Origin of the sequence: Burkholderia sp. BCC1640, assembly GCF_902833125.1 — a bacterium.
GTDB lineage: Bacteria > Pseudomonadota > Gammaproteobacteria > Burkholderiales > Burkholderiaceae > Burkholderia > Burkholderia diffusa.
The window spans coordinates 1-55631 of sequence record NZ_CADFEF010000025.1; the positions used below are offsets into that span (position 1 = coordinate 1).

Annotated in this window: 53 protein-coding genes and 3 riboswitches (1 of these 56 running past the window's edge); of the genes, 34 read left to right on the forward strand and 19 right to left on the reverse strand. The window is 70.1% G+C overall.

Annotated elements, in window-relative coordinates:
- The first annotated feature begins 225 nt into the window (after positions 1–225).
- Positions 226–765, forward strand: a complete 540-nt coding sequence (gene bamE, locus HWX25_RS24135; RefSeq protein ID WP_059818213.1) for an outer membrane protein assembly factor BamE — start codon at positions 226–228, stop codon at positions 763–765.
- Between the two features lie 33 nt (positions 766–798).
- Here the strand turns inward: bamE and HWX25_RS24140 are convergent, their stop codons facing one another.
- The 4 genes from HWX25_RS24140 to cobA are packed head-to-tail and all read right to left on the reverse strand — an operon-like array spanning position 799 to position 3867.
- Positions 799–2103 carry a cobyrinate a,c-diamide synthase gene (locus tag HWX25_RS24140; protein WP_175910935.1) on the reverse strand — a complete coding sequence of 435 codons (1305 nt, stop codon included), beginning with the start codon at positions 2101–2103 and terminating at the stop codon, positions 799–801.
- 3 nt (positions 2104–2106) lie between these two features.
- Positions 2107–2709, reverse strand: a complete 603-nt coding sequence (gene cobO, locus HWX25_RS24145) for a cob(I)yrinic acid a,c-diamide adenosyltransferase (RefSeq protein WP_175910937.1) — start codon at positions 2707–2709, stop codon at positions 2107–2109.
- A 34-nt stretch (positions 2710–2743) separates the two neighbouring features.
- A complete protein-coding gene (locus tag HWX25_RS24150) occupies positions 2744–3121 on the reverse strand; it encodes a cobalamin biosynthesis protein (RefSeq protein WP_175910939.1) in 378 nt (125 codons plus the stop codon).
- Positions 3118–3867: a uroporphyrinogen-III C-methyltransferase gene (gene cobA / locus HWX25_RS24155; RefSeq protein WP_175910941.1), complete on the reverse strand. Its 750-nt coding sequence runs from the start codon at positions 3865–3867 to the stop codon at positions 3118–3120. Before cobA ends, HWX25_RS24150 begins: the two co-directional genes overlap by 4 nt.
- A 169-nt stretch (positions 3868–4036) precedes the next feature.
- A riboswitch (cobalamin riboswitch) is annotated at positions 4037–4273 on the reverse strand.
- Positions 4274–4398: 125 nt separating this feature from the next.
- A riboswitch (cobalamin riboswitch) is annotated at positions 4399–4662 on the forward strand.
- A gap of 184 nt (positions 4663–4846) precedes the next feature.
- Here cobA and HWX25_RS24160 point away from each other — a divergent pair.
- The 8 genes from HWX25_RS24160 (at position 4847) to HWX25_RS24195 (ending at position 14188) form a co-directional block, all read left to right on the forward strand.
- Positions 4847–5905, forward strand: a complete 1059-nt coding sequence (locus HWX25_RS24160; RefSeq protein ID WP_175910943.1) for a HoxN/HupN/NixA family nickel/cobalt transporter — start codon at positions 4847–4849, stop codon at positions 5903–5905.
- A 25-nt stretch (positions 5906–5930) separates the two neighbouring features.
- Positions 5931–7019: a cobalamin biosynthesis protein CobW gene (gene cobW, locus HWX25_RS24165; RefSeq protein WP_059691721.1), complete on the forward strand. Its 1089-nt coding sequence runs from the start codon at positions 5931–5933 to the stop codon at positions 7017–7019.
- Positions 7020–7025: 6 nt separating this feature from the next.
- Positions 7026–10841 carry a cobaltochelatase subunit CobN gene (gene cobN, locus HWX25_RS24170; RefSeq protein ID WP_175910945.1) on the forward strand — a complete coding sequence of 1272 codons (3816 nt, stop codon included), beginning with the start codon at positions 7026–7028 and terminating at the stop codon, positions 10839–10841.
- Positions 10838–11926, forward strand: a complete 1089-nt coding sequence (locus HWX25_RS24175; protein WP_175910947.1) for an ATP-binding protein — start codon at positions 10838–10840, stop codon at positions 11924–11926. Before cobN ends, HWX25_RS24175 begins: the two co-directional genes overlap by 4 nt.
- Positions 11927–11994: 68 nt before the next feature.
- Positions 11995–12603, forward strand: coding sequence for a VWA domain-containing protein (locus HWX25_RS24180; protein ID WP_175910949.1), 609 nt, complete (start codon positions 11995–11997; stop codon positions 12601–12603).
- Between the two features lie 76 nt (positions 12604–12679).
- Positions 12680–13132, forward strand: coding sequence for a YaiI/YqxD family protein (locus tag HWX25_RS24185; protein ID WP_059524379.1), 453 nt, complete (start codon positions 12680–12682; stop codon positions 13130–13132).
- Between the two features lie 120 nt (positions 13133–13252).
- Positions 13253–13825 carry a DUF1993 domain-containing protein gene (locus tag HWX25_RS24190; RefSeq protein WP_175910951.1) on the forward strand — a complete coding sequence of 191 codons (573 nt, stop codon included), beginning with the start codon at positions 13253–13255 and terminating at the stop codon, positions 13823–13825.
- Between the two features lie 36 nt (positions 13826–13861).
- Positions 13862–14188 (forward strand): low molecular weight protein tyrosine phosphatase family protein, encoded by a 327-nt coding sequence (locus tag HWX25_RS24195; RefSeq protein WP_175910953.1) that lies wholly within the window; start codon positions 13862–13864, stop codon positions 14186–14188.
- Positions 14189–14203: 15 nt separating this feature from the next.
- Here HWX25_RS24195 and HWX25_RS24200 read toward each other — a convergent pair whose 3' ends face one another.
- Both HWX25_RS24200 and HWX25_RS24205 read right to left on the reverse strand, forming a co-directional pair.
- The gene (locus HWX25_RS24200; protein ID WP_175910955.1) at positions 14204–14638 is read right to left on the reverse strand and encodes an NUDIX domain-containing protein; all 435 of its coding nucleotides are present in this window, start codon (positions 14636–14638) and stop codon (positions 14204–14206) included.
- Between the two features lie 170 nt (positions 14639–14808).
- The gene (locus HWX25_RS24205) at positions 14809–15054 is read right to left on the reverse strand and encodes a hypothetical protein (RefSeq protein WP_175910957.1); all 246 of its coding nucleotides are present in this window, start codon (positions 15052–15054) and stop codon (positions 14809–14811) included.
- Positions 15055–15326: 272 nt separating this feature from the next.
- On the opposite strand from HWX25_RS24205, the gene HWX25_RS24210 reads away from it, so the two are divergent.
- The 3 genes from HWX25_RS24210 (at position 15327) to HWX25_RS24220 (ending at position 18588) form a co-directional block, all read left to right on the forward strand.
- Positions 15327–16493 (forward strand): CoA transferase, encoded by a 1167-nt coding sequence (locus tag HWX25_RS24210; RefSeq protein ID WP_175910959.1) that lies wholly within the window; start codon positions 15327–15329, stop codon positions 16491–16493.
- Positions 16494–16624: 131 nt separating this feature from the next.
- Positions 16625–17791 carry an acyl-CoA dehydrogenase family protein gene (locus HWX25_RS24215; protein ID WP_175910961.1) on the forward strand — a complete coding sequence of 389 codons (1167 nt, stop codon included), beginning with the start codon at positions 16625–16627 and terminating at the stop codon, positions 17789–17791.
- A gap of 53 nt (positions 17792–17844) precedes the next feature.
- Complete coding sequence (locus HWX25_RS24220) at positions 17845–18588, forward strand: IclR family transcriptional regulator (protein WP_175910963.1); 744 nt, start codon at positions 17845–17847, stop codon at positions 18586–18588.
- 107 nt (positions 18589–18695) lie between these two features.
- On the opposite strand, the gene HWX25_RS24225 is transcribed toward HWX25_RS24220, so the two are convergent.
- The 5 genes from HWX25_RS24225 to cobG form a co-directional block, all read right to left on the reverse strand.
- On the reverse strand, positions 18696–20051 hold the full coding sequence (locus HWX25_RS24225) for a chitinase (protein WP_175910965.1): 1356 nt from the start codon (positions 20049–20051) through the stop codon (positions 18696–18698).
- 252 nt (positions 20052–20303) lie between these two features.
- Positions 20304–22019, reverse strand: a complete 1716-nt coding sequence (cobJ, locus tag HWX25_RS24230; protein ID WP_175910967.1) for a precorrin-3B C(17)-methyltransferase — start codon at positions 22017–22019, stop codon at positions 20304–20306.
- Complete coding sequence (locus tag HWX25_RS24235) at positions 22016–22750, reverse strand: precorrin-2 C(20)-methyltransferase (RefSeq protein ID WP_059502040.1); 735 nt, start codon at positions 22748–22750, stop codon at positions 22016–22018. Before HWX25_RS24235 ends, cobJ begins: the two co-directional genes overlap by 4 nt.
- Positions 22747–23373, reverse strand: a complete 627-nt coding sequence (locus tag HWX25_RS24240; RefSeq protein ID WP_059537435.1) for a precorrin-8X methylmutase — start codon at positions 23371–23373, stop codon at positions 22747–22749. The genes HWX25_RS24235 and HWX25_RS24240 overlap by 4 nt, the downstream gene beginning before the upstream one ends.
- The gene (cobG, locus tag HWX25_RS24245) at positions 23366–24721 is read right to left on the reverse strand and encodes a precorrin-3B synthase (protein WP_175911057.1); all 1356 of its coding nucleotides are present in this window, start codon (positions 24719–24721) and stop codon (positions 23366–23368) included. The genes HWX25_RS24240 and cobG overlap by 8 nt, the downstream gene beginning before the upstream one ends.
- Positions 24722–24827: 106 nt before the next feature.
- A riboswitch (cobalamin riboswitch) is annotated at positions 24828–25019 on the reverse strand.
- Between the two features lie 203 nt (positions 25020–25222).
- Here cobG and cbiE point away from each other — a divergent pair.
- The 4 genes from cbiE to cobM are packed head-to-tail and all read left to right on the forward strand — an operon-like array spanning position 25223 to position 29045.
- Entirely contained in the window at positions 25223–26458 is a 1236-nt protein-coding gene (cbiE, locus tag HWX25_RS24250) for a precorrin-6y C5,15-methyltransferase (decarboxylating) subunit CbiE (RefSeq protein ID WP_175910969.1), read from the forward strand.
- Complete coding sequence (locus HWX25_RS24255; RefSeq protein WP_175910971.1) at positions 26458–27546, forward strand: cobalt-precorrin-5B (C(1))-methyltransferase; 1089 nt, start codon at positions 26458–26460, stop codon at positions 27544–27546. The genes cbiE and HWX25_RS24255 overlap by 1 nt, the downstream gene beginning before the upstream one ends.
- Positions 27543–28274, forward strand: coding sequence for a cobalt-precorrin-6A reductase (locus HWX25_RS24260; protein WP_175910973.1), 732 nt, complete (start codon positions 27543–27545; stop codon positions 28272–28274). Before HWX25_RS24255 ends, HWX25_RS24260 begins: the two co-directional genes overlap by 4 nt.
- Before the next feature lie 42 nt (positions 28275–28316).
- Positions 28317–29045 carry a precorrin-4 C(11)-methyltransferase gene (cobM, locus tag HWX25_RS24265; RefSeq protein WP_059818239.1) on the forward strand — a complete coding sequence of 243 codons (729 nt, stop codon included), beginning with the start codon at positions 28317–28319 and terminating at the stop codon, positions 29043–29045.
- Between the two features lie 36 nt (positions 29046–29081).
- Here the strand turns inward: cobM and HWX25_RS24270 are convergent, their stop codons facing one another.
- Positions 29082–30266, reverse strand: coding sequence for an MFS transporter (locus HWX25_RS24270; RefSeq protein ID WP_175910975.1), 1185 nt, complete (start codon positions 30264–30266; stop codon positions 29082–29084).
- Between the two features lie 132 nt (positions 30267–30398).
- Here HWX25_RS24270 and HWX25_RS24275 point away from each other — a divergent pair, with 132 nt between their 5' ends.
- The gene (locus HWX25_RS24275; protein WP_059818240.1) at positions 30399–30911 is read left to right on the forward strand and encodes a MarR family transcriptional regulator; all 513 of its coding nucleotides are present in this window, start codon (positions 30399–30401) and stop codon (positions 30909–30911) included.
- A 135-nt stretch (positions 30912–31046) separates the two neighbouring features.
- Here the strand turns inward: HWX25_RS24275 and HWX25_RS24280 are convergent, their stop codons facing one another.
- From HWX25_RS24280 to HWX25_RS24290, 3 genes are all read right to left on the reverse strand, one after another.
- Positions 31047–31751, reverse strand: a complete 705-nt coding sequence (locus tag HWX25_RS24280) for a glutathione S-transferase N-terminal domain-containing protein (RefSeq protein ID WP_175910977.1) — start codon at positions 31749–31751, stop codon at positions 31047–31049.
- A 231-nt stretch (positions 31752–31982) separates the two neighbouring features.
- Positions 31983–33107, reverse strand: a complete 1125-nt coding sequence (locus tag HWX25_RS24285) for a porin (RefSeq protein ID WP_059449705.1) — start codon at positions 33105–33107, stop codon at positions 31983–31985.
- 249 nt (positions 33108–33356) lie between these two features.
- Entirely contained in the window at positions 33357–36050 is a 2694-nt protein-coding gene (locus tag HWX25_RS24290) for a LuxR C-terminal-related transcriptional regulator (protein ID WP_175910978.1), read from the reverse strand.
- A gap of 254 nt (positions 36051–36304) precedes the next feature.
- Between HWX25_RS24290 and HWX25_RS24295 the strand changes: the two genes are divergently transcribed.
- The 12 genes from HWX25_RS24295 to HWX25_RS24350 all read left to right on the forward strand — a co-directional run bounded on the left by HWX25_RS24295 (position 36305) and on the right by HWX25_RS24350 (position 47846).
- The gene (locus HWX25_RS24295; RefSeq protein WP_175910980.1) at positions 36305–37237 is read left to right on the forward strand and encodes a universal stress protein; all 933 of its coding nucleotides are present in this window, start codon (positions 36305–36307) and stop codon (positions 37235–37237) included.
- A 33-nt stretch (positions 37238–37270) separates the two neighbouring features.
- Positions 37271–38251, forward strand: a complete 981-nt coding sequence (locus tag HWX25_RS24300) for a quinone oxidoreductase (RefSeq protein ID WP_175910982.1) — start codon at positions 37271–37273, stop codon at positions 38249–38251.
- Between the two features lie 10 nt (positions 38252–38261).
- Positions 38262–39110 carry a TauD/TfdA family dioxygenase gene (locus HWX25_RS24305; RefSeq protein ID WP_175910984.1) on the forward strand — a complete coding sequence of 283 codons (849 nt, stop codon included), beginning with the start codon at positions 38262–38264 and terminating at the stop codon, positions 39108–39110.
- A gap of 125 nt (positions 39111–39235) precedes the next feature.
- Complete coding sequence (locus HWX25_RS24310; protein ID WP_059524336.1) at positions 39236–40291, forward strand: 3-keto-5-aminohexanoate cleavage protein; 1056 nt, start codon at positions 39236–39238, stop codon at positions 40289–40291.
- A 156-nt stretch (positions 40292–40447) separates the two neighbouring features.
- Complete coding sequence (locus tag HWX25_RS24315; protein WP_175910986.1) at positions 40448–41776, forward strand: MFS transporter; 1329 nt, start codon at positions 40448–40450, stop codon at positions 41774–41776.
- Between the two features lie 22 nt (positions 41777–41798).
- The gene (locus tag HWX25_RS24320; RefSeq protein WP_175910988.1) at positions 41799–42374 is read left to right on the forward strand and encodes an alpha/beta hydrolase; all 576 of its coding nucleotides are present in this window, start codon (positions 41799–41801) and stop codon (positions 42372–42374) included.
- 263 nt (positions 42375–42637) lie between these two features.
- Positions 42638–43804, forward strand: a complete 1167-nt coding sequence (locus HWX25_RS24325) for an extracellular solute-binding protein (protein ID WP_059524330.1) — start codon at positions 42638–42640, stop codon at positions 43802–43804.
- 49 nt (positions 43805–43853) lie between these two features.
- On the forward strand, positions 43854–44933 hold the full coding sequence (locus HWX25_RS24330) for an ABC transporter ATP-binding protein (RefSeq protein ID WP_175910990.1): 1080 nt from the start codon (positions 43854–43856) through the stop codon (positions 44931–44933).
- Positions 44934–44967: 34 nt separating this feature from the next.
- Positions 44968–45840: a sugar ABC transporter permease gene (locus tag HWX25_RS24335; protein ID WP_040144198.1), complete on the forward strand. Its 873-nt coding sequence runs from the start codon at positions 44968–44970 to the stop codon at positions 45838–45840.
- Complete coding sequence (locus tag HWX25_RS24340; protein WP_175910992.1) at positions 45840–46763, forward strand: ABC transporter permease; 924 nt, start codon at positions 45840–45842, stop codon at positions 46761–46763. Before HWX25_RS24335 ends, HWX25_RS24340 begins: the two co-directional genes overlap by 1 nt.
- Before the next feature lie 182 nt (positions 46764–46945).
- A complete protein-coding gene (locus tag HWX25_RS24345; protein WP_059449716.1) occupies positions 46946–47383 on the forward strand; it encodes a hypothetical protein in 438 nt (145 codons plus the stop codon).
- 250 nt (positions 47384–47633) lie between these two features.
- Positions 47634–47846 (forward strand): hypothetical protein, encoded by a 213-nt coding sequence (locus HWX25_RS24350; RefSeq protein ID WP_059467484.1) that lies wholly within the window; start codon positions 47634–47636, stop codon positions 47844–47846.
- A 205-nt stretch (positions 47847–48051) separates the two neighbouring features.
- On the opposite strand, the gene HWX25_RS24355 is transcribed toward HWX25_RS24350, so the two are convergent.
- Positions 48052–48189, reverse strand: coding sequence for a hypothetical protein (locus HWX25_RS24355; protein ID WP_156441322.1), 138 nt, complete (start codon positions 48187–48189; stop codon positions 48052–48054).
- On the opposite strand from HWX25_RS24355, the gene HWX25_RS24360 reads away from it, so the two are divergent.
- From HWX25_RS24360 to HWX25_RS24380, 5 genes are all read left to right on the forward strand, one after another.
- The gene (locus tag HWX25_RS24360) at positions 48188–49378 is read left to right on the forward strand and encodes a CaiB/BaiF CoA-transferase family protein (RefSeq protein ID WP_175910993.1); all 1191 of its coding nucleotides are present in this window, start codon (positions 48188–48190) and stop codon (positions 49376–49378) included. The two genes, HWX25_RS24355 and HWX25_RS24360, sit on opposite strands and share 2 nt — an antisense overlap.
- 29 nt (positions 49379–49407) lie before the next feature.
- Positions 49408–50370 carry a hydroxymethylglutaryl-CoA lyase gene (locus HWX25_RS24365; protein WP_175910995.1) on the forward strand — a complete coding sequence of 321 codons (963 nt, stop codon included), beginning with the start codon at positions 49408–49410 and terminating at the stop codon, positions 50368–50370.
- A 25-nt stretch (positions 50371–50395) separates the two neighbouring features.
- Entirely contained in the window at positions 50396–50779 is a 384-nt protein-coding gene (locus HWX25_RS24370; RefSeq protein WP_059524323.1) for a VOC family protein, read from the forward strand.
- A 263-nt stretch (positions 50780–51042) separates the two neighbouring features.
- A complete protein-coding gene (locus tag HWX25_RS24375) occupies positions 51043–51870 on the forward strand; it encodes an alpha/beta hydrolase (RefSeq protein ID WP_175910997.1) in 828 nt (275 codons plus the stop codon).
- Between the two features lie 119 nt (positions 51871–51989).
- Positions 51990–52883: a LysR family transcriptional regulator gene (locus tag HWX25_RS24380; protein WP_175910999.1), complete on the forward strand. Its 894-nt coding sequence runs from the start codon at positions 51990–51992 to the stop codon at positions 52881–52883.
- Between the two features lie 71 nt (positions 52884–52954).
- Here HWX25_RS24380 and HWX25_RS24385 read toward each other — a convergent pair whose 3' ends face one another.
- The 3 genes from HWX25_RS24385 to HWX25_RS24395 form a co-directional block, all read right to left on the reverse strand.
- A complete protein-coding gene (locus tag HWX25_RS24385) occupies positions 52955–54412 on the reverse strand; it encodes an MFS transporter (protein ID WP_175911001.1) in 1458 nt (485 codons plus the stop codon).
- On the reverse strand, positions 54409–54696 hold the full coding sequence (locus tag HWX25_RS24390) for a hypothetical protein (protein WP_175911002.1): 288 nt from the start codon (positions 54694–54696) through the stop codon (positions 54409–54411). Before HWX25_RS24390 ends, HWX25_RS24385 begins: the two co-directional genes overlap by 4 nt.
- 164 nt (positions 54697–54860) lie before the next feature.
- A protein-coding gene (locus tag HWX25_RS24395) for a hypothetical protein (RefSeq protein WP_175911004.1) crosses the window boundary here: on the reverse strand, positions 54861–55631 show its 3' portion. The gene runs 405 nt beyond the window's last position; 771 of the gene's 1176 nt are visible here — the last part of the coding sequence; its start codon lies off the right edge, out of view; its stop codon occupies positions 54861–54863.

Here is a 55631-nt window from a genome sequence, read left to right on the forward strand (position 1 = left end):
CGGTGTCGGTCAACTCGCGCGTGTCGGGCCAACAACAGGCTCTTTTGCATTGGAAACGCGCCGAAAGCGCTACGCAAGAGCCAGTGCAGACCCTCGTCCAGGCTCCTGTTCCATTGGAAAGCGCTGATGCGCGCGAATTTGACGCTCCTTGACATCGACGGGACGAGCCGCGTGCTACGCTGCGCGCGACGCCGGATCGGCTCGATGAATACAGGTGTGGATGACATGCGAAAACAGTTTCTGACCGTGCTGACGGCCTGCGCGGTCGGCGTTCTGGTGGCCGGTTGCGACGACCAGAAGGTGGCTGACGCGGTGAATGCGATCAAGCCCGATCCGATGGCGTTCGGCAATCTGCAGCCGGGCGTCTCGACGACCGAGGACGTGCTGCGCCAGGCCGGCAAGCCCGAGATGGTGAGGCAGGGCGAGGACGGCTCGCAGCGCTTCGAGTATCCGCGCGGCCCGTACGGCACGAGCACGTACATGCTCGATTTCGGGCCGGACGGCCGGCTCGTGTCGATCACGCAGGCCCTGACGGCGGCAAACATCGCGAAGGTCGTGCCTGGAATGTCGAAGGACGACGTGCGGCAACTGCTCGGCAAGCCGACCGAGGTCGCGCAATACGCATTGAGTCATGAAGAAGTGTGGAGCTGGCACTGGGCCGAGGGCGGCGTATCGGGCGACGCGATGTTCAACGCGCATTTCTCGCCCGACGGCACCGTGATCCGGACTTCACGCTCGGAAGCGCCGGGCCGCGAAAAGCACTGACATCGCGACCTCGCGGCGTCCCGCAGTTTTTCGTCAGAATGCCGTGCCGCCGAACAGCGCGGCCGCCAGCTCCGGATTCGACGGCCAGTACATATGCATGTACGTCGCGACGATCGGGCCCGCGCGATAAACGGCTTCGCCACTGCCGGGCGCGCCGTCGGGCCGCGCGGCGGTCGCCAGCGGCGCCAGCGGCGTATCGAGCCGCGAATAATGAAACGTATGACCGCGCATCGGCCCGGTGCGCGTGTCCAGCTGCTGCATCCCGAGCGCCGCAAACCGGCGCTGCATCGTCGCATGGCCCGCCAGCAGCCCGAGCATCGGCGTCGTCGCGCCGTCCACGTCGGTCAGCGATTCGCACAGATACACCATCCCCCCGCATTCCGCGACGATCGGCCGGCCGGCCGCCGCGTGCGCGCGAATCGTCCGCGCGGTCACGGCATTCGCCGCAAGCGTCGCCGCATGCAGTTCCGGATAGCCGCCCGGCAGGAACAGCGCATCGCAATCGGCGGGCACGGGTTCGTCGGCCAGCGGCGAAAAGAACCGAAGCTGCGCGCCGAGCGCATCGAGCAGCGCCAGATTCGCCGGATAAATGAACGAGAACGCCGCATCGCGCGCGATCGCGATCCGCGTGCCGGCGAGCGCACGCGGCAGCGGGGCGCGGACATCCGGCGCCGCGAACGAAACGGCGGGCGGCAATTCGGCGAGCGCCGTCTGCGCGAGCACGTCGGCCGCGCGCTCGAGCCGCGCATCGAGGTCGTCGATGTCGGCGGGCTGGTGCAGGCCGAGATGCCGCTCCGGTAGCGCGATGCCCGCATCGGCCGGCACGTGGCCGAGCCAGCGCAAGTCGTCGGGTAACGCCTGCCGCAGCAATTCCGCGTGCCGCGGCGACCCGACGCGATTCGCCAGCACACCGTGAAACGGCACCTCGGGGCGGAACCGCGCGAGCCCGAATGCGATTGCCGCGAACGTCTGCGCCATCGACTTCGCGGCAATCACCGCGACGACCGGCACGCCGAACGCGACCGCGAGATCGGCGCTGCTCGGCGTGCCGTCGAACAATCCCATCACGCCTTCGATCAGGATCAGGTCCGCGTCGCGTGCGGCATCGGCGAGCAGCGCACGGCAGCCGGCTTCCCCGACCATGCCGAGGTCGAGCGCATGCACGGGGGCGCCGCTCGCGCGTTCGAGCAACATCGGATCGAGAAAATCCGGCCCGGTCTTGAACACGCGCACGCGCCGGCCGAGCCGCCGGTGCAGCCGCGCGAGGCCGGCCGTCACCGACGTCTTGCCCTGGCCGGACGCGGGCGCGCTGACGAACAGCGCGGGGCAGGCCGGCATCGCTCAGAACTCCACGCCGGGCTGCGCCTTCACGCCTTGCTCCTTGTACGGATGCTTGACGAGCCGCATTTCGGTGACGAGGTCGGCCGCATCGATCAGGGCATCGGGCGCATGCCGGCCCGTGACGACGACGTGCACCGAATCCGGCCGCCCGGCGAGCGTCGCGAGCACTTCGTCGAGCGGCAGATATTCGTACTTCAGCACGGTGTTCAGCTCGTCGAGGATCACCATCCGGTACTCGCCGCTTTCGATCATCCGGCGCGCCTCGTCCCAGCCCTTGCGGGCGGTCGCGATGTCGGCGTCGCGATTCTGCGTGTTCCACGTATAGCCGTCGCCCATCGTCACGAAGTCGCATTGCGCGACCGCGCCGAGGAAATCGCGCTCGGACGTGTGCAGCGCGCCCTTGATGAACTGCACGACGCCGAGCCGCATGCCGTGGCCGAGCACGCGCACGGCCATGCCGAACGCGGCCGTGCTCTTGCCCTTGCCGTTGCCGGTGTTGACGATCAGCAGGCCCTTTTCCTGGGTGGCGGCGGCCTGCTTCTTTTCATGGCCGGCGCGGCGGCGTTCGGTCATCCGCTGATGGGATTCGGCATCGGTCTTCATCGGGAATCGTCCTGTCGAAAGCGAAACAAAGGGTTCAGAGCGGGCCGGCGAGCGCGACCGTCACGCAGCCCAGGATGGATTTGGGGCCGAGCAGCCGGCCCCGCGGTGCCGCGAGCCGCGCGCACGGCTCGGCCACGCCCGCGACGCCGAAACGCGCGAGCGCGGCCGCCGACGGGCCGCTCAATGGCGGTTCGGGGCACTGCGCGAGTTGCGCCGCGTCGAACGCGACGAGCGGCCAGCCGCGGCGTGCGCACAGCATGCGCAGCGGCCGGGCGCGCGCCTTGTCGGCGAGCGTCGCGACGACGGCCGGCTCGGCATCAGGGTAGTGCTTCAGCGCCGCGCGGATCGCGGCATCGAGTTGCGCGGCCGTCACGTCCGCGCGAAACCCGACGCCGAGCGCGACGCGCATCATGCGCGGCCGCCGAGCGCCGCGCGCACGGCCGGATCGTCGGCGAGCGCCGCGACGCGGCCGATCACGACGATCGCGGGCGAACCGATACCGGTCGCGCCCACGCGTTCGACGATGGTGTCGAGCGTCGCGAGCACGTGCCGCTGCCCGTCGCGCGTCGCGTTCTCGATCGCCGCGCACGGCATGTCGCCGGGCACGCCGCCGTCGCGCAGCGCGGCCACGATCGCGTCGAGCCGGCGTATGCCCATGTAGATCACGATCGTCATGCGCGTCGCGGCCAGCGCGCGCCAGTCGGGCTCGTCGGCACCCGCGCCGTGGCCCGTGACGAAGATCACGCCCTGCGCGTCGCCGCGATGCGTGACCGGAATGCCGAGCGCGGCCGGAGCCGCGATACCGGCCGTGATGCCGTTCACGACCTCGACCGGGAAACCCGCCGCGCCGAGCGCGAGCAGCTCCTCGCCGCCGCGGCCGAACACGAACGGATCGCCGCCCTTGAGCCGCGCGACGCTGCGGCCCGCGCGCAGGTGCGCGAGCATCGCGGCGACGATCGCCTCCTGCGGCGTCGATGCATGGCCGCCGCGCTTGCCGACGTGCTCGATGCGCGCGTCGGCGCGCGCATGGCGCAATACGTCGGGGTTCACGAGGTCGTCGACGAGCAGCACGTCGGCCGTGGCGATCGCGCGCACGGCCTTCAGCGTCAGCAGATCGGCGTCGCCGGGGCCGGCGCCGACGAGCCAGGCGCGGCTCATCGGACGCGGCACGGCGCACACCGTGTCGTGGCAGTGGAAAGGGGACGGCGAGCGGCACATCGGCGGCCGGCGGACAGGCAAGGCATGATGGATCGGGCGAAGCCCGCGCGAACGCGGGCGGGAAGCGCACCCCATCCGTCCCCCGCGGATCGGGCGTTCGGCGAGCAGCGGGCTCGCCCCTTGCGTCGGCCGGTATCCGGGCTGGCCGCTTGCCAGGCCGCAGCCTTCCCGCCCGCTGAAGGGCAGTGGCATCGCGGGCGGCCTGGGCGCGTGCGGGGGGAACCGCGGCGCGCGGGCGGCGTACCGTTGCGGGGACAGCACAGGCCGGGCGGACTTCCGCCTCCTGTTTCCCGTTTAACTGCGTGCGCGGAATGCGCATGCGAGCACCGAACGCGGCGCATACGATAGCACAGCGATCGGCCCGCGCGAACCCGCCCCGCGGGCGCCGCGAGCGCCCCCGGCGCGATGCCGCGGCCGTGCCAACCGCGCCGCGTCGGCCCGTTCCGCCTTGACGCTCCCCGCACCGCCGCCTACACTCGCACGCGTTTTGGTGCTCGCGCGCGCTCCTCCGGCGCGCGCAGTTAAACGGGAAACAGGGAGCCTGGCTGCACCGCAGTCGAGCCAACCTGTGCTGCCCCCGCAACGGTAAGCGAACGCATCGCGCCCAGCGCGATGCAGCGCCGCTTCGCCGCATGCCTGCCGCATGCGGACGACCGCCACTGGATGCCGTGCATCCGGGAAGGCGAAGCGGCGTGTTCGTCAGCCCGGATACCGGCCAGAACGTGGGGTTCAGCGCCGCGGGGAGGCGGCGCATCGTCCACGGCCGCAGCACGCCCGACGCCCGAACGCTGCCCGCTTCCTTTGCCGACCCGTCAGCCGCATCGCGCGCGGGCCGGGGCGAAGAACGGCCAGCGGCGCGGGCGGGGCCGACGACGGCCGTGTTGGCATTCATCATGTCGACCGTTCGCAAAGGAGCATCATGCTCGACTCGTTCTTCCGTCTGTTCAACGACAGCTCATCCGGGCTGCGCGGCAAAATCGTCGCGATCTATTCATTGCTCGTCGCCTTCAACATCGGCGCGTGGATCTGGGCCTTCGTCGCGTTTCGCGACCAGCCCGTGCTGCTGGGTACCGCGCTGCTGGCCTACGTGTTCGGCCTGCGCCACGCGGTCGACGCCGACCACATCGCCGCGATCGACAACGTCACGCGCAAGCTGATGCAGGAGGGCCGCAGCCCGCTCGGCGCGGGCCTGTTCTTCTCGCTCGGCCATTCGACGGTGGTGATCGTGATGTCGGTGGTGGTCGCGCTGACCGCGGCGTCGCTCGCGCGCTTCGAGAGCATGAAGACCTGGGGCGGCGTGATCAGCACGAGCGTGTCGGCGTTCTTCCTGCTGGTGCTCGCGGCCGCCAACCTGCTGATCCTGATCTCCGTCCACCGGACGTTTCGCGCGGCCCGCCGCGGCGAGGCGATCGTCGACGCCGACCTCGACATGCTGATGAACCAGCGCGGCGTGCTGGCCCGCCTGTTCCGGCCGCTGTTCCGCCTCGTGTCGCGCAGCTGGCACCTGTATCCGGTCGGCTTCCTGTTCGGCTTCGGCTTCGACACCGCGACCGAAATCGCGCTGTTCGGCATTTCGGCCACGCAGGTGCAGGGCGGCCTGTCGTTCTGGTCGGTGATGGTGCTGCCGGTGCTGTTCACCGCGGGCATGACGCTCGTCGACACGACCGACGGCATCCTGATGATGGGCGCGTACCGCTGGGCGTACGTGCGGCCGATCCGCAAGATCTACTACAACATGACGATCACGTTCGTGTCGGTGCTGGTCGCCGCGCTGATCGGCGGCATCGAGGTGCTCGCGCTGCTCGCGGATAAACTGTCGCTGCAGGGGCCCGTGTGGGATTTCTCGACGATGGTCGCATCGCATTTCGGGATGCTCGGCTACGTCGTGATCGGCCTGTTCCTCGCGTGCTGGATCGTGTCGGCCGCGATCTACCGCCTCAAACGCTACGACGAGATCGACGTGACGCTCTCGGCCTGACTCCCTTTTCGACACAGGATCCACCATGACCTTACGCAAGCTTCCCGTCACGATCGTCACGGGCTTTCTCGGCAGCGGCAAGACCACGCTGATGCGCCACATCCTGCAGCACGCCGAAGGCCGCCGCATCGCGGTGATCGTCAACGAATTCGGCGAGCTCGGCATCGACGGCGAAATCCTCAAGGGCTGCGGCATCGGCTGCGAGGACGCGGACGGCGCGCAGGGCGAAGCGTCGGGCCAGCTGTACGAACTCGCGAATGGCTGCCTGTGCTGCACCGTGCAGGAGGAGTTCTATCCGGTGATGGAAGCGCTCGTCGAGCGCCGCGCCGACATCGATCACGTGCTGATCGAGACGTCGGGCCTCGCGCTGCCGAAGCCGCTCGTGCAGGCCTTCAACTGGCCGACGATCCGCAACAGCTTCACGGTCGACGCGGTCGTGACCGTCGTCGACGGTCCGGCCGCCGCGAGCGGCCAGTTCGCCGAGAACCCGCAGGCCGTCGACGCGCAGCGCCGCGCCGATCCGAACCTCGACCACGAATCGCCGCTGCACGAGCTGTTCGCCGATCAGCTGTCGTCCGCCGACCTCGTGATCGTGAACAAGGCCGACCTCGTCGCCGACGCGCGGTTCGCCGAGGTCGAAGCCGCGATCCGCGAGGAAATCCCGCCGCAGGTGAAGATCGTGCGCGCGACGCGTGGCGAACTGGACGTCGCGATGCTGCTCGGGCTCGAATCGGCGTCGGAGGAAACCATCCACCTGCGGCACGACCATCACGGCTCGGCCGACGACGGCGATCACGACCATCATCACGACGATTTCGATTCGGTGGTGGTGTCGGGCGATGCGGGCACGCGCGAGGCGACGATCGCCGCGCTGCAGCGTGTCGTCGAGACGCATACGATCTACCGCGCGAAAGGCTTCGCCGCGCTGCCCGATGCACCGATGCGGCTCGTGATCCAGGGCGTCGGTCGCCGTTTCGACAGCTACTTCGACCGTCGCTGGCAGGACGGCGAAACGCGTGCGAGCCGCTTCGTGCTGATCGGCGAGGATCTCGACGCGGCCGCGCTGCAGCGCGCGTTCGACGCCGCGTGCGCGGCCGACCTGCAACAGGCGTAACGCGCGATGCATCTGCTGCGCACCACGCCGGGCGGCTTCGTCGACGATACGCAGGGCGTCGTGCGGATCGACCAGCAGCCGGCCGACATCGTGATCCTGAGCTCGGCCGACACGACGCTGTCGCTGCTGGCCAGCGTCGTGCCGAAACTTCCCGCCGGCTTTCCGAGCGTGCGGCTCGCGAACGTCACGTTCCTGCGTCAGCCGGCGTCGGTCGATTTCTACGTCGACGACGTGCTGCGTCACGCGAAGACGGTCGTGATCGATCATCTGGGCGGCGAAGCATACTGGCCGTACGGGATCGAGCAGGCCGTGTCGCTCGCGTCGAAACGCAAGCAGCAGCTCGCGATGTTCTCGGGCGACCTGCAGGAAGACCCGAACCTCGTCGCGAAGAGCACGGTCGCGCCCGACCTGTGCCGGATGTGGTGGCGCTATCTGCGCGAAGGCGGCATGCACAACGCCGAAGCGTTGCTGCGCAGCATCGCGTTCCATACGCTCGGTTTCGGTGACGAACCCGAGCTGCCGCGCCCGCTGCCGGCCGCCGCGCTGTATCACCCGGCGCGCGACCCGGCGAGCGTCGACGACTGGCGTGCGCGCTGGACGCCCGGCGCGCCCGTCGTCGCGATCCTGTTCTATCGCGCGCACTGGCAGGCCGCGAACACCGCCGTGTTCGACGCGCTGGCCGATGCGCTCGTGCGCGAGGGGCTCAATCCGCTGCCGATCGCGGTCACGTCATTGAAGGATGCGGTGAGCCGCGAGGTCATCACGCAGCTGTGCGACACGCATGGCGTCGCGCTCGTGCTGAACACCACCGCCTTCGCGGCCGGCGCGATCGACAGCCCCGAGCCCGACGTGCTCGCCGGCGATGCGCCGGTGCTGCAGGTGATCCTGTCCGGCGGCAACCGCGACGCGTGGGTGGCCGACAACCAGGGGCTGCATGCGCGCGACATCGCGATGCACATTGCGTTGCCCGAGGTCGACGGGCGCATCGTCACGCGTGCGGTGAGCTTCAAGGGGCTGGCGTATCGTTGTCCGCACACCGAAGTCGACGTCGTGCGCTACCAGCCGGACGCCGAACGCGTCGCGTTCGTCGCGGCGCTCGCGCGCGGCTGGTGCCGGCTGCGCACGCTCGACAACGCTGACAAGCGCATCGCGCTGATCCTCGCGAACTATCCGCAAAGCGAAGGGCGGATCGGCAACGGCGTCGGGCTCGACACGCCGGCGTCCGCACTGCGCGTGCTGGCGGCGCTGCGCGATGCGGGCTATGCCGTGGCCGACCTGCCGGCCGATGGCGACGCGCTGATCGCGCGACTCACCGAAGGCGTGACCAACGACCCGGCCGTGCGCGCCTTGCGCCCCGCGTTCCAGAGCTTCGCGCTGGCCGATTACGTCGCGCATTTCGCGCGGCTGCCGGCCGCGGTGCGCGACGCGCTGAACGCGCGCTGGGGCCTGCCCGAAGCGGACCCGACGCTGCGTCAGGGGCGCTTCACGATCGCCGGCTGGCGAGCGGGCAACGTGTTCGTCGGCATCCAGCCGTCGCGCTCGCGCGGCGAGAACGACTATGCGAGCTACCACGATGCGGATCTCGTGCCGCCGCACGCGTATCTCGCGTTCTATTTCTGGCTGCGCGATGCGTTCGGCATCGACGCGGTCATCCACCTCGGCAAGCACGGCAACCTCGAATGGCTGCCGGGCAAGAGCGTCGCGCTGTCCGACGCGTGCTGGCCCGACTTGACGCTCGGGCCGCTGCCGCATCTGTATCCGTTCATCGTCAACGATCCGGGCGAGGGCAGCCAGGCGAAGCGCCGCGCGCAGGCGGTGATCGTCGATCACCTGATGCCGCCGCTCACGCGCGCGGAAAACTACGGCCCGCTGCAGGATCTCGAACGGCAGGTCGACGAATACTACGAGGCGCTGATGGTCGATGCGCGGCGCGCGAAGCTGCTGCGCAAGACGATTCTCGCGACGATCGCCGAACACCGTCTGCACGACGAACTGAGCGTGTCGCCGCCGCGCGATGCGGGCGACGAGGATGCGCTGCTGACGCGCGTCGACGCGTGGCTGTGCGAACTGAAGGAAGCGCAGATTCGCGACGGGCTGCACGTATTCGGCGTGTCGCCCGCCGACCGTCAGCGACGCGACACGCTGCTCGCGCTCGCGCGTTTTCCGGTCGGCGACGGCAAGGGCGAACGCGCGGGACTGATCGGCGCGCTCGCGCGCGATCTCGCGCTCGGCGACGATTTCGATCCGCTCGCGGCCGACTGGGCCGCGCCGTGGACGGGCCCGCGGCCGGCCGTTCTGCAAGCGCTCGACGCGTCGCCGTGGCGCCATGCCGGCGACACGCGCGAGCGGCTCGAACGGCTCGCGCAGCATTGGCTCGACGGGCTGTGCGCGGCTGTTTCCGGCGAGACCGGCGCGGATGCCGCCCCCACGCCGCCCGGCGACTGGCCGAGCACGCTCGCCGTGCTCGAACGCGTGCGCTCGACGCTGCTGCCCGCCCTCGACGCATGCGGCGGCGAGGAACTGCGCCAGCTGCTGCGCGGGCTCGACGGCCGCTTCGTGCCGCCGGGGCCGAGCGGCTCGCCGTCGCGCGGCCGGCCCGACGTGCTGCCGACGGGCCGCAATTTCTATTCGGTCGATACGCGCGCCGTGCCGACGCAGGCCGCGTGGTCGCTCGGGCTGAAGTCCGCGCAGCAGTTGATCGAACGCCATCTGCAGGACCACGGCGACTATCCGCGCGCGATCGGCCTGTCGGTCTGGGGGACGGCCACGATGCGCACCGGCGGCGACGACATCGCGCAGGCGTTCGCGCTCCTCGGTGTGCGGCCGAAATGGGCGCACGGCAGCCATCGCGTGACCGACTTCGAGATCCTGCCGATCGAGATCTTCGACCGGCCGCGCATCGACGTGACGTTGCGCGTGTCGGGTTTCTTCCGCGACGCGTTCCCGAACCTGATGCACCTGTTCGACGCGGCCGTGCAGGCCGTTGCCGCGCTCGACGAGCCCGAGGCACTGAACCCGATCCGCGCGCGCGTCGAGCGCGAACGCGCGAAATGGATCGAGCAGGGCGTGGCGCCGGACGAAGCGCGGCGGCGTGCCGGCTGGCGCGTGTTCGGCGCGCGGCCGGGCAGCTACGGCGCGGGCCTGCAGGATCTGATCGACCAGCGCCGCTGGCAGACCGATGCCGATCTCGCCGATGCGTACCGCCAGTGGGGTGGCCATGCATACGCGCAGAACAGCGCCGGCGACGCCGCGCCGGACGTGTTCGGCGAACGGCTCGCGACGATCGACGTCGTCGTGCAGAACCAGGACAGCCGCGAACACGACATCCTCGATTCGAACGACTACTACCAGTTCCAGGGCGGGATGACGGCAGCCGTGCGGCACCTGTCCGGGCGGCAGCCGAGCGTCTACCACGGCGACCATGCGAACCCGGTCGCGCCGAAGATGCGCACGCTGCGCGAGGAAATCGCGCGCGTGATCCGCTCGCGCGTCGTCAATCCGAAATGGCTCGACGGCGTGAAGCGCCACGGCTACAAGGGCGCGGCCGAAATGGCCGCGACCGTCGATTACCTGTACGGCTATGACGCGACCGCGCGCGTGCTGTCGGACCACCAGTACGCGCTCGTCGCCGACGCGTACCTGTTCGACGACGACACGCGCGCGTTCCTCGAACGCCACAACCCGAAGGCGCTGCACGGCATCTGCGAACGCTTCGTCGAAGCGATGCAGCGCGGGCTGTGGCAGGAGCCGGGCGATTATCGCGAGCGGATCGAAGCGGTCTGGCTCGACAGCGAACAATGTCAGGAAGGAGGACGGCGATGACCGATCCGACGACGCATCGCGCCCGCGCGGTATTTCCGTTCGCGGCGCTGGTCGCGCAGCAACCGCTGCAGCAGGCGCTGCTGCTCGCGGCGATCGACCCGTCGCTCGGCGGCGTGCTCGTCAGCGGGCCGCGCGGCACCGCGAAATCGACCGCCGCACGCGCGCTCGCCGAACTGCTGCCCGAAGGGGCATTCGTCACGCTGCCGCTGTCGGCGAGCGACGAACAGGTCACGGGCACGCTCGATCTCGCCCATGCGCTCGCCGAAAACGGCGTGCGCTTCCGGCCGGGCCTGCTCGCGCGCGCGCATCGCGGCGTGCTGTACGTCGACGAGGTGAACCTGCTCGCCGACGGGCTCGTCGATACGCTGCTCGACGTCGCCGCGAGCGGCGTGAACGTGGTCGAGCGCGATGGCGTGTCGCATGCGCACGACGCGCGCTTCGTGCTGGTCGGCACGATGAATCCCGAAGAAGGCGAACTGCGCCCGCAACTGCTCGACCGCTTCGGGCTGATGGTCGAGCTCGAGAACTGCTTCGATGCCGCGCAGCGCGAGCAGATCGTGAAGGCGCGCCTCGCGTTCGATCTCGACCCGGACGCGTTTCGCGCACGTCACGCGACCGCGCAGCGCGAACTCGGCGACCGGATCCGCGCGGCGCGGGCACGGTTGTCGGCGCTGGATTTCGGCGACGCGGTGCATGCACGCGTCGGCGCGCTGTGCATCGACGCGGCCGTCGACGGCCTGCGCGCCGACCTCGTGATGCTGCGCGCCGCGCGCGCGCTCGCGGCGCTGGAGCAGGCCGGCGCGGTGACGGTGTCGCACGTCGAACGCGTGGCCGACTCGGTGCTGCGGCATCGGCGCCATGCGGGTACGCCGCCGTCGTCGGGCGCGACGCAGTCGAATGCGGAGGGCGGCGGCAACCGCGACAACCGTATTCCGCCGGACACGCACCGGCAGCCCGACCATCCACCGGGCGCGGCACGAAACGACGCGACCGCATCGCAAGGCGACTGGGGCTACCTGCCGCCCGAGCCGGCCGGACTGCGTGACGTGAAGAGCGTGGTGCCGCTGCCGCTAAAAAAACGCTGAGCCATCGAGCCGACGCCGCCGCGAATGCCGTTCGCGGTCCTCGATGGCAACCAGGCGCTGTCGCGCGCGTGCCGGGTACGGTGCGTGCCGGCACGGCCGTTGCATGGCCGGCGACGCTCGCCGCGAAGCGCGGCGGCCCGCTGCACGTCGACCATCTGCGTTTCCGCAAGCGGGCCGGCACACCGCGCGCGCTCCATTGCTTCGTGCTCGACTGTTCGGCGTCGATGCTGGCGCACGATCGGCTCGCGCTCGCGAAAGGCCTGATCGTCGCGTACTTCGATCAGGCCGCGCGCGATCGCGTGGAAACCGCGCTGATCTGCTTCGGCGGCAACGGCGCCGCGCGGCGCTTCGGCCCGGCCGTGCCGCGCTGGTGGAATGCGCGCTGGCTCGAACCCGTGGACGGCGGCGGCGGCACGCCGCTTGCCGACGGCGTCGCGGCCGCCGCGCAATTGCTCGCGGGCGCCGCACGGCGTACGCCGGACAAACAGCGCTGGCTATGGGTGCTGTCCGACGGCCGCACGCGCGAAACGCCGCCGAGACCGGCGGCCGCCGATCACGTCGTGTTCGTCGACTTCGACGATGCGGCCGTGCGAATCGGGCAAGGCAGGCGGCTCGCCGATGCTTGGGGCGCGCAATGGATGACGGCCGCGTCGCTGTGCGCCGGGCCGGCCGGCTGATCGCGTGGGCGGCCGTGCGTGGCGACGCGCCGACGCTGCGCTATGATCGCCGTTTCTACCCACCGGAATGCCTGCCATGCAAGTACTCGTCGATGCCGACGCGTGTCCCGCCGTCATCAAGGACATGCTGTTTCGCGCCGCGCGTCGTGCCGAGATCTGCGTGACGCTGGTCGCGAACCAGTTCCTGCGCACGCCGCCGTCGCCGTTCATCAAGGCGCTGCAGGTGCCGGCAGGCTTCGACGTGGCCGATGCGCGGATCGTCGAACTCGCGGAAGCCGGCGATCTCGTGATCACGGCCGACATCCCGCTGGCCGCTGCGGTCCTCGACAAGGGCGCGCATGCGCTCGACCCGCGCGGCAACTGGTTCAGCCGCGAGAACATCGAGGAACGGCTGTCGACTCGCGCGATGATGGAGCAACTGCGTAGCGCGGGCATCGATACGGGCGGCCCGGCCCCGTTCAGCGTGCGCGACGGCAAGGCGTTCGCGTCGCAATTCGATCGCTTCCTGGCACGCCACGGCAAACCGTGACATACCGGGCGCCGGTCGTGCGATACGTCACTGGTTTCGCGTCGAAACGTCGGCTACGGCAGAATACGGATTCGCGCCGACATTGATATCGTGGCGCGAACGCCTCATCGGAGAGCACGGATGTCACCGACCCAATTTCTCGTTCCGACCTTCACCCAGATGCTGCGCGCGCAATCCGCGTGGCTCGACAAGGCCGCCGCGCATCGGCAGGCCGAGGGCAACGCGCCCGATGCGTTGCTGACGCTCAAGCTGGCACCCGACATGTATCCGCTCGCCGCCCAGGTGCGGTTTTCCTGTTTCCAGGCGATGGAACCGGTCTACCGTTTGCGCGGCGAACCGTTGCCGGACGTGCTGCTGGCGTTGCGGGAAGCCGGCTGGCACGCCGACGCGCAGCCCGGCACGCTGAGCGACGCGCAAGGGATCGTCGCCGGCACGATCGCATTCCTCGGCGAACTCGCGCCGGACGCACTCGACGGCGGCGCCGCGCTGCCGATCGCGCTCGAACTGCCGAACGGCATCGCATTCGACATGACGGGCGAACAGTACGCGCGCGACTGGGCGCTGCCGCAGTTCTACTTTCACGCGATCGCCGCGTACGCGATCCTGCGCCATCACGGCGTCGAGCTCGGCAAGGCCGACTACGTGCCGCACATGCTGGCCTACGTGCGGCCCGGCACGATTCCGCAGGGTTGACCGGTTGAGCGGACCATCCGGCCGCCGTGCACCGGCATGACACGGGCCCTGTTCATCTGCAGCCGCAACCGGCGGCGCAGCCCGACGGCCGAGGCGGTGTTCGCCGCGTGGCCGGGAGTCGAAACCGACTCCGCGGGCCTCGCGCCCGACGCGCAGACGCGCCTATCCGCCGAGCAACTCGAATGGGCCGAGATCGTGTTCGTGATGGAGCGGGCGCACAAGGCGAAGCTGTCCGCCCGATTCGGCATCCGGCTGAAGCACAAGAAGATCGTCTGCCTCGACATTCCCGACCGCTACGCATACATGCAGCCCGAACTGGTCGCGCTGCTCGAGCGCAAGGCCGGTCCGTTGCTGCGCGGGTGACCCGCGCGGGCCGGTTCAGCGCGAGCGGAACGGCCCGTCCGCGTGCGCGTGCGCGGGAAAGCGGTCGAGGTGCAGCAGTTCGATGATCTTGCGGGTCGGCACGCTCGCGCGCAGCGTCTCGAGCCGTTCGACGTCGAACCACTTGCAGCGCGCGATCTCGTTGCTCGCGCGCGGCGTCAGGTGTTTCGGCACGTCGGCCACGAACACGTGATGAAGCTTCGTGAGGCCGCCGAACTGCACCGCATAGTCGAGCGCGAGCCCCTCCAGCCGCGTTTCCTCCGCCAGCTCCCGCTGCGCGGCCTCGAGCGGCGTCTCGCCACGCCGGATCGTGCCGCCCGGCAGCGACCAGCGCGCCGCGGTACGGGCGACCAGCAGCACGCTGCTGCGCTGGCGGCACACGATCGTGGCGCGTTCCTTGATGCTCGCGACGGTATCCGGCCCGGTATTCATGTTCGGCAAAACAGGTGCTGAATCGTGGAGGGAAATGGTCGTCGACCGGCGTTGCCGGCCTGTCGCCCGATCGTCGGGCACGACGGCATGCAAGCCGCCGCGCCGATCATACCGGGCGTTCGTGACAGTTCCGTGCGTTGTCGCGCGCGCACCGCGCACCGCGCATCGCGTCACGCGTGCGTGTAGAACCCCGTGCGCGCGGGTTTCCCGGACCGCCCATGGCGCCGCTTGTGGATGGCGCGCCGGTGCTGATGCGGTGGCGGGTTCACGTGCGGGCGCGTGGGCGCGGGCCGTGCCGTCGGCGCGGCGGCCCGCGGCTGTGATTGTCCTTCGCCAAACTGGAAAGTCTGGGTTTGCGCGCGGGCGACGCCCAGCGTCGACGCCAGCACGATGGCCGCGAGCAGCATGTGTTTCATGAAAGGTCCGCCTGTCTTCAGTGAGCACTCTCCGGCAGCTTAGCGAACCGCGGCCCGGCGCCGCAACCGGCCGGCGTTCGGTGTCGTCCCCACTTGCGGGCAACCGCGTTCTCCGCCCGGCTGCCGGGGCATGCCCGGCTTGACAACGAAATTCCCGGGTGTGAATATAACTTCACGCACGAGAATTATCATTCGAGTCCGGGAAAGCGTGTCGCCGCCTGTCGGCACGGCGGAACCGGCGGTCCGATCAACCGGAAGCAGGAGCGAGACGCATGGCGGAACTGGAACAGCAGGGCGCGTTGGCGGGGTTGCGCATCATCGATCTGTCGCGGGTGCTGGGCGGCCCGTACGCGACGCAGATTCTCGCCGACCACGGCGCGGAAGTGATCAAGGTCGAACCGCCGTCGGGCGACGAGACGCGCACCTGGGGGCCGCCGTTCGACGGTGACACCGCGTCGTATTTCCTCGGCGTGAACCGCAACAAGCTGGGCATCGCGCTCGACCTGACGAAGCCGGAGGATCGCGAGCGCCTGCTCGGCCTGCTCGAGCACGCCGACGCGCTGGTCGAAAACTTCAAGATCGGCACGATGGAGCGCTGGGGCCTCGGCTTCGAGACGCTGCACGCGCGTTTTCCGCGTCTCGTCCATTGCCGCGTGTCGGGCTTCGGCGCGGACGGCCCGCTCGGCGGGCTGCCCGGTTACGACGCGGCCGTCCAGGCGCTGGCCGGGCTGATGAGCGTGAACGGCGAGGCGGGCGGCGCGCCGCTGCGCGTCGGTGTGCCGATCGTCGATCTCGTCACCGGGCTGAACGCGGCGCTCGGCGTGCTGATGGCGCTGCGCGAACGCGATGCGAGCGGGCGCGGCCAATTCGTCGAATCGACGCTGTTCGACTGCGCGCTGTCGATCCTGCATCCGCATACGCCGAACTTCTTCCATTCGGGCAAGGCGCCGGCGCGCACCGGCAACGCGCATCCGAACATCACGCCTTACGACAGCTTTCCGACCGCGAGCGTCGACATCTTTCTCGCGGTCGGCAACAACGGGCAGTTCGCCGCGCTGTGCGACGTGCTCGGCACGCGCGACTGGCCCGACGATCCGCGCTTCGTCGACAACCGCGCGCGCAGCGCGAACCGCGCCGCACTGCGCGCGCTGCTCGAAACGGCGCTGGCCGCACACGACGGCGCGGCACTCGCCGAGCAGCTGATGCGCCGGGGCGTGCCGTGCGCGCCCGTGCTCGGGCTCGATGCGGCGCTCGACCATCCGCACGTCGCGCACCGGCAGATGAAGGTCGAACTGGGGCGGCATCGCGGCATCGCGTCGCCGATCAAGCTCGGCCGCACGCCGGCCACGTACCGGCGGCCGCCGCCCGCACTGAACGAACACGCGGCGCAGGTGTTCGCCGACGACGCACGCGACGACGACGGCCCGCGTCGCAACTGACCCGCATCGCGGTCGGCGCCGCCCGCTCGCGCCCCCTTCGCACATCACGCCGCGCCGCACCGCTGCAAGAGGAGACACCTCATGCCCGCATGGATCGGCGCGGCCGTTCACGTTTTCCTGGAGGGCAATCCATGCAGTTCGACCTGACCGACGATCAGCGCGCGATCGAAAGCGCGATCGAGAAAATCTGCGAACGCTTCGGCGACGACTACTGGCTCGAACGCGATCGCGCGGGCGGGTTTCCGTCCGACTTTCACGCGGCGCTCGCCGAGGCCGGCTGGCTCGGCATCGCGATGGACCCGGCCCACGGCGGCGCCGGGCTCGGGATGACCGAGGCCGCGCTGATGATGCGCACGATCAGCGCGTCGGGCGCCGGCCTGTCGGGCGCATCGGCCGTCCACATGAACATCTTCGGGCTGAACCCGGTGCAGGTGTTCGGCAACGACGCGCAGAAGGCGCGCTTCCTGCCGCCGCTGATCGCCGGCCGCGACAAGGCCTGCTTCGCGGTGACCGAGCCCGATGCCGGCCTCGACACGACGCACCTCGCCACGCAGGCGCGTCGCGACGGCGACCACTACGTGCTGAGCGGCCGCAAGATCTGGATCTCGACCGCGCAGGTCGCGAACAAGATGCTGATCATCGCGCGCACGACGCCGCTCGACCAGATCGCGAAGCCGACCGATGGCTTGAGCCTGTTCTACACCGACCTCGACCGTTCGCGCGTCGAGGTGCGCGAGATCGAGAAAATGGGCCGCAAGGCCGTCGATTCGAACATGCTGTTCATCGACGACCTGCGCGTGCCGCGCGACGACCTGATCGGCAACGAGGGCGACGGCTTCCGCTACCTGCTGCACGGGCTGAACCCCGAACGGATCCTGATCGCCGCCGAGGCGATCGGCCTCGGGCAGGCCGCGCTGCGCCGCGCGACGCAGTATGCGTGCGAACGCGTCGTATTCGGCCGGCCGATCGGGCAGAACCAGTCGATCCAGCATCCGCTCGCGCAGGCCTGGATGCAGCTCGAAGCCGCGTGGCTGATGGTGATGAAGGCCGCGACGCGCTACGACGCGGGGCAGCCGTGCGGCGCGGAGGCGAACGCCGCGAAGTACCTCGGCGCGGAAGCCGCGTTCCAGGCGTGCCAGACGGCGATCGCGACGCACGGCGGGATGGGCTATGCGAAGGAATACCACGTCGAGCGCTATCTGCGCGAGTGTATGATTCCGAGGCTCGCGCCCGTGAGTCCGCAACTGATCCTGTGCTACATCGCGGAGAAGGTGCTCGGGCTGCCGAAGTCGTACTGACGCGCGGCGGCCCGCCCGGCGCGCGGTTTCCCGTTCCGAATCAAGCGCTCGTCATGGACGTCAAACTCGTTGCCCGCACGCTCGACCTGTTCGAGCTGTTCGCCGCCGAACGGCGGCCGCTGCCGCTCACCGAACTCGCGCGCCTGCTCAACGTGCCCGCGTCGAGCTGCCTGGCGATGGCGCGCACGCTCGTGAGCCGCGGCTATCTGTACGAGGTGCGCAAGCGCGGCGGCTACTATCCCACGCGGCGCCTGCAGACGATCGCCGCCGCGATCGACGCGACCGATCCCGTCGTCGACATCGTGCATCCGCATCTCGTCGCGCTGCGCGACGCGAGCCACGAGACGGCCGTGCTCGGCAAGATCCAGGGCGCGTCGGTCACGTATCTCGACGTCGTCGAATCCGAGCAGGCGATCCGCTACACGCGACAGCCGGGCAAGCTGCGGCCGCTGCATGCGAACTCGATCGGCAAGGCGATCTTCGCGTCGCTCGCGAGCGACGCGCAGCAGGCGCTCGGCGCGCAGTTGTCGTTCGAACGCTTCACCGATGCGACGGTGGCCGACCTGCCGGCGCTCGTCGCGCAAACCGCGCGGTTTCACGAACTCGGCTGGGCCGAGAACCTCGGCGAGAGCGCGCCCGAGCTGTCGGCGATCGCGGTCGCGCTGACGCTCGACGGCGACTGGTACGGGCTGTCGATCGTCGGGCCGACCGAGCGGATCCGCCAGCATCGCGACACGCATGCGGCGCTGCTGGTCGACGCCAAGTCGCGGCTGCTGGCCGAGCAGGGGCGCGGCTAGCAAGCAGCGCGAAGCACGGCGGAGGGCTGCTTCGGCGGCCGTTCGCCGCGATGCCGGGCGGCATCCGGGAACGGCCGTGGCGCGTCACGCGCCGGTGTGTCGCGCCGTCACGACTTCACCCACACGCCGCCTGCGCTCGGGTTGTCGCCCTGCGTCCACCATTTCGCGCAGTATTTCGCGCCCTGGTACATGACGCACGTGCCGCCCTGGTACGCGGTCGTTGCCGACCACACGGGCGTGCCGCCGCCGACCGGCTTCCATACCGCAGCCTGGCCGGGCACGTCGCCCTGTGTCCACCATTGCGCCTGGTACGTCGTGCCCTGGTAGGTCACGGTCGCGCCGGCCGTATAGACCTGGCCGGCCGACCAGGGCGCGCCGGGTTGCGGCGTTCCGCCGTTCGAGCCGCCGCCGTAGTTCGGATCCTGCGTGACGCCCGTGCCCCACTTGCCGTCGAGTTTGCGGAAGATCGATGCGAACGCATATGGCTGCTGCGCGATACCCGAGCAGGTCGGCGCCACATATGCGCCGTTGTTTGGGCAAGGCTGATCGCGGCCGACCGACCAGTTGCCGAAGAAACCGTAGCCGTTGCCGATCGCCGCATTCAACACGCTCTGCGCATTCGCGAGCGTGAAGGTTTCGCCCTGCACGTCGTTCATCCCGATCATCGGCGTGACGCCCACCATCTGCCACAGCTGCGCGCCCGTTTTCGGCTGGCCCGCCGACTTGAACGCCGTATCGAGCTGCGAATAAAGCGCCTGCGCGGCGCTGATCGCGGCCGCGCCCATGTCGATGTTCGCGGGGCCGTAGTCCATCGTCATCAGGTTCACCGCGTCGAACGCAACCTTGTTCGCGATTGCCGCGGTGACGACATTCACGCCATCCTGCGTGAGCCCGGTCGGCATCGTCGGCAGCGTCAGCGTGACGTGCAGCGGCTTGCCTTTCGCCGCGTAGTCGGACTGCAGTTGCGCGACGGCCTGGAAGTTGCGGGCGACGGCGGCGCTGTCCTGCTGCGATGCGCCCTCGATGTCGAAGTCGACGTGCGTGAGGCCGTAGGTGTCGATCACGGTCTGATAGGCCGTCTTCAGCGCGGGCACGCTCGAGCATGCCTGCATCAACGGCGTGCCGTTCGCGCCGCCGAACGAGACGGCAATCTCACCGCCTTTCGCGCGATAGCTCGCGATCGACGTCGACAGCGACGCGAGCAGGTCGCCGCTCGCGCCGTTGCCGATCGGCTGCACGCCGCCCCAGGACGGCGCGCAGCCGCTGCCCGCGACCACGAACGCGAGCGTGAACTGCTGGATGCCTTGCTGGACGCCGATCCGGTCGACGAGCGGCGTCGGGTAGAGCGTCACGTCGACGAAGGGCGCATAGACGCCGGCGCCGTGGGACACGCTCGCCACGGCGAGCAGGCAGCCCGCGGCGAGCGCGCGCGGGTTGAATCGCGGCAACACGTTGTTGTTCATTGTGTTCTCCAAGTGGAAGAGGGATACGCTGGCCCGCGTATCGCCGCCGGGCGGGCGATTGGGTATGCCCGGCCGGCGGCGTGCTCATCTTGGAGGATTCGCACCGAATCGTGAATACTTAGGTGTTCTTTTCGTTATTCGATTCCCGATACGTAACGATCTTGCCGATTCGATCGCCTATCGAAACGCGAAGCGGGCGATTTTTCCGACCGATATCGATCGGACGGTCAGCCGCGCGTGGCGCAGCGACGTTCAACGATACCAGCGCGGCGTGTAGACCCACTCACGCCCGTCGCCGATCGCAAAACGCCGCGTCGTCGACGAACCGACGATCACCATCGTGCGCATGTCCACCTGATCGCTGCGCAACGCGCCGAGCGTCGTCGTCGTGAGCGTCGCGCCGGGTCGGCCGATATCGCGGCCGAGCACGACGACCGTATCGGCCGCACGATGCGCACGCACCGCATCGAGCGCGCGGTCGAGCTGCCACGGCCGGGCACGCGAGATCGGGTTGTAGAACGCCATCACGAGATCGGCTTGCGCCGCGTGCCGCAGGCGCGTCTCGATCACGTCCCACGGCTTCAGGTTGTCCGACAGCGAGATCGCGCAAAAATCGTGGCCGAGCGGCGCACCGGCCTGCGCGGCGGTCGCGAGCGATGCCGATACGCCGGGTTCGACGCGCAGTTCGACCGCGGCCCATCGCGGATCGCGCGCTTCGTCGAGCGCTTCGAGCACGGCCGCGGCCATCGCGAACACGCCCGGATCACCCGACGAGACGACCGCGACGCGCCGGCCTTCGGCCGCCAGTTCGAACGCGTGGCGCGCGCGCTGCATTTCCTCGCGATTATCGGTGCCGTGGACACGCTGGTCCGCGCGGAACGGGCCGGCCATCGTCACGTAGGTCGTATAGCCGAGGATGTCGGTGGCTTGCGCGAGCGCGGTGCGCGCGGCGGGCGTGAGCCATGCCGCATCGCCCGGGCCGAGGCCGAGCACCGTCAGGCGGCCGCGTGCACGGCCGAGCGTCGCGGGATCGACGGGTTGCGTCGCGACCGCGCACGCGAGGCCGTCGGACGTTGCGCGCAGTGTGTGCGCCATGCGCAACGTCGAACCCAGCAGGGCAGCCGCATCTGCATCTTCGTCGCGATCGACATCGGCGAAGCGCAGCGGCACGCCCAGCGTCCGTGCCGCCGCTTCGACCCGCGCATCGCCGAGCAACGACGCCGGCGCGACGAGTGCGGCGAGCGCCAGCCGCGCGAGACCGTGCGTATCGAGCAGCGCGTCGATGCGCTCGGCAAGCGATGGCGACGCATCGGCCCGTACGCCGCGGGCCTCGATGGCGACCACCACGCTGCGCGGATGGATCACGAGTTCGTCGCGCGCGCCGCGCCACGCATCGGGCGTCACGCGGATCGCATGCGCGGCCGCATCGTCGCGCGGCAGCGCGACGTCGGCGAGCCACGGCGCCGCGCCGTCGACGCGCGTGGCCGCACCCGCGAGCAGGTCGGACACGAAACGCTTGCCTTGCTGGAGATCGGCGAGCGCATAGCCGTCGGGCGGGTTGAGCACGCACGCGCCGAAGCGCAGCTCGCCGCTGGTCGTGATCGCGGGCGCGACGCCGAGGCATTCGGCGATTTCGCGCGCGATCAGGTTGACGCCCGTCAGCCCGCCGAGCAGCGGCACGACGGCCGAACCGTCTTCCGCGACCGCGAGCACCGGCGGCTCGCCCCCCTTGTCGGCGAGCGCCGGCGCGACGCAACGGATCACGATGCCGGCCGCGCACAGCGCGACGATCGGCAGGCCGCGCGCGTAAAGCTCGCGCAGGTGCGCGCCGAGCTCGTCGAACGGCACGTCGGCCTCGACGCGCGACGCGAGCCCGTGCACGACGGCGCCCGGATAACGCGCCTGGATACGCCGCGCGGTATCGAGTGCGCCCGCGCCGAGAATCACGATCGCGGGCGGAGTCGTCATCCTTGCCATTTTTCCCCCGGCACGACGAGCAGCGAGAAGTACGGCGACGCCATCGGATCGACTTCGTCGAGCGGCACGATGCGCTGCGCCGCCATCGTCGCGCGCTCGACGTACAGCGCGCGCTTCGCGAGCCCCAGTTCGTCGAGTACGCGCCGCACCTTGTCGAAGTTGCGGCCAAGCTTCATCACGACGGCCGCGTCGGCCTGCGCGAGCCGCGTGCGCAATTCGTCCTCCGGCAGCACGCCGGACAGCACCGACAGGCTCTGGTTGCGATAGACGAGCGGCTGGCCGAGCACGGCCGTGCCGCCGAGCATCGCGCACACGCCCGGGATCACTTCGGTGTCGTAGCGCGGCGCCAGGCGATCGTGCAGGTACATGTACGACCCGTAGAAAAACGGATCGCCTTCGCAGATCACCGCGACGTCGCGCCCGGCGTCGAGATGCGACGCGACGATCTCGGCGGCCGTGTCGTAGAAATCGGCGATCACGGTCTCGTAGCAGAGCGGCGGCGGCAGCGCCTCGGTCGTCACCGGATAGACGAGCGGCAATTGCGTCTGCGCATCGAGCAGATGCGCCTCGACGATCCCGTAGGCATTGCCCTTCTTGCCCTTCGCGACGAAATACGCGACCACCGGCGCGGCCTGCAGCACGCGCAGCGCCTTGATCGTCATCAGTTCAGGGTCGCCGGGGCCGACGCCGACCCCGAACAGGCGTCCGCGCGGGGCCGTCATTCTGCCTCCGTCGCGAGTGCGTTGACGGCGGCCGCGGCCATCGCGCTGCCGCCGCGCCGGCCGAGCAGCGCGACGTACGGCACGCCGCGGCTGTCGGCGTCGAGCGCCGCCTTGGATTCGGCCGCGCCGATGAAGCCGACCGGAAAGCCGAGGATCAAGGCGGGGCGCGGCGCGCCGGCGTCGATCATGTCGAGCAGGTGGAACAGCGCGGTCGGCGCATTGCCGATCACGACGACGCTGCCGGCCAGATGCGGGCGCCACAGTTCGAGCGCCGCGGCCGAGCGCGTGTTGCCGAGATGCCGCGCCAGGTCGGGTACTTCCGGTTCGCCGAGCGTGCAGATCACGCGATTGCCGGCCGGCAGCCGCGCGCGCGTGATGCCCTCGGCGACCATCCGCGCGTCGCACAGGATCGGCGCGCCGGCCGCGAGCGCCGCGCGGCCCGCCGTGCCGGCGCCGGCCGAGAAGCGCAGGTCGTAGGCGACATCGACCATCCCGCACGCGTGGATCACGCGCACCGCGAGCTTCTCGAGATCGGGCGGAACCTGCGACAGGTCGGCCTCGGCGCGGATCGTCGCGAACGACTGGCGGTAGATTTCCTGCCCGTCGCGAATGTAGTCAAGCATCGGTGGTGTCCTGGCTGTGCCGCGCGTCCGTCAGTCGGTCCGCGGCCTGGTCAATCGTCAGATGGCGCGCGAGCGGGGCGCCGAGGCCCGCGGCGGCGTCGCGCCGGTAAAGGTCGTAGCGGCCGGGCGCGACCGCGACGAGGGTGGACGTCGCGGGGTGCGGCAGCGCGCAGTGACGCTCGCAGCCGGTCAGGTGCACGTCGACCGGATGGCCGACGCGCGCGGCCAGCGCGAGCGCATCGTGTTTCGTATCGGCGCGCGACTTCGCGCAGCCCGCGCTGCCGGTGCACGCGACCAGCGCCGCCAGCGGGTCGGCCATCGTGCACACGAGGCCAAGCGACGCGAGCGCGTCGAGCACGGCCGGCGCACGTTCGTGCCGCACACCGTGCACGAACACGCCTTGCCACGGGGTCATCGACAGCGTGCCGTCGCCTTCGGTTTCGGCGAGTGCCGCCAGCCGTTCCAATTGCGACGCGTCGAGCCGGCCGAGCACGAACTGCGCGCCGACGCTGCAGCGATCCGCATCGCGCGACGGCCGTGCACCGAAACGCAGCGCGGCGTCCGCGTGCTTGCGCCGCCAGCCGGCCAGTGCCGGATCGGCTTCGAGCGGGAAGGGCGCGTAATGCCGCGCGCGCTCGCGCAACGCGCATGCGCCGCCCGTCGCGAGCAGCGCGCGCATCCGCGTGATGTCGGCCGGCGCGAGATCGAGGAACGCGAGCAGCAGTGCGCGAACGAGCGCGACGGTCTGGTCCCGCGCGACGTCGAACCAGGCGGGCGGATCACCGGGCGCGACCGGCGGGCAGCCGGCCAGGCCTGCGGCGATGCGGACCGCGCCGTCGCCGCGACGCCACGCGGCGAGCCAGATGTCGTGCGGATGATCGAGCGCCGCGACCGATTCGCCGCCGTCGAGCTGGATCGAGAATTTCGGCGACACCTCGCCACGACGCGGCTCGTGCGTCAGCATGTCGAGCAACGGCAGCGCGAGCGCGCGGCTGTCGAGCAGTGCGTCGGGATCGCGCCCCGCGAGCGGGCTGAGCATCAGGTTGCGGACGTCGTCGCTCGCGGCGAGCGCGGCCCGGTCGTCGGCGGCATCGCCGGCGCGCGGGCCCAGGCCGGCATCGAGCAACGCGTCGGCCAGCGTATCGGCCGCGCCGTCGCGGATGCCGCGCAACTGGAGATTCGCGCGATTGGTCGCGTCGATCGCGCCGGAGCCGTAAGCGCGCGCGGCTGCGGCGATCGCACGCGCCTGCCGCGCGTCGAGCCGGCCACCCGGCAGCTTGATCCGGCACAGCCCGCCGTCGGCGGCCGCGACGACGCGCACGAGCCCCGGGCAAGCCGACGGGCGCACGACGGGCGATGCAGGAATGGAATCGGGGGCGGAACTCAACGGGATACCGGGACAGTGTCGCGCCGCGGCCAACGCATCGGTACACCCCGCCCGACGCCGACTGGCACGCACGCACTTTCATGCCGGCAGGTCTCCTGGCTGACAGGTCGGCGCCGGCTCCCGGCCTTCCCGGTGAAACCAGTGGCACGAGGGGGAGATCGGCTCGCTGTCTACAGTTGCGGGGGCAGCCACAGCGGCGCGGTGCGCGCCCTGTGTTCCCTCTTCGGCCCCGAAGGGCACCGGCGAACGAACGGCCGTAGCATACCCGATTTCCCCCGCGCTTCGCGACCGCCGAGCGGGCATCGTGGCCGAAGCGAAATGCGGCCCGGCGTCGGCGGGCCGGCAGATGAAACGCGCGGTGGAACACGGTACCATGCCGACTTTCGCAATGCGGACGGCCGCACCGGCGCCATACCGGCGCCGTGCGGCGACTCGATGGAACCGGACGATGGGGAAGGGTGCATGACGGCGTGGCTGACGGTAGTGGGCATCGGCGACGACGGCTACGCGGGGCTCGGGCGCAGCGCACGGCGCGCGCTGCTCGAGGCGTCGCGGGTCGTCGGCGCGAAGCGGCACCTCGACATGCTGCCCGCGCGGCTGCGGGCCGAGCGCGCCGCGTGGCCGTCGCCATTCGACCTGTCGGGCCTGCTCGCGCGACGCGGTTCGCCCGTCTGCGTGCTGGCGAGCGGCGACCCGATGCTGTTCGGCGTCGGCGCGACGCTCGCGCGCGAACTATCCCCCGACGAATGGCGCGTGCTGCCCGCGCCGTCGTCGCTGTCGCTGGCGGCCGCGCGGCTCGGCTGGGCATTGCAGGACGTCGGCGCGGTGTCGCTCGTCGGCCGGCCGCTCGCGACGCTCGCGCGCCATCTGCTGCCGGGCCGGCGCCTGTTCGTGCTGAGCGCCGACGGCCGCACGCCGGCCACGGTCGCCGCCGAACTCGCCGCGCGCGGCTTCGGCCCGACGCGCATCAGCGTGTTCGAACATCTCGGCGGGCCGCTCGAACGGCGCATCGACGGTCTCGCGCAAGACTGGAACATCGACGAAACCGCCGCGCTCAATCTTGTCGCGCTCGACTGCCAGGCCGGCCCCGATGCGCCGCGCCGCGCACTCACGCCCGGCCTGCCCGACGACGCGTACCGCCACGACGGCCAGCTCACCAAGCGCGACATGCGCGCGCTGACGCTCGGACGCCTCGCGCCCGCACCCGGCGAATTGCTGTGGGACGTCGGCGCGGGCAGCGGCTCGATCGGCATCGAATGGATGCGCGCGCATCCGTCGTGCCAGGCGATCGCGATCGAGTCGCATGCGGAGCGCCAGCGCTTCATCGAGCACAACCGCGACACGCTCGGCGTGCCGGGGCTGCAACTCGTCGCGGGGCGCGCGCCCGCTGCGCTCGCGGGCCTCGCTGCGCCCGACGCGATCTTCATCGGCGGCGGCGCGACCGCGCCTGGCGTGCTCGACGCGTGCTGGTCGGCGCTGAAGCCCGGCGGCCGGCTCGTCGCGAATGCGGTCACGCTGCAGGGCGAGCTCGCGCTCGCCGCGTGGCGCGAGATGCACGGCGGCACGCTCACGCGCGTGTCGCTCGCGCACGCCGAGCCGCTCGGCCGCTTCGATACGTGGCGGCAGCCGTTGCCCGTCACGCTGTACGACGTGCGCAAACCTGATGCCATGGCAACGGACCTCACGGACCCCGCGTGATGCGCGACGAAACCCCCGAACAACCGGCGCCGCTGCGCTTCGGCTACACGACCGGCAGCTGCGCGACCGCGACGTCGCTCGCCGCCGCGCGCCTGCTGCTGGCGGGGCACGCGGTCGACGCCGTCGAGATCGTGCTGCCGAAGGGGCAGCACGTGATGATGCGGCTGGCGTTCTGCCGGACGACGGCCGACGGCGCGGAAGCCGGCACGATCAAGGATGCCGGCGACGATCCGGACGTCACGCACGGCGCGCTGGTCTTCGCGCGCGTCGCGCTCGCGGCGGCGCCCGGCGTGCGCTTTCACGCGGGGCCGGGTGTCGGCACCGTCACGCGCGCCGGACTCACGCTGCCCGTCGGCGAACCGGCGATCAATCCGGTGCCGCGCCAGATGATGACCACGCACCTCGACGCGCTCGCGGCCGAATTCGGCTACGCAGGCGGCTTCGACGTGACGATCGGCGTCGAGGGCGGCGAGGTGCTCGCGCTGAAGACGATGAACCCGCGGCTGGGCATCGTCGGCGGATTGTCGATCCTCGGCACGACCGGCATCGTGCGGCCGTTCTCGTGCTCGGCGTACATCGCGTCGATCCACCAGGGTATCGACGTCGCCCGCGCGAACGGGATCGCGCACATCGCCGCGTGTACCGGCAACGCGAGCGAGGATGCGATGCGCGCGCACTACGGCCTGCCCGACATGGCGCTGATCGAAATGGGCGATTTCGCCGGCGCGGTGCTCAAGCACCTGCGCCGCGCGCCGGTCGCGCGCCTGTCGATGTGCGGCGGCTTCGGCAAGCTCAGCAAGCTCGCGGCGGGCCATCTCGACCTGCACAGCCGCCATTCGAGCATCGACCTGCCGCTGCTTGCGCAGTGGGCGGCCGAGGCGGGCGCGAACGCGGCGCTGCAGGCCGCGATGCGCGCGGCGAACACCAGCCAGGAAGCGCTCAAGCTCGCGCAGGCCGACGGCGTGCCGCTCGGCGACATCGTCTGCGCGCATGCGCTGCGGGTCGCGCGCGACATCGTGCCCCCATCGGTCGCGATCGAAATGTTCGCGATCGACCGGCAGGGCCGCTTCGTCGGGAGCGCACGATGAGCACGCGCATCCTGCTGCTCGGCGGCACCGGCGACGCGCTGAAGATCGCGCGCGCACTCGGCCCGCAACACGTCTACAGCCTCGCGGGCCTCGGCAAGGTGCCCGAGGACTTGCGCTGCGAAGTGCGCGTCGGCGGCTTCGGCGGAGCGGCGGGACTCGCCGCGTACCTGCGTGGCGCCGGCATCGGCCTCGTGATCGACGCGACGCATCCGTATGCCGCGCGAATCAGCGCGAACGCGGCGGCGGCCGCGCGCGACGCCGGCGTGCCGCTGTGGGCGCTGCGCCGCGCGCCGTGGGCGCCGCAACCCGGCGACGACTGGCGGATGGTCGACGACTGGGCCGGCATCGAGGCCGCGCTCGCGCCGTTCCGGCGGCCGCTGTTCACGCTCGGCCGCGAACCGCTCGCGCATCTCGACGAGATTCCGCCGCACCAGTTCTGGCTGGTGCGCTGCCTCGATGCGCATCCCGGCAACGCGCGCGCACAGGTCCTCGCCGCGCGCGGGCCGTTTACGCTCGACGGCGAGCGCGCGCTGTTCGCACTCGCGGGCATCGACGTCGTCGTCAGCAAGAACAGCGGCGGCGCCGCGACCGAGGCCAAGCTCGACGTCGCGCGCGAACACAGGCTGCCGGTCGTGATGCTGCGCCGGCCGGCGCAGCCCGACGCCGATCGCACGTTCGACTCGGCCGCCGCGCTGCTCGATGCGCTCGACCCGAGCGCGCGCGCGTGACGCCGCGCGCCGGCTGCCCCATGAATTGACGGAGATTTTTCGATGACGGTGTATTTCATCGGCGCGGGTCCCGGCGACCCGGAGCTGATCACGGTGAAGGGCCAGCGTCTCGTGCGCACGTGCCCGGTGATTCTGTACGCAGGCTCGCTCGTGCCGCCGGCCGTGCTCGACGGCCATCGCGCGGAGCAGGTCGTCAATACGGCCGAGCTCGACCTCGATGCGATCGTCGCGCTGCTCGCCGCCGCGCATGCGAAAGGCCAGGACGTCGCGCGCGTGCATTCGGGCGATCCGTCGCTGTATGGCGCGATCGGCGAACAGATCCGCCGGCTGAAAGCCCTCGGGATTCCGTATGAAATCGTGCCCGGCGTGACGGCCACGGCCGCGTGCGCGGCGACGCTCGGCGTCGAGCTGACGCTGCCCGGTGTCGCGCAGACGGTGATCCTCACGCGCTTTGCGGGCAAGACGACGATGCCGGAAGGCGAAGCGCTCGGCGCGCTCGCCGCGCATCGCGCGACGCTCGCGATCCATCTCGGCGTGCGGCATCTCGCGCGGATCGTCGACGAAGTGCTGCCGCATTACGGGCCCGCCTGCCCGGTCGCGGTGATCTACCGTGCGAGCTGGCCCGACGAGGAACGCGTGACCGGCACGCTGGCCGACATCGTCGGCAAGGTGCAGGACACGCGGATCGAGCGCACCGCGCTGATCCTGATCGGGCGCGTGCTCGATGCGGAAGGGTTCGCGGATTCGACGCTGTATGCGAGCGGCAGTTGATTGCGCGTGCAGGGAACGCGAGGCACTGCGCTCGCGCTACGCCCGCGCAACGCGCCGCGCAAACCGCGGCGCGAACCCCGTCGCCAGCGCGAACAGCACGACGCACAGGCAAGCCATCGCGACCCACGCGGGCGACAGATCCGCGAGATGCTGGCGCACGATGCCCGCCGCGAACGGAAACAGCCCGGCGATCAGATAGCCGACGCCCTGCACGAACCCCATCAACGACGCCGCGTCGGCCGGTGTCGCCGCATGATCGACCGTGACGATCAGCGACAACGGAAACAGCGCGCCGATACCGGCACCCATCAGCAGGGCAGCCGGCAACGCAAGTGCCTGCGGCGCGGCCAGCATCACCAGCAGCCCCGCGAGCAGCGACGCGATCGCCGCGTGCAGCGCGGGCCGGCGATCGGGCAGGCGGTCGATCGTCGCCGAGACCGCGAGCCCCGCGACGACTTCGGCGAGCGTCACGCCGCCGAGCAGGCTGCCGGCCGCGGTCGGCGACCAGCCGAGCCGCATGTAGTACGGCGGCAGCCATGCCAGCACGAGGGTATAGGCGCCCGTCGCGATCCCGAAGAACAGCGCGAGCCGCCACGCGCGCGGCGAGCGCGACGGGCGCGCCTGCACCATCGACGCCGACGTCGGCCCGGACACCCACGCGTCGCCGCCCCGGCTGGCCAGCGGCCACGCGAGCGCTGCGAGCGCGGCCGGCAGCGCCCAGCCCGCGAGCGCGACCAGCCAGCCCCAGCGGGCCGCGGCGAATGGCGCGACGACGCTCGCGAGCACCGCACCGCCCATGATCGACGTCGAATAGACGCCCATTGCGCCGCCGATCCGCGTCGCGAAATGCGCCTTCACGAATCCCGGCAGCAACGCCTGCACCATCGCGATCCCGAGGCCCGCGCAGCATGCGCTCGCGAGCAGCAGCCACGCGTGCTGCGCGCCGATGCGCGACGCGCAGGCGAAGCCGATCAGCGCGACGCCCAGCCATACGCCGCCCACGATTCCCGTCACGCGCTGCAGCCGCCGCGCGCTCAACGCGCCCAGGCCCATCAGCAGGATCGGGATCGTGGTCAGCAGGCTCGCCGCGCCGTCGCCGATGCCGGTCGCGCGCTGGATCATGTCGAGCAGCGGACCGATCGCGGCCAGCGCCGGCCGCAGGTTCAGTCCGACCAGCACGATGGCGGCAAGCCGCCATCCGGGAGAAGTGAAGCGATTCATGGAACGGCCCTCGGTGTCGGTGCGCGACACCTCCGTCAGGAGGGCCGCGCGTTTTCATGTAAAGTGTCTCGACATCAAGATAAATGTCGATTTATCTCGACGTCAAGATAACTGGTGAGCCGAGGAGGGTTAATGGATCGAGCCGCGCATGCGCTCGCGCAATGGCGCGTCGAGCGCCCGGATCTGGACGCGTCGTCGATGCTCGTGATGGGACGGCTGCAGGAGGCCGCACTGGTGATCGCACGCGACGGTCTCAATCCGTTGTTCGCGCGCTACGGGATGCAGCCGGGCGAATTCGACGTGCTGGCGACGCTGCGGCGCAGCGGCGCGCCGTTCGCGCTGACGCCGACCGCGCTGTACGACGCGCTGATGATGTCGTCGGGCGGGATGACCGCGCGCATCGACCGGCTGCAGAAGGCCGGATGGGTCGAGCGTCGGCCGAACCCGGCCGACGGCCGCGGCACGCTCGTCGCACTGACCGACGCCGGCCGCGCACTGATCGACGATGCGGTGGTCGCGCACGTCGACAATCAGCGCGCGATGCTGGCCGCGCTGTCGGAGGCGGAGCAGGCGCAGCTTTCAGCGCTGCTGGCAAAGCTGCTGGCGGGACTGGGGGAAGCGGCGTCGACGTCCGCCGAAAAATAGCGCCGCCGATTCGTCACGTCGAATGAACGCAGCGAGCGGGAAACGAAAACGCCCGAAGGAAGCGGGAGAATCGCCCGCCGCGCGATGCGGCGGGCCAGGAAGAGAGCGGGCCGCGAGGTGCGCCCGCTGCGCGGCTCAGCCGCGTGCGGGGATGTTGAGCCCGCGCGCGACGGCCGAACGCGCGACAAACGCATCGAGCGCCCGCGCGACATGCTTGAATTCGCCGAAGCCGACCAGGTCGCCCGCTTCGTAGAAACCGACGAGGTTACGCACCCACGGGAAGATCGCGATGTCGGCGATCGTGTACGTATCGCCCATGATCCACTTGCGGTTCGCGAGATGCGCGTCGAGCACGGCGAGCAGACGCTTCGATTCGGCGACGTAGCGGTCGCGCGGCCGCTTGTCTTCGTAATCGCGGCCCGCGAACTTGTGGAAGAAACCGACCTGCCCGAACATCGGGCCGATGCCGCCCATCTGGAACATCACCCACTGGATCGTATCGTAGCGGCCCGCGGGATCCTTCGGGATCAGCTGGCCCGTCTTGTCCGCGAGATAGATCAGGATCGCGCCGGATTCGAACAGCGGCAGCGGCCGGCCGTCCGGGCCGTTCGGATCGATGATCGCCGGGATCTTGTTGTTCGGGTTCAGCGACAGGAATTCGGGCGACAACTGGTCGTCGGTGTCGAAGCGCACAAGGTGCGGCTCGTACGGCAAGCCGGTCTCCTCGAGCATGATCGACACCTTGACGCCGTTCGGCGTCGGCAGCGAGTACAGCTGCAGACGGTCGGGATGCTGGGCAGGCCATTTCTTCGTGATCGGGAAGGCGGACAGATCGGGCATGGAGGTTCGCTCGTCAACGTGGAGGATCCGCGCTCCGCCGTCCTGCCGCGCATCGCTGAGCGCCCCTGACATCGCGGCAGGAACGGGACGAACACTTCGACAGACGGGCGGGGCGCGCCGAAAACGCCCACTGTAGCCGATCCCCGCGATCGTTGCAGACGGCGGCCGCGCGCCGTGCCCGCGCGCCGCCGCACGCCCATCGCGTCGTTGCGTCGTCGCGTCGCCGCTTCGTCAGAAGTTGTGCCGCAGCCCGAGCATCGCGGCGGTCGTGCCGACCCCGGGCGCGACCGGCTGCCCGTACACGAGCATCTGGTTCATCGTGCCGCGGTTGTTCACGTGACCGACCTGCGCATACACCATCGTCCGCTTCGACAGGCTGTAGTCGGCCGTGAGCACGACGGCCGTCGACCGGTTCTCGGCGCGGTTGCGGTCCTTCAGGTAGTACACGGCAGAGGCGACCTGCAGCGCGGGCGTGAAGCGATAGCCGACGCCGGCCGACAGCATGTCGAGGTTCACCTTGTCCGCATGCGACGGATTCCGGCCGTTGCCGTACGACGCCGACACCGAGAAATCGCGGATCGTGTATCTCGCGCCGACGTAGACGAAGCGGTTGTTGTCGACGCCGGTCGGCGCGACACCCGGCGCCGGATTCGTGTCGTGACCGTTGTAGTAGACCGCCGACGCATTGAGCCCGTAGTTCGAGTACCGCAACACGACCGACTCGCGCGTGCCGCCCTGGAACTGCCCGGCGACGCCGCCGGGTGCGTATTCGAGCGCGATCGACGCGCCCGCGAACGTCGGCGACTGATAGACCAGCGCATTGCTGTCGTACAGCGCGCCGATCGCGCCGTTGGTGCTCGTTCCCGGCCAGCCGGCCGCGGTGTTCAGGCCGAGCCACGCGGTCAGCACGCTGCCGAAGAACTGCGCGTTGCGCACGTCGGTGTCGGCCATCGCGTAGATCATCGGCACGATCTGGCGGCCGGCCGTGAACGTGCCGAACGGCCCCGACACGCCGAGCGACGCCACCTGGTTGAAGATCGCGACGGCGCCCGGCGTGTCGCTCAGCTGCATCTTGCCGGTGCCGCTGTCGAACGAACCCTGCAGCTTGAAGTTGACCTTGTAGCCGCCACCCAGGTCCTCGCTGCCCTTGATACCCCAGAAGCTCGAATAGATGCCGCCGTCCTTCATGCGGAACACCTTGCCGGTGTTCGGCGCTTTCGGGCCGAACGACGCGGCCGACGTGCTCTGGTACAGCAGGCCCGTGTCGACCACGCCGTACAGCGTGACGGAGGATTGCGCATGCGCGAGCGCCGAACAGCCGGCAAGCGCCGCGAGCGCGGCCAGTTTCGTCTTCATCGAAGTCTCCAGGATCGTAATGGACCGCACGGGATCGAGCCCGGGCGGGTAGAGCGGGGGAAGCATCGAGGCAGGCGGGAAGGCGCGTGAGGCGACGCCGGTGCGAGCCGTGCGGAAAGGTTACGCAACGACGCGCGGCCGCTCCCCCCCATGCGCGGGGGGCAGGGTTGCTGAGAATCGAAGGGCGGCCGGCGACGAGGTGGCCGTCAACGGCCGGGCAAGGCCGCTACGGACGTGCGCAGGCGGCGTTCAAGGCGCGCTTTCGAGCAATCCGAGCACCAGCGCGCGGCGCACCGCGTGCTTGCGCGAGCTGGCGTCGAGCTTGCCGAACAGGTTCTTCAGGTGCCACTTCACGGTTTCCTCGCCGACGGCGAGCGCCACCGCGATTTCCTTGTTCGACAGGTTGCGCGCGAGCAGTTCGAGAATCGCGCGTTCCTTGGGCGTCAGCACGACGCTCGGCACCGCGCGCGGGCTCGCCGGGCTGCGCGGCGCGGGCGGCACGATGCGCGGCTGCGGCTGCGCGGGCCGCACGGGGCCGTCGCCCGCGGCCGCTTCGTCGCCGATGCGGCGCGCCCAGTCGGCGACGGCCGGATGTGCGTCGGCGAGCGTGCGCGTAAGGCCGAACATGTCCGCGAGGTTCATCGCCTCGTCGAGCAGCGCGCGGCCGCCTTGCCCGGACTGCTCGAGCGCGAACGCGCTGAGCGCCATGATCTCGATGCGCTCGCGTCCCATGCTCATCTCGCGCGCCAGCACCGCCGCTTCGTCGAGCGCCGCGCACGCATCGTCCCAGCGGCGCGCGGCAAGCGCGGCGCCCGCATGCGCCGTCGCCTGCAGCAGCACGACGGGGCGTCGCCACAGCGGCCCGTGCGACGGAAACTCCGCCGCGGCGATCGCATCGATCCGTTCCACGAGCGCATGGCAGGTCGCCTCGCGATAGCGGGCCGCGTGAATGCGCACCTGCTCGGCGAGACTCGCGACCGACAGGCGCGGCAGCCGGCGCGCGACGCCCATCGCGTCGAGCGCCTCGAGCAGGTCGATCGCGCGGTGCTCGACGCCGTGCAGCAGCGCGATGCGCGCGGCCGTCCGGTAGCCGAGCAACACGGTGTCGGGCGTGCCCGCGTGCTCGAGCACGTCGAGCCGGTTCGCGAGCAGCGCGGCGGCCTGGTCGACGCGATCGGCCTCGTACGCGATCGCCGCGCACATTGCGGCGAGCATGCAGGTCAGCGGATGGCGGCGCCCGAGGTCGGCTTCCGCGCGCGCGAGTGCCGGCGACAACGCGTCGTCCGCGAGCCGGATCTGGCCTTCGCGCAGGTAGCTCAGGCCGGTGATCAGTTCGCCCCAGCGCGCGACGTAGCCGAATCCGGCCGCCGTCTCGCCGCGCGGCGCGGCCTGCTGGAAGCGGCGTGCCTGCGCCGGTTCGCCGACGATGATCGCGCGCGCCGATAGGCGGTTCGCATGCATCTGCGCGAGCCACGTCGCCGCGGGCGGCGCGAAGTCGGCCCACGGTTCGAACAGCTCGACGAATCGGTCGATTTCATCCGCGTAATAGGCCGCCGCGCTGAGGATCAGCGCGCATTCGTAGCGCATCGCGGCCGGCGTGCCGGCATCGGCCAGGATACCGGCGATCTGGCGCTGCGCCTCGACATGGCGCTCGCCGAGTGCCAGCGCCCAGGCGACCGCGATCCGCAGCGTCGGGCGCTTGTCGAGTTCCGCGTCGGGCAGCAGCGCGAGCCAGTCGAGCACGTCGTTGATGCGGCCCTGCTTGATCGCGTCCTCGAGGCAGCGCTGCGCGAGCGCGTATGCCGTGTCGAACTGGCCGGCCGCGTACGCGTGGCGCGCGGCTTCCTCCGTCATCCCGTGCGCGTCGAGCCACGCGGCCGCGCGTGCGTGCAGCGCGCTGCGCTCGGCGTCGGGGCTCACCGCGAGGCGGTCGCGCAACGTATCGCGCACGAGCGGATGCAGCCGGCACCAGTCGGAATCGTCGGACGCGATGAATAGCGGCGTGTCGCGCGCGAGCCGCGCGAGCCGGTCGGGGGCGTTTGCGTCGTCGAGCAGCGCGGCGCACAGCGACGGATGCAGGCGATCGGCGACGCTCGTGCGCGTGAGGAACGCGGTGTCGTCGGACGACAAATTTGCGAGCAGCAGCTCGACGAGCCGGTCGCGGGTGCCGTCCATCCGCGCGGCAAGCGCGTCGACGGCCTGGCGCGGATCGGCCGAGCGCGCCATCGCGGCCATCGCGAGCTGCAGCCCGAGCGGCCAGCCGTCGACGCGTTCGAACAGGCGCGCGCACGCGTCGGCGTCGACCCGCTGCGCAAAGCGCGCGCCGACCAGCGCGATCGTCTCGTCGAGCGTGAAGCGCAGCCAGTCGGGGCCCGCGAGCGTGCATTGCCCGCCAGCGAGCAGGTCGCCGGCCGCGTGATCGAGCCCGCGCCGGGCCGCGACGACCACCCGCAGGTTCTGCGGCGCGTTGTGCAGCACGTAGGTCAGCGCGTCGAGGCCGGCGGGCGGCAGCCGCTCCGCGTCGTCGACGATCAGCAGCGCGTCGATCGACAGTTGCGCGACTTCGGCGAGCCAGGCGGTCAGTCCTTCCAGCGCGCGGGCCGCGCCGTCCGGAATCAGGCGCCCGAAGCCGGGCCGCGCGCAACCGGTGCGCACCGCCTGCACGAGCCCCTGCAGCAGGCGCGGTGCGTCGTCGCGCTCGTCGGCGGACAGCCACACGACCGCGCGGCCGAGCGCGAGGGATTCGCGCCGCCATTGCGCGAGCAGCGAGGTCTTGCCGTAGCCGGCCGGCGCCTGCACGAGCGTGACGGGCCGCGCGTCGAACGCCGGCGCGGCAAGGCTCAGCCGCGCACGCGCGAGCAACTGCGCCGGTACGCGCGGCGCGGTCGTCTTCAGCACGAGTTCGGTGGGGGGCGCGTCGGCGCGATCGGGTGGGTGGGCCATCGGGGCAGGAGTCGGAATCCGGCGATGCCGTGCGGGCCAGCGTCCGGGGTGGGCGTGGGGGGAAGGATCGACCGAACCGCGTTCGCGCGTCAATCCCCCCCGCGACGAGTGGGGCCGCACCGCCGCCCGGCCGATAGCATGGGTTCCGATGCGTGACGAACGCAACCGACGAATGCAACGAGGAGGGGCCATGAACATCGTATCGACCGGCGCGCGACGCAGCGCACCGAGCGCCGGATAAGCGGAGCGGCACGATGTATCGCCATCTGCTCGTGACGGTCGACGGCATGCCCGGCGGCATCGATGCGATCGGCCATGCGCTCGAACTGGCGCGTGCGGTCGGCGCGCGGGTCACGTTCGTGCTGTCCGCCGCCGCGCCGGACTCGCGTTTATCCGGAGCGCGGATGCCGGAGCACGGTGCGAAAGTGGAAGCCGCCGCACGGGCGCAGGGCCTGTCCCATGCGATCGCGGGGGCCGGCCGTCCGGGGGCCGGCCATCCGGGGGCCGGCGACGCGTCGCCTGCCACGCTCGCCGGCGAGCTCGGCTGCGACCTGATCGCCGTCGCGGCGCTGCCGCACGATGCCGATGCTGCAGCGACCGCGCAACGGCGGGTGCTGCTGGCGACGAGCGGCGTGCCGGTGCTCGTGTGCCCGGCGCGGCGTGCGCCGGCCGAGGCGCGCGTGATGGCCCGCTGTCTCGCGGCGCATCGCGCGCTCGGCGAGCAGCTGCAGGCGCTGACGATGACGATGGCGAGTGACACCGCGGACGCGGCAACGCGGCCGACCGGCGACGCGGGCGACCCGCTGACCGCGCTGGCATCGCTCGCGGCGCTGCAGAACGCACGCTTCGGCGCGTCCGCCGAAGCACGCCTGTTCGCGGCATTGCGCATGCGGGCGGAGAGCACCGCGGCCGAACTCGACGAGCTCGACCGCCAGCGGCGCCGCGATGCGCACGCGCTCGACGCGCTGGCGCGGCTCGCCGCCGACGGATTGCCGTCGGCCGCGTTCGATGCGGCGCTCGCCGACTATGCGCGCGGCGCGTTCGAGCAGATGGGGCGCATCGAAGGCGTGATTTTCCCGGCTGCGCGGCGCTATCTGGGCGACGCCGACTGGAACGAACTGGACGCGCCCCCGGCGAGCGGCACAGCCGCGACGACGCCGGGCGCGGACGAACCCGACGATGCGTGACGCGCATCCGACTGAATACTTACGGAGAACACGATGGCACATGCAGTGCGATTCCACGAAACCGGCGGCCCCGACGTGCTGCGCTGGGAAGCGGTCGAAGTCGGCGAGCCGGGCGCCGGGCAGGTTCGCCTGCGGCACGAGGCCGTCGGCCTGAATTTCGCCGACACGTACTTCCGCAGTGGCCTGTATCCGGTTCCGCTGCCGGCGGGCATCGGCGTCGAGGCGGCCGGCGTGGTCGAGGCCGTCGGCCCCGGCGTGACGAACGTCGCCGTCGGCGATCGCGTGACCTACACCGGCTTCCTCAACACGCTCGGCGCGTACAGCACCGAACGGCTGATTCCGGCCGCGCCGCTCGTGAAGCTGCCCGCCGGCATCGCATGCGAAACGGCCGCGGCGATGACGATGCGCGGGCTGACCTCGGCCTACCTGCTGCGCCGCATCCACGCGTTCGCGCCGGGCGACACGATCCTGCTGCACGCGGCCGCAGGCGGCGTCGGGATGATCGTGTCGCAATGGGCGAAGCTGCTCGGGCTCACGGTGATCGGCACCGTGTCGAGCGAACACAAGGCCGCGGTGGCCCGCGCACACGGCTGCGACCACACGATCGACTACAGCCGCGAGGACGTCGCGAAACGCGTGCGCGAACTAACGGACGGCGCCGGCGTCGACGTCGTGTTCGACAGCGTCGGCAAGGACACCTTCGAAGGCTCGCTCGATTCGCTGAAGCGGCGCGGGCTGATGGTCTGCGTCGGCACGGCCTCGGGCCCGATCCCGCCGTTCGACCCGCAGCGCCTCGCGATGAAGGGCTCGCTGTACCTGACGCGCCCGGCGCTGGCCGACTACATCGGCGATCCGGCCGAGAAGAACGACCTGGCCGGCGAACTGTTCGCGCACGTCGCGGCCGGCCGCATCCGGATCGAGATCAACCAGCGTTATGCGCTGCAGGACGCGGCGCAGGCGCACCGCGACCTGGAATCGCGCAAGACGACCGGCTCGTCGGTATTCATCGTCTGAGGAGACGCGCATGCGAGTCGAACCCCTGACCTGTGCGATCGGCGCGGAGTTGCTGGACGTGAGCCTCGCCGACGCCGTGCACGACGACGGCCTGTTCGCCGAGATCCGCGCGCAGTTGCTGCGTCATCGCGTGCTGTTCCTGCGCGACCAGGACATCACGCGCGCCGAGCACGTCGCGTTCGCGCGCCGCTTCGGCGAGCTCGAGGATCATCCGGTCGCCGGCAGCGACCCCGAGCACCCGGGGCTCGTGCGGATCTACAAGTCGCCCGACCAGCCGAACGACCGCTACGAGAATGCGTGGCACAGCGATGCGAGCTGGCGCGTGGCGCCGCCGTTCGGCTGCGTGCTGCGCTGCATCGACGGTCCGCCGGTTGGCGGCGACACGATGTGGGCGAACATGGTGCTCGCGTACGAGCACCTGCCGGAACACGTGAAGCAGCAGATCGCGGACTTGCGCGCGCGTCACAGCATCGAGGCGAGCTTCGGCGCGGCGATGCCGATCGACAAGCGTCTCGCGCTGAAGGCGCAGTATCCGGACGCCGAGCATCCGGTCGTGCGCACGCATCCCGAAACGGGCGAGAAGGTGCTGTACGTGAACGCGTTCACGACGCACTTCACGAACTTCCACACGCCCGGGCGCGTGCGTTACGGACAGGACGCGAATCCCGGCGCCGGCCAGCTGCTGCAATACCTGATCAGCCAGGCCTATATCCCCGAATACCAGGTGCGCTGGCGCTGGAAGAGGAACAGCGTCGCGATCTGGGACAACCGCGCCACGCAGCATTACGCGGTGATGGACTACCCGCCGTGCGTGCGCAAGATGGAGCGCGCGGGCATCGTCGGCGACGTGCCGTTCTGATCTGAACGCGCCCGCGCCTTAACCGGTTCCTGAAACCCCATGCAACACGCCGGGCCTGCCGCCCGGCGCGACGGGACACGCACGCCCGTACGCCCCGAACACAACGATTCCATCTGGAGGACGACATGCAATTTCTCGACGATTCGCTGCACCCGGAAAACCAGGACAAGGTAGTCATCACGGTCGCGCCGTACGGCCCCGAATGGATGCCCGCGGATTTCCCGGAAGACATTCCGGTGACGATGGACGAGCACGTACAGAAGGCCGTCGACTGCTACAACGCGGGCGCGACGGTGCTGCACCTGCACGTGCGCGAGCTCGACGGCAAGGGCAGCAAGCGGCTGTCGAAATTCAACGAACTGCTCGGCCGGCTGCGCGAGGCGGTGCCCGACATGATCCTCCAGGTCGGCGGCTCGATCTCGTTCGCGCCGGAAGGCGACGGCGCGGAAGCGAAATGGCTGTCCGACGACACGCGCCACATGCTCGCCGAGCTGACGCCGAAGCCCGACCAGGTGACGGTCGCGATCAACACCGTGCAGATGAACATCACCGAACTGATGAACCGCAAGGACATCGCCGGCACGTCGCTGAACGAGGCGGCGCTGTGGGACGCATACCGCGAGATGACCGTGCCGGCCGGCCCCGGCTGGGTCGACGAGCACCTGCGCCGGCTGCAGGCGGCCGGCATCCAGCCGCATTTCCAGCTCACCGGCATGCACGCGCTCGAGACGCTCGAGCGGATCATCCGCCGCGGCGTCTATCGCGGCCCGCTGAACGTCACGTGGGTCGGCATCGGCGGCGGCTTCGACGGCCCGAATCCGTACAACTTCATGGAATTCGTGCGGCGCTGTCCGGACGGCGCGTGCATCACGCTCGAATCGCTGATGAAGAACGTGCTGCCGATCAACACCGTCGCGATGGCGCTGGGGCTGCATCCGCGCTGCGGGATCGAGGACACGATCATCGACCAGAAGGGCAACCGGATGACGTCGGTGCAGCAGGTCGAGCAGTGCGTGCGGATCGCGCGCGAACTCGGCCGCGATATCGCGACCGGCAAGGAGGCGAAGGCGATCTATCGGATCGGCGTGCAGTACGACGGCGTCGACGAGACGCTCGCGCAGCTCGGGATGGCGCCGAACCGCCGGCCCGGGCAATTGAGCGTGCCGCTGCGCGCCGCCTGACGCACCGCGCATCCGGGTGGCGCGCCCGCGCCGCCCGCCGATCGATGTGGCGCGGCACCCACCCTCGCGCGGTGCGCGAGGCAAGCTCCGACGAACGGAGCGGGGCCGCGCAAGCCGCGCCGGCGCATTGCCGCACCGGCGCCGGAGGAGACACGCATGCTGATTCATCACGTCGAGCCGTCGCTGCAGGACGTGGCGGCCACCGGGCGGCGCGCGCCGGCCTATGCCTGGCTCGTGTTCGGGCTGACCGTCGGGCTGCTGCTGTCGGACTACATGTCGCGGCAGGTGCTCAATGCCGTGTTTCCGCTACTCAAGCACGCGTGGGGGCTGTCGGACACGCAGCTCGGCTCGCTGTCCGGCGTCGTCGCGCTGCTCGTCGGGCTGCTGACGTTTCCGCTGTCGGTGCTCGCCGACCGCTTCGGCCGCGTGCGCAGCATCGTGCTGATGGCCGCGCTGTGGAGCGTCGCGACGCTCGGCTGCGCGCTGTCGACCAACTACGCCGAAATGCTCGTGGCGCGCGGGCTCGTCGGCCTCGGCGAAGCCGCGTACGGCAGTGTCGGCGTCGCGCTGATCCTCAGCATCTTCCCGGCGCGCCTGCGCGCGACGCTGACCGGCGCGTTCATGGCCGGCGGCGCGTTCGGCTCCGTGTTCGGGATGGCGCTCGGCGGTCTCGTCGGCGCGCATCTCGGCTGGCGCTGGTCGTTCGGCGTGATGGCCGCGCTCGGCATCGTGCTGCTCGTCGCGTACCGCGGCATCGTCACCGAACGGCGGCTCGCGGCATGCCGCGTCGAACCGTGCCGGCCCCATGCCGATGCGCCGCGCGACCTGCGCGGCAGCGTGCGCGCGCTGATGTCGGGACTGTTCGCATCCCGTTCGGTGATCTGCGCGTATGTCGGCAGCGGGCTGCACCTGTTCGTGCCCGGCGCGCTGTTCGCCTGGTTGCCGAGCTACCTGAACCGCTATTACGCGATGGCGCCGGACCGTGCCGCCGTGCTTGCGGCCGGCTTCGTGCTGCTGTCGGGCGTCGGGATGGTCGGCTGCGGGATCGTCACCGACCGCGTCGGCAAGGCCGACGGCAAGCGCAAATGGCTGACCGCGATCGCGTATTGCGTGCTGACGGGCGTGTGCCTCGCGGTCGCGTTCCGGCTGCCGCCCGGGCCGCTGCAACTCGCGCTGATCTGCGCGGGCATGCTGGTCGGCGCGGGTGCGTCGGGCGCATCGGGCGCGATGGTCGCGAACCTCACGCCGGCCGCGATCCACGCATCGGCGTTCGCGACGCTCACGCTCGCCAACAACCTGCTCGGCATGGCGCCGGGCCCGCTGCTGACGGGGTGGGTCGCCGATCGCACCGGCCTCGTCGGCGCACTGCAATGGATTCCCGTCGTGCCGCTCGCGGCCGCCGTGCTGTTCGCGATCGGACGCGCGAGCTATGCGGCCGATCTCGCGCGCGTCGAACGCGAACGACGCGCGTCACATCTTTCCTGAACCGAACCCTCCCGGAGGCAGCATGACCCTGGCGACCGCGCCCACCATCCTGATCGTGCCCGGCTTGCGCGATCACGTCGAAGATCACTGGCAGACGCATCTGCAACGGCGCCTGCCGAACGCTCGCGCCGTCGCGCCGCTCGAAGCCGACAAGCTGAGCCGCGCCGCGCGCGTCGCGGCGCTCGATGCGGCGCTGGCCGCGATCGACGGCCCCGTGATCCTCGTCGCGCACAGCGCGGGGGTGATGATCACCGTGCATTGGGCGCTGCAGGCCACGCGTGCCATCGACGGCGCGCTGCTCGCCGCACCGGCCGATCTCGATACGCCGATGCCCGCCGGCTATCCGACACCGGATGCGCTCGACGCGCACGGCTGGACGCCGGTGCCGACCCGGCCGCTGCCGTTTCCGAGCATCGTGGCCGCGAGCCGCAACGATCCGCTCGCGCGATTCGAACGCACGCAGGCGCTGGCGGCCGGGTGGGGCAGCCGGCTCGTCGATCTCGGCGAAGTCGGACACCTGAACCCGGCTTCGGGATTCGGCGAATGGCGGGATGCGGAGCGGTTGATCGGGGAGGTGATCGCGCTCCGTGCGGCCTGAGCGCCGTCCGCAACGCGCCGCGCACGCTTTTCATGCCGGCGCGTCCGTCCGAACCGATTCCGGTTCAGCGTCCGTTGATATACGACGTCCTAACATGCGACGTATCCGGCGCAATGGTCAACAAGCACATCCTCGACAAACGGAAGGTTTTTGTTAGGGAAATTCCCGCCCCGCGCGGGTCGGTTTTTTGTTGACCGACATCGTATAACGCCGTCATGATTTCCCGAAAGAACGGTCCCATCCACCGACCGAAGCGAGGAGACATGAACACCACCACGATCGCGCGCCGTGTCCGCCGGATCGCCCTGGCGCTGGGCCTGACGCTGCCGGCCGCGGCCGCCGTCGCGGCTCCCGTGTCGCTGAATGTCGTCGACGTCGCGGGCAACCTGCAGCTCACGCAGAAGGCCATCGAGGCGTTCAAGGAAAAGAACCCGAATCTCGTCTCGAACGTCACGTTCACGAACGCGCCCGCGCCGCAGTTGCCGGGCAAGATCAAGGCGATGCAGGCCGCGGGACGGGCCGACATCGACCTCGTGCTGACGGGCACCGACGCGCTGGCCGCCGGCATCGAGCAGAACCTTTGGCTGAAGCTGCTGCCCGACAGCGCGGGCGCGTTCCCCGGCGTGCTCGACAAATACGCGCCCGGCCCGCGCAAGATGCAGGATCTCGCGCAGGGTTTCGGTCTCGAAGTGACCTACATGCCGGCCGGCCCGCTGCTCGAATACAACCCGGCCAAGGTCAGCGATCCGCCGAAGACGCCCGAGCAGTTGCTCGCGTGGTGCAAGGCGCATCCGAACAAGCTGATCTACGCACGCCCGGCGAACTCGGGCCCCGGCCGCACCTTCCTGATGGGGCTGCCGTACGTGCTCGGCGACAAGAACCCGCAAGACCCGATCAACGGCTGGGACAAGACCTGGGCGTTCCTGAAGCAGCTCAACGACTGCGTGCCGTACTACCCGGGCGGCACGTCGGCCGTGATGAAGGAGCTCGGCGAAGGCACGCGCGACATGACGGTGACCGTGACCGGCTGGGACCTCAACCCGCGCGCGCTCGGCATCGTGCCGGCCGACTTCCGGGTCCAGGCATTCGACAACATGACGTGGGTCAACGACGCGCACTTCATGGTGATTCCGAAGGGCGTCGCGAAGGACAAGCTCGACGTGCTGTTCAAGCTGATGAATTTCCTGCTCGAACCGGCGCAGCAGGCGATGACCTACGACGACGGCTACTTCTATCCTGGCCCGGCGGTGAAGGGCGTGACGCTCGAGATGGCGCCCGCGCACAGCCAGGAGGTGATCAGGAAGTTCGGCCGCCCCGAGTACGCGAAGCTGCTCGCGGATCGTCCGCACGTGCAGCCGCTCAACGCGCAGGCGATGGTCGCCGCGTTCCAGAAGTGGGACCGCGAGATCGGTTCGCAGAAGTCGAAATGACGCATGAACCCGCGGGCGCCGCGGCGCCCGCGCCGACGGAGTTCGCGTAATGAAGCACAGTTTCGAACGGTTGCGGCTCGACGGCGTGTGCCGCAGCTTCACCAATGCGGAGGGCGCGCAGGTCGCCGCACTGAACGGGCTCGATCTCGACATCCGGCGCGGCGAGTTCATCGCGCTGCTCGGCCCGTCGGGCTGCGGCAAGTCGACCGCGCTGAACTGCATCGCCGGGCTGCAGCCGCTCACGAGCGGCGGCATCTGGCTCGACGATACGCGCATCGACGTATTGCCGCCCGAGCGCCGCGGCTTCGGCATGGTGTTCCAGAACTACGCGCTGTTTCCGCACATGTCGGTGCTCGAGAACGTCGGCTTCGGGCTGAAGATGCGCGGCGTGCCGAAGCAGGAAACGCGGCGGCGCGCGCAGCAGGCGCTCGAACTCGTGCAACTCGTCGGCCACGAGGGCAAGCTGCCCGGGCAGCTGTCGGGCGGGCAGCAGCAGCGCGTCGCGATCGCGCGCGCGATCGTCATCGAACCGCCGCTCGTGCTGATGGACGAGCCGCTGTCGAATCTCGACACGAAACTGCGCATCGAGATGCGTGCCGAGATCCGCCGCATCCATACGCAGCTCGAACGCGCGACGATCTACGTGACGCACGACCAGGACGAGGCGCTGTCGATGGCCGACCGGATCGTCGTGATGAAGGAGGGCGTCGTGCAGCAGGTCGCGTCGCCGAAAGACGTGTACACGCGCCCGCACAATCTGCACGTGGCACGCTTCATGGGCTATCGCAACGTGCTGCCATTCACGCTCGAAGGGATGGCCGGCGACCACGTGAACGTCACCGCGGCGGGCGTGCGCATCGCGGGCGTGCCGATGGCCGGTTTCGACGGCAAGGACGTGGTGGTCGCGCTGCGCCCCGACGACATCGAGCGAGCGGAAGAAGGGGCCGACAACGCATTCGATGCGACCGTCGAAACGGTCGAATACGGCGGCCGCGACTCGCTCATCCGCGCGATCACGCCGTTCGGCCCGATCTGGGCGCGGGTCGCCGGCGAGTTCGCGGAGGGCGAGCGGTTGCGGCTGCGCGTCGCGCCGGCGCGCACGCTCGTCTATGCGGGAGACGCATCGTGAACGGCCGAGGCGCGACGCGCCCCCGGGAGGCCGCATGAGCACGCTCGCGACCGGCGGCGCGCCGCGCGACGCGAAGGCATGGCTCGTCACGCCGGCGCTCGCGTTCATCGTCGCGCTGTTCATCTATCCGTTCGCGTACGGCCTGGTCCTGTCGTTCCAGCCGATGAACGGCGGCGGCGCGCTCGCGAACTACGTGCAGTTCTTCACCGACACCGCGATGTGGCCGACCGTGCTCGTCACGCTGAAGCTCGCGGTGCCGGCGACGCTGATCAACGTCGGCATCTCGGTGCCCGTCGCGTTCGCGCTGCGCCGCAACTCGCCGTACCAGAAGTTCGTCACGACGCTGCTCGTGATTCCCGTCACGCTCGGCACGGTGCTCGTCGCCGACGGGATGCTCACGTATTTCGGACCGAACGGCTGGTTTCCGCAGGCGCTGCAGGGGCTGCACCTGTACACGGACGAAGTGCGCCTCACGCACAATTATTGGGGCGTGCTGCTGTCGCTGATCGTGTCGGGCTTTCCGTTCGCGTTCCTGCTGATGCTGTCGTACATCAGCGGCATCGACCCGACGCTCGCGCGCGCCGCGGCCACGCTCGGCGCGAACCCGTGGCAGCAGTTCCGGCGGATCTACCTGCCGCTGCTCGTGCCGGGGCTCACGATGGCCGCATGTCTGTCGTTCGTGCAGGCGTTCTCGGTATTCCCGTCGGCCGTACTGCTCGGCGCGCCGGCCGGGCCGACGCGCGTGATCTCGATCGCGGCCGCCGAAGCCGCGTTCGAGAGCTACGACTATTCGCTCGCATCGGCGATCGCGATCGTGATGGGCTTCGTGCAGTTGCTGGTGGTCGCGTCAATGCTCGGCGCGCGCCGCTTCTTCTATACCGGTCCGGTCACGGGAGGCAAGGGCTGATGGCGACCGACAATCATGCGGCGCCGGCATGGCCGCCGAAGCACAGCCCGCCCGGCGCGCAGCCCGTCAACGCGATGAAGCCGCGGAAACTGCGCGACAGCCTCGCCGGCCGCGCGTGGAAGGCGCTCGTGTGGGGGCTGATGGCGTTCTTCCTGCTGAACGTGATGCTGCTGATCGCGACCGTCGCGGTGAACTCGGTCGCGACGCGCTGGTTCGGCACGCCGCTGCCGCAGGGCTTCACGCTGCACTGGTATGCGAAGGCGTGGGAAGACTTCCAACTCGCCAGCGTGCTGTGGGTGACGGTCGAAGTCGTCGGCGCGGTCGTGCTGCTGTCGGTCGCGCTCGGCGTGCCGGCCGCCTACGCGCTCGCGCGCGTGCAGTTCCGCGGCAAGCGCTTCGCGCTGCTGGTGTTCCTGCTGCCGCTGATGGTGCCGCCCGTCACGTACGGGATCCCGATGGCGACCGTGATGTACAAGGTCGGGCTCGCCGGCACGCTGCCCGGCGTGATCCTCGCGAACCTCGTGCCGGCGCTGCCGTTCGTGATCCTCGTGATGACGCCGTTCATCGAGCAGATCGATCCGAATCTCGAATCCGCCGCGCGCATCTTCGGCGCGAACACGTGGCGCTATTTCCGCTACGTGCTGCTGCCGCTGCTGGTGCCCGGCATGCTCGCGGCCGGGCTGCTCGTGCTGGTGCGCACGATCGGGATGTTCGAGCTGACCTTCTTCACCGCGGGCCCGAGCACGCAGACGCTCGTCGTCGCGCTGTATTACGCGGTGTTCTCGACCGGCGTGCGCGCACCGCAGTCGATCGACGCGATGGCGATGATCTACATGGCCATCACGCTCGTGTGGGTCGTGATCGCGCTGCAGTTCGTGAGCCCGACGCAGCTCGTGAGTCGTGTGAAGCAGGAGCGGCAGTAGCCGCGCACGAAGGCGGCGGGGCAGCGGGGCGGTCGCGCCGTTTCTGCCGTCCGTGCAATTGGTTACAAATGGATACCGCGAACCACGCGCGGACGTTGCAGACTACGCGGCATACCGGCTCGGCGATGCGTTCACTGACATCGCCGCATGCCGCCCGACGTTCACCCGATTCGCGGAGTTCCATGAAGTTTCCCACGCTGCTGACGCTCGGCTGTGCCGCCACGCTGCTCGCCGCCTGCCACCTGCTCCACGACGGCCCCGGATCGAGCGACGTCGATGCCGCGGTGCGCCGCGCGCTCGAAGCGGAAAACCACGGCGGCCTGAACGCGCTGTTCGGCCAGCCGCTGCCCGTGTCAGCCGACGTGATCTCGGCGAAGCCCGACGGCGACTGCAGGAAGACCGGCGAACGCACCTACGCGTGCGACGTCGTGATCACGTGGCGCAACAGCGATTACACGCCGTCGCGTGCGAACCTGACCTTCGTGCAGGCCGCCGACGGTTCGTGGCAGACCTCGGGCGTCGACGCCGCCATCGCGACCGGCGCCGCCAAGTCGCTGATCGACAAGATCGGCAAGGCATGGCCGGGCAACGCAGCCAGCGGTGCATCGGCACCGCAATGACGCGCCGGCGACGGGCTTCGTCGCCGCTCCTGCCGAAATGCCGTGCGATCGATGCGTGCCGAACCGTCGCCTGACTTCCGTTGAAGGCAACCAGTCCCTTCGTCTCGTCCGATGCTCGAACCTGTGTCACGGTGAAAAAGGGCGCAAACACCGCCTGCCATCGGTCGAAGCCATCCTCGGTATGCGGGCCGCCATATAGGGAAAACCCTTAACTCGAGATATAATCGCGGGCTAGAAGAAAGGTCGAACCATGCCCGAACGTTTCCAATCCCTTGAAAAATTCGTGTTTTCTCTGGTCGTGATGTCCGCGGTCTTCTGCTCCGCATTCCTCGCGTACGAGCGTCACCCCGAGATCAAGATCGCGCTGCACGAAGGCGAAGCGCTGATGCGCGAAAGCGCCAAGTATTCGGTCATCTGCTCGCCGTCCAAGGTCGATCCTTGCGTCGAGATGTCCGCTTACTGAGCCTCGTCTCACGTTGACGCAGCGCCGCTGATTCCCGCCGACGCGCGGCCGATGGCCGACACGCGCCGGCGGCGCGCATTGCGCCCCCGCGCATACCGGTGCCCGCCGCGCACCGCCTGAAACCCCGATTCCCCGCTTCTCCGATTCCGCCGCGGCGTCCTGTCCGCAAGGCGTCGTCACGTCTTTCTCCCCGCTCGATCCATCGTCACGACGTGCCGCGGCTCGCCGCCATGCGTGCCTTTCCGTTCGGGAAAGGCTGGTTGAGCATCGATCGATTTTCGCCGAATGCGAACGTCGTCATGATCGCCGTCATCGACAACGCGATTTCTTCGGAGACAACCATGACGCGCCCCCTGGACGGTATCCGCGTGCTGGAACTCGGCCAACTGATCGCCGGGCCGTTCGCGGGCCGGATGCTCGCCGAATTCGGCGCGGACGTGATCAAGGTGGAGCCGCCCGGCGTCGGCGACCCGCTGCGCAAATGGCGGCTGCTGCACGACGGCACGTCGGTCTGGTGGGCCGCGCAATCGCGCAACAAGACCTCGCTCGCGCTCGACCTGCGCACGCCGGAAGGGCAGGACGTCGTGCGCCGCCTCGTCGCCGAGACCGACGTGCTGATCGAGAATTTCCGGCCCGGCACGCTCGAAGGCTGGGGGCTCGGCTGGGAGACGCTGTCCGCGATCAACCCGAGGCTCGTGATGCTGCGCGTATCGGGCTTCGGTCAGACCGGCCCGTATCGCGACCGCCCCGGCTTCGGCGTGATCGCCGAGGCGATGGGCGGCCTGCGCCACCTGACCGGCGAGCCCGGCCGCACGCCGGTGCGCGTCGGCGTGTCGCTCGGCGATTCGCTGTCGGCACTGCACGGCGTGATTGGCGTCCTGCTCGCGCTGCGCCATCGCGAGCAGCAGGGCGGTCAAGGGCAGGTCGTCGACGTCGCGCTGTACGAATCGGTGTTCAACATGATGGAAAGCCTGCTGCCCGAATACGCGGCGTTCGGCGCGGTGCGCGAGGCGGCCGGCAGCAGCCTGCCCGGCATCGCGCCGACCAACGCGTACCGCTGCCGCGACGGCAAGTACGCGCTGATCGCCGGCAACGGCGACAGCATCTTCCGGCGGTTGATGGAACTGATCGGGCGCCCCGATCTCAGCCACGATCCGGCGCTCGCGCACAACGACGGACGCGTCGCGCAGGTCGCGCGCATCGACGCGGCGATCGGCGAATGGAGCGCGCGACACGATCTCGACGACGTGCTCGCCGCGTTGAACGACGCGCGTATCCCGTCCGGACGCATCTACGACGTCGCGGACATCGCGGCCGATCCGCATTACCGCGCGCGCGACATGATCGTCGACGCCGCGCTGCCCGACGGCACGCCCGTGCTCGTGCCGGGCATCGTGCCGAAGCTCGGCGCGACGCCGGGACGCATCGAGCGTCCGGCGCCCGCGCTCGGCGCCGATACGGACGCGGTGCTCGAATCGATCGGCATCGATGCCGCGACGCGCGACGACTGGCGCGCGCGCGGCGTGATCTGAACCGGCCGGCCAGCCTCCGGGACGACGACATGAGCAAGCATCCCCAACGACTCTACATCCACGAAGTCGCGACACGCGACGGCTTCCAGAATGAAGCGGCGTTCGTCGACACCGACGACAAGATCGCGCTCGTCGACGCGTTGAGCGCGTGCGGCTACGCGAAGATCGAGGTCACGTCGTTCACGTCGCCGAAGGCGATCCCCGCGCTGCGCGACGCGGAGGCCGTGATGCACGGCATCGTGCGCGCGCCGGGCGTCGTCTACACGGCGCTCGTGCCGAACGTGCGCGGCGCGGAGCGCGCGCTGTCGTGCGGCATCGACGAGGTGAACCTCGTGATGTCGATGAGCGAGAGCCACAACCGCGCGAACCTGCGGATGACCCGCGAGCAGTCGTTCGCGCAGCTGCGCGACGTGATCGACGCGGTGCGCGGCACGGGCGTTGCGATCAACGTGTCGCTGTCGACCGCGATGGGCTGCCCGATGGAGGGCGACGTGCGCGCGGAAACCGTGCTCGCGTGGATGCAGCGCTTCGCGGATCTCGGCGTGCACGGCGTCACGCTGTGCGACACGACCGGCATGGCATATCCGTCGCAGGTGCGCGAGCTGGCCGAACGCGCACGCGAGCGCTTCGGCGCGCTGCAGCTCACGCTGCACTTTCACAACACGCGCGGAATGGCGCTCGCCAACACGCTCGCCGCGCTCGAAGCCGGCATCGACCGCTTCGACGCGTCGCTCGGCGGGCTCGGCGGATGCCCGTACGCGCCGGGCGCGACCGGCAATGCGTGCACCGAGGAATTGGTCCACATGCTCGCGCTCGACGGCTACGATACGGGCATCGACCTTGCGGCCGTGCTCGCCGCGGCTGCGCGGCTGCCCGCGCTGATCGGGCATGACGTGCCGAGCCAGATCCTGAAGGCCGGGCGCCGCTCGGACCTTCATCCGCCGCCGCGCGCCGAAACCGGCGACATGCCGGCGCAGCGGGCTTTCTCGTGAACGCGTGGAAACAGGAGCGAACCACATGGCACTGATTGACCACCTCGACCACCTCGTGCTGACCTGCGTCGATCCGGAGCGGACCAGGCACTTCTACACGGAAGTGCTGCAGATGCAGCTCGAAACCTTCGGTGCGGGCCGGCTCGCATTCCGCTTCGGCAACCAGAAGATCAACCTGCACGTGCGCGGCGCGGAGTTCGAGCCGAAAGCGCACGTGCCGGTGCCCGGCGCGCTCGACCTGTGCTTCATCGCGTCGGTGCCGCTCGACGACGTGATCGCGCATCTGCGCCGCGTTGACTGGCCGATCGTCGAAGGGCCCGTCGAGCGCACCGGCGCGACGCAGAAAATACGGTCGGTGTACGTGCGCGACCCGGACCTGAACCTCATCGAGATATCCGAGCTGATCTGAGTGCCGATCCGTTGCGCCGAGCGGCTACCGTCGCCGCTTCGTCGCGCCGGTCCGCCCGTTCGCGCATGCGCCGGCACGACGCGTGCGCTGCTCGACAGTCCTCCGCCGAAAGCGGACAGGCGCATGCCGCCCCCGCCGATTCCGGATAGCCGGCGCCGGTTGCGCTACGCATAATGGCGCAACGGCGTCGGCCCGTCCGGCGCCTTCGTGGCGGGGCACCGCGAACGTCCCGCGCATCCGCAAACCGACCAGGCGCTTCCCGAATGACGATCCTCTATCGCGGCATGGACCGCGCGGCGCTCGACGCCGCCTACCTGAACACGAGAGCCATTCCCGATTTTCCCGCGGTGCTCGCGTCCTGCCAGGCACGCAGCGCGGCGCTTTACGATGCGACGCCCGGGCAGCGCGACCTGCGTTACGGTGCGGGTCCGGCGCAGCGCTTCGACTGGCTGCGGTGCGGCGTGGCCGACGCGCCGCTGTTCGTGTTCATTCACGGCGGCTACTGGCAGCACTGCGCGAAAGAGGATTTCGCGTACGCGGCCGCCGGGCCGCTCGCACGCGGCTTCGACGTCGTGCTCGCCGAATACACGCTCGCACCAGCCGCATCGATGACCGACATCGTCGGCGAGATTGGCGCGTTGCTCGACCATCTCGCGGCCGACCCCGACGGCATCGGCACTGCGGGACGACCGATCCACCTGAGCGGTCACTCGGCAGGCGGCCACCTGACGGCCGTGCATCGCGCGCATCCGGCCGTCGTGTCGGCGCTCGCGATCAGCCCGCTCGTCGATCTCGAACCGATCTCGCTGTGCGTGCTCGACGACAAGCTGAAGCTCACCGCGCAGGAAATCGCCGCGTACAGCCCGCTGCGTCACATCGGGCCGGGCGCACCGACCGTCGTCGCGGTCGGCGCGGCCGAGCTGCCGGAGCTCGTGCGTCAAGCGCACGAATACGCGGACGCCTGCGAAGCGGCCGGCGAACGGATCGCGCGCGCATGGCTGCCCGGCATGCAGCACTTCACGGTGCTCGACGATCTCGCGAAACCGGAGAGCGCGATGCTCGCTGCGTTGCAGGCGATCGCGCCGCGCTGACCGCGCCGTGTTGCGTCGCCTTGCGTGATTTCGCGCCGCGCGCGGCCGGGCGTATGATCGCTTCAGGCCTGCCTGGCGCGGCACGCGCGCCCCGCACGGCGCTTTCCGGGACCTTCATCATGGTGAACCCGCTTCATTTCGATCTGCAGTCGCTGCGCGTGTTCGCGCTCGTCGCCGAGCACGGCAGCCTGACCAAGGCGGCCGAACACGGCCAGCTAACGTTGTCCGCGGTCAGCAAGCGGATCGCCGAACTCGAAAGCGTGACCGGCAGCGCGCTGTTCGTCCGGCATGCGCGCGGTGTCGAGCTGACGCCGGCGGGCCGCGCGCTGCTCGACCATGCGGCGAAGGTGATCGAGCAGGTCAACCGGATGGCGCACGAGATGAGCGACTACGTTGCGGGCGTGCGCGGCCACATTCACGTGTGGACCAATACGTCGGCCATCGTCCAGTTCCTGCCGGCCGATCTCGCCGCGTTTCTCACCGACAACCCGGGCATCAAGGTCAGCCTGGAGGAGCGGCTGAGTCACGAAATCGTCGACGCGCTCGCGGCTGGCAAGGCCGATCTCGGCGTGTTCGCGGACAACGTGCCGGCGCCCGGCATCGAACGCCGCCTGTACCGGCGCGACGAACTGGTACTGCTCGTGCCGCGTGGGCATCGCTTCGCCGCGCACGACAGCATCCGCTTCGCGGATACGCTCGATGAAGACTACGTCGGCCTGAGCGACGGCAGTTCGCTGCTCACGCGCATGACCGACGCCGCGTTCGCGGCCGAGCGCTCGCTGAAGCTGCGCATCCAGGTGTCGAATTTCGACGGCGTGAGCCGGATGATCGAGGCCGGGCTCGGAATCGGCGTGCTGCCGCGCGATGCGGTGACCGGCGAGCGCGCGGCGCGGCTCGGGGTCGTGAAGCTCGACGACGCGTGGGCGACGCGCACGTTGTGGGTCGGCGTGAAGGCAGGCGCTGTGCTGACCACCGACATCGCGAAGCTGTTCGATTTCATGTCGGCACGCTGAACCTGCTCAATGGCGCGCCGCACGCGCGATGCACGGGGTACGCAAGCGCATGCCCCGTGCCGGTCGCCGTGTCATACCGGGTTGATGTCGTCGTGGCTGCGCCGGGAGGTCAGCGGCCCCAGCACGCGCAGCGTGACGGCAACGATGCCGAGCGCGACCGAGATCACGCCGAACATCGCGCCGGCGCCATGTGCGGCCAGCACCGGCAGCAGCACGAACGGCAGCGCGCCGCTGACGATGCGCGACAGCGCGTACGTGCTGCCGATCGCGGTCGAGCGCGCACGTGCCGGAAAGATCTCCGCCTGGTACACGTGATACGCGTTGCTGAACACGTTCGACGCGCAGGTCGTCAGGAAACCGAAGCAGACGATCAACACCGTGTTGCCCGAATACGCGAAGCACAGCCCGAACGCGGCGATCGACAGGATCGACCCGATCACGAGCGTGCGGCGCTCGATCCAGTTCAGCAACGGAATGGACAGCAGCGAGCCGATCGGATAACCGATGAACGACAGCGCAATGAACAGCGTGCTGTCCGTGACGTCGAACCCGCGGCTCTTGACGACCGTGCCCGCGAGCGTGCCGAAACCGTAATAGCCGAAGCCCTGGAACAGGTGGAACACCGCAAGCATCAGGTAGCGCGCGCCGTAAGGCCGGCGGCGCAGCAGCGCGATGCGCTCGCCGAGGCGCAGAGGCCGCTGCGGTTCTGCCGATGCCGCGAACTGCTCGGGCACGCACACGCCTGCGCTGTCCGCGAAGCGCCGAACCGCGGCATGCGCATCCGCGACGCGGCCCTGCGCGAGCAGCCAGCGCGGGCTTTCCGGCAGCCGATGCTGGACCAGCAGCACGTAGACCGCGCCGAGGCTGCCAATCGCGAGGATGATGCGCCAGCCGGCCACACCCGAGACATGCAGCGGATTCAGCCACAGCGCGAGGAAGCCGACCAGCGGCACCGCGACGTACGAAGTCGTATAGCCCCAAGCGGCGAACCGCCCACGCTTGTCCTTCGGCAGGATTTCCGACAGGAAGCTGTCGGCGACCGGGTAGATCGCGCCGACGCCGATGCCCGTCAGGAACCGGCATGCCACCAGCATGTCGGCGTTCACGGAGAACGCGCCGATCAGCGAAAACGCGCTGTACCAGACGAGCGTCAGCAAGAACGCCTTGCGCCGGCCGATGCGGTCGGCAAGGCTGCCGAGACACATCGCGCCGACGAACATCCCGATGAATGCCGAGGCCAGCAGCAGCTTGAAATCGGCGCTTTGCCGGCTCAGCCCATATTCGTTCTGCAACGCGGAGCCGATCGTGCTGACGAGGAAGATCTCGTACATGTCGAAGAACAGCCCGACGCCGATCACCCAGACGACGAAGCAGTGCAGCGCACTGACGGGCAGGTCGTCCATGAATTCGCCGAGCGTGACGCCACGGGCGGGCAGGGCCGTCGCACCGGCGCCGGCCCGGGCCGCGGACGGTACGGCGGACGCGGGGGCATCCGCGGTGCCGCCGAGGTTGAGGGATTGGCTGTTCATCGTGTCTCCTGATTATCGATTTGCCGTGGCGCAACGCCCGGCTGTTCGCGGCCGGCCTTGCAGATCCGGTCGCGCGACGCGGCGCGTGTGCGCGCCAGGCCCGCGAAAGGCCGGCTGCACGGGTGGCGTCGAGCGTCCGAAACATCGTCGGCGAATTTGCGCGACACGATAATTGCGGATGCTTCAAGCATCCTTTCCTGCGCAGAAAGGCTGCGGAACGCCCGCCGGGCGGTCTTCGGATGAAGGTCAGGCAGCTGCGGGAAGGCGAGGGCAGGGAAAACCATGGGTGACGCTGCGTGCATTCGGCGAGCCGCGATGCCGTGCGGAGCGGTTCGGCATCGGCGGGACCGGCGGCGCTACGCAACGGAGCGGAACGGCAGGCTCAGCCCTCCGCATTCGTCATGCGTCCACCGCTCGACGTGGTGCGCCGTGCGCACCGCATTGCCGCTCATTGCGACGCGCACGGATCAGCGCATCCGGCTGCCGCCGTCTGACCGGCATCGACAGCGGGGGTAGAGCTGGCGTCGGCCCGTTCCTGTCGGACCGTATCCGACGCAACCGCCTGCAACCTTGCCGCCATGTCCGGCGCGATGCCGAGTTGCGCGGCAGCTTGCTCCTGCGGGCCGAACGTACGGACGTCGACCCCGGCGATCTGCTGAAACAGCACGAGCGCGCTCAGATAAGCGCCCAGCACGCCCGGATGCAGATAATCGGGCCGCGAGATCGGCGGGTCGTTCTGGGCGCGCATGCCGTACCACAGCAGCGGCGCGCCGGACGGCGCATACGGGTCGGGATCGGCGACGCCGGTCGTCCATGCACGCTGCCACGCACGGCCGACCGGCACGACGGCGGCGATCGACGGATCGGTGCGGCGCGCGCCTTCGTATGCATCGCGATACGCTGCAACGAGGTCGGCGAGACGATCGACGTACCGTACGTGAAAACCGGCGCTGTCCGGCTCGCCCGCCAGCGCTTTCGCGAGTTCGGCGCGTGGCCAGGTTTCATACAGATAGACACGCGCTTGCGGCACCGCCGCACGAATGCCGCGTGCGAGCTTCGCGACGCTTGCACGGAAACCGGCCGGATCGCTGGCGCGGCTGTGCGTGAGCGCGAACGGCAGCGGCTTCGCGCTCAGCTCCTGCAGGACCACCACATCCCACGTGGGCCGGTCGATCACGTCCGATGCGACGCGGTCATGTTTCGCGAGACTCGTCGCCGA

What these genes read in the sequence shown, in the direction of transcription:
- cbiE (WP_175910969.1), top strand. Translation starts at nt 25,223, where the DNA reads ATGACGGCGTGGCTGACGGTAGTGGGCATCGGCGACGACGGCTACGCG.
- HWX25_RS24210 (WP_175910959.1), top strand. Translation starts at nt 15,327, where the DNA reads ATGGCGGAACTGGAACAGCAGGGCGCGTTGGCGGGGTTGCGCATCATC.
- cobA (WP_175910941.1), bottom strand. Translation starts at nt 3,867, where the DNA reads ATGAGCCGCGCCTGGCTCGTCGGCGCCGGCCCCGGCGACGCCGATCTG.
- HWX25_RS24350 (WP_059467484.1), top strand. Translation starts at nt 47,634, where the DNA reads ATGCCCGAACGTTTCCAATCCCTTGAAAAATTCGTGTTTTCTCTGGTC.
- HWX25_RS24370 (WP_059524323.1), top strand. Translation starts at nt 50,396, where the DNA reads ATGGCACTGATTGACCACCTCGACCACCTCGTGCTGACCTGCGTCGAT.
- HWX25_RS24380 (WP_175910999.1), top strand. Translation starts at nt 51,990, where the DNA reads ATGGTGAACCCGCTTCATTTCGATCTGCAGTCGCTGCGCGTGTTCGCG.
- HWX25_RS24375 (WP_175910997.1), top strand. Translation starts at nt 51,043, where the DNA reads ATGACGATCCTCTATCGCGGCATGGACCGCGCGGCGCTCGACGCCGCC.
- HWX25_RS24185 (WP_059524379.1), top strand. Translation starts at nt 12,680, where the DNA reads ATGCAAGTACTCGTCGATGCCGACGCGTGTCCCGCCGTCATCAAGGAC.
- HWX25_RS24390 (WP_175911002.1), bottom strand. Translation starts at nt 54,696, where the DNA reads ATGGTTTTCCCTGCCCTCGCCTTCCCGCAGCTGCCTGACCTTCATCCG.
- HWX25_RS24345 (WP_059449716.1), top strand. Translation starts at nt 46,946, where the DNA reads ATGAAGTTTCCCACGCTGCTGACGCTCGGCTGTGCCGCCACGCTGCTC.
- HWX25_RS24195 (WP_175910953.1), top strand. Translation starts at nt 13,862, where the DNA reads ATGACACGGGCCCTGTTCATCTGCAGCCGCAACCGGCGGCGCAGCCCG.
- cobW (WP_059691721.1), top strand. Translation starts at nt 5,931, where the DNA reads ATGACCTTACGCAAGCTTCCCGTCACGATCGTCACGGGCTTTCTCGGC.
- HWX25_RS24315 (WP_175910986.1), top strand. Translation starts at nt 40,448, where the DNA reads ATGCTGATTCATCACGTCGAGCCGTCGCTGCAGGACGTGGCGGCCACC.
- HWX25_RS24175 (WP_175910947.1), top strand. Translation starts at nt 10,838, where the DNA reads ATGACCGATCCGACGACGCATCGCGCCCGCGCGGTATTTCCGTTCGCG.
- HWX25_RS24285 (WP_059449705.1), bottom strand. Translation starts at nt 33,107, where the DNA reads ATGAAGACGAAACTGGCCGCGCTCGCGGCGCTTGCCGGCTGTTCGGCG.
- HWX25_RS24340 (WP_175910992.1), top strand. Translation starts at nt 45,840, where the DNA reads ATGGCGACCGACAATCATGCGGCGCCGGCATGGCCGCCGAAGCACAGC.
- HWX25_RS24355 (WP_156441322.1), bottom strand. Translation starts at nt 48,189, where the DNA reads ATGGTTGTCTCCGAAGAAATCGCGTTGTCGATGACGGCGATCATGACG.
- HWX25_RS24385 (WP_175911001.1), bottom strand. Translation starts at nt 54,412, where the DNA reads ATGAACAGCCAATCCCTCAACCTCGGCGGCACCGCGGATGCCCCCGCG.
- HWX25_RS24275 (WP_059818240.1), top strand. Translation starts at nt 30,399, where the DNA reads ATGGATCGAGCCGCGCATGCGCTCGCGCAATGGCGCGTCGAGCGCCCG.
- cobM (WP_059818239.1), top strand. Translation starts at nt 28,317, where the DNA reads ATGACGGTGTATTTCATCGGCGCGGGTCCCGGCGACCCGGAGCTGATC.
- HWX25_RS24240 (WP_059537435.1), bottom strand. Translation starts at nt 23,373, where the DNA reads ATGCTTGACTACATTCGCGACGGGCAGGAAATCTACCGCCAGTCGTTC.
- HWX25_RS24260 (WP_175910973.1), top strand. Translation starts at nt 27,543, where the DNA reads ATGAGCACGCGCATCCTGCTGCTCGGCGGCACCGGCGACGCGCTGAAG.
- HWX25_RS24235 (WP_059502040.1), bottom strand. Translation starts at nt 22,750, where the DNA reads ATGACGGCCCCGCGCGGACGCCTGTTCGGGGTCGGCGTCGGCCCCGGC.
- HWX25_RS24305 (WP_175910984.1), top strand. Translation starts at nt 38,262, where the DNA reads ATGCGAGTCGAACCCCTGACCTGTGCGATCGGCGCGGAGTTGCTGGAC.
- cobO (WP_175910937.1), bottom strand. Translation starts at nt 2,709, where the DNA reads ATGAAGACCGATGCCGAATCCCATCAGCGGATGACCGAACGCCGCCGC.
- HWX25_RS24160 (WP_175910943.1), top strand. Translation starts at nt 4,847, where the DNA reads ATGCTCGACTCGTTCTTCCGTCTGTTCAACGACAGCTCATCCGGGCTG.
- HWX25_RS24325 (WP_059524330.1), top strand. Translation starts at nt 42,638, where the DNA reads ATGAACACCACCACGATCGCGCGCCGTGTCCGCCGGATCGCCCTGGCG.
- HWX25_RS24300 (WP_175910982.1), top strand. Translation starts at nt 37,271, where the DNA reads ATGGCACATGCAGTGCGATTCCACGAAACCGGCGGCCCCGACGTGCTG.
- HWX25_RS24295 (WP_175910980.1), top strand. Translation starts at nt 36,305, where the DNA reads ATGTATCGCCATCTGCTCGTGACGGTCGACGGCATGCCCGGCGGCATC.
- HWX25_RS24200 (WP_175910955.1), bottom strand. Translation starts at nt 14,638, where the DNA reads ATGAATACCGGGCCGGATACCGTCGCGAGCATCAAGGAACGCGCCACG.
- cobJ (WP_175910967.1), bottom strand. Translation starts at nt 22,019, where the DNA reads ATGACGACTCCGCCCGCGATCGTGATTCTCGGCGCGGGCGCACTCGAT.
- HWX25_RS24255 (WP_175910971.1), top strand. Translation starts at nt 26,458, where the DNA reads ATGCGCGACGAAACCCCCGAACAACCGGCGCCGCTGCGCTTCGGCTAC.
- HWX25_RS24220 (WP_175910963.1), top strand. Translation starts at nt 17,845, where the DNA reads ATGGACGTCAAACTCGTTGCCCGCACGCTCGACCTGTTCGAGCTGTTC.
- HWX25_RS24280 (WP_175910977.1), bottom strand. Translation starts at nt 31,751, where the DNA reads ATGCCCGATCTGTCCGCCTTCCCGATCACGAAGAAATGGCCTGCCCAG.
- HWX25_RS24335 (WP_040144198.1), top strand. Translation starts at nt 44,968, where the DNA reads ATGAGCACGCTCGCGACCGGCGGCGCGCCGCGCGACGCGAAGGCATGG.
- HWX25_RS24270 (WP_175910975.1), bottom strand. Translation starts at nt 30,266, where the DNA reads ATGAATCGCTTCACTTCTCCCGGATGGCGGCTTGCCGCCATCGTGCTG.
- HWX25_RS24365 (WP_175910995.1), top strand. Translation starts at nt 49,408, where the DNA reads ATGAGCAAGCATCCCCAACGACTCTACATCCACGAAGTCGCGACACGC.
- HWX25_RS24290 (WP_175910978.1), bottom strand. Translation starts at nt 36,050, where the DNA reads ATGGCCCACCCACCCGATCGCGCCGACGCGCCCCCCACCGAACTCGTG.
- HWX25_RS24205 (WP_175910957.1), bottom strand. Translation starts at nt 15,054, where the DNA reads ATGAAACACATGCTGCTCGCGGCCATCGTGCTGGCGTCGACGCTGGGC.
- HWX25_RS24330 (WP_175910990.1), top strand. Translation starts at nt 43,854, where the DNA reads ATGAAGCACAGTTTCGAACGGTTGCGGCTCGACGGCGTGTGCCGCAGC.
- HWX25_RS24140 (WP_175910935.1), bottom strand. Translation starts at nt 2,103, where the DNA reads ATGCCGGCCTGCCCCGCGCTGTTCGTCAGCGCGCCCGCGTCCGGCCAG.
- HWX25_RS24320 (WP_175910988.1), top strand. Translation starts at nt 41,799, where the DNA reads ATGACCCTGGCGACCGCGCCCACCATCCTGATCGTGCCCGGCTTGCGC.
- HWX25_RS24360 (WP_175910993.1), top strand. Translation starts at nt 48,188, where the DNA reads ATGACGCGCCCCCTGGACGGTATCCGCGTGCTGGAACTCGGCCAACTG.
- HWX25_RS24310 (WP_059524336.1), top strand. Translation starts at nt 39,236, where the DNA reads ATGCAATTTCTCGACGATTCGCTGCACCCGGAAAACCAGGACAAGGTA.
- bamE (WP_059818213.1), top strand. Translation starts at nt 226, where the DNA reads ATGCGAAAACAGTTTCTGACCGTGCTGACGGCCTGCGCGGTCGGCGTT.
- HWX25_RS24190 (WP_175910951.1), top strand. Translation starts at nt 13,253, where the DNA reads ATGTCACCGACCCAATTTCTCGTTCCGACCTTCACCCAGATGCTGCGC.
- cobN (WP_175910945.1), top strand. Translation starts at nt 7,026, where the DNA reads ATGCATCTGCTGCGCACCACGCCGGGCGGCTTCGTCGACGATACGCAG.
- HWX25_RS24225 (WP_175910965.1), bottom strand. Translation starts at nt 20,051, where the DNA reads ATGAACAACAACGTGTTGCCGCGATTCAACCCGCGCGCGCTCGCCGCG.
- HWX25_RS24215 (WP_175910961.1), top strand. Translation starts at nt 16,625, where the DNA reads ATGCAGTTCGACCTGACCGACGATCAGCGCGCGATCGAAAGCGCGATC.
- HWX25_RS24150 (WP_175910939.1), bottom strand. Translation starts at nt 3,121, where the DNA reads ATGATGCGCGTCGCGCTCGGCGTCGGGTTTCGCGCGGACGTGACGGCC.